The sequence below is a fragment of the Arthrobacter sp. M2012083 genome, from assembly GCF_000281065.1.
GTDB lineage: Bacteria > Actinomycetota > Actinomycetes > Actinomycetales > Micrococcaceae > Arthrobacter.
Genome location: NZ_AKKK01000016.1, coordinates 1 through 56,875, shown reverse-complemented (window position 1 = coordinate 56,875; position 56,875 = coordinate 1). Strand labels below are relative to the sequence as shown.

Here is a 56,875-nt window from a genome sequence, read left to right as displayed (position 1 = left end):
ACGTCACCATCCTCGGACAAGCAGTCCACCTGATAGCCACACCCGCCAACTACACCTACACCTTCGGCGACGGCACCACCCTCGGACCCACACCCGCCGCCGGCTACCCCATCCCCGAAGCCGAATGGCTCAACAACGAGACACACACCAGCCACACCTACACAGACACCGGCAACTACCAAGCCACCCTCACCACAAGCTTCACCGGCACCTACTCCGTCAACAACGGACCCCCACTACCCATCAACGGAACCCTGGACATCACCACACCCGCCAAAACCATCCACGTCTGGAAAACAGAAAAAGCACTCGTCGCCGACACCTGCCAGGAAAACCCCAACTCCTGGGGCTGCCCCGGCACACCAACCCAATGAAACCCCGGGCCCGGGCAACATGATCCGTTTGAGCCCGAACAGCTTGAACCTCCGGGGAATCACGCTATATGTCCTCCAACAAGGCAACGAAGCCCTCATAGGCCAGCCAGGGGTGTCTATGGGAATTCCGACCCTCAGCGTCGGGGAACCAACCGACTGCCAGCGTCAAATTTCGTGCGTGCCCGTGCCTCCACCACCCACTTTGACGGCGGCATCCCAGCGACACACCCCGCAGACGGCGTGTTAGATCCTTCGCGGATTCAAAGTGGGTGGTGGCCGCACACGGAATGAGGACCCGCCCTCTCGGCGAAACCCTAGGAGAACCAGGTGCCGGGAGGGCCCATGAACAGCAGGAAGCTAAACACTGCACCCACGGCCACCAGAGTCACCACAACAGCAAGAATCGGGTTCCGCAGGACCCAAGCCTGGGCTTTCTCGAATCCACCCTGAGGCGATTCTCCCCCGGCAGCCAAACGCCAGCCACCTGCAAGAAGGCCTCGGCGGTCGAGGGACTTCTCCATGGGGATGGTGGCATAGGGGATCACTGCTGAAGCGATGGCGAGGAGGCCGGTACGGGTTGCCCACTTCTGGTTGATCCACGTGAATGCGGCCGTCGCAGCGTAGCAAAGGAACACGAACCCGTGGATGCCTCCGGCGATGCTTACACCCACATCGGTGGTGCGCGTGACGTACTTCAGGAACAGTCCGATCAGCAGCAGCGTCCATGTCACGGCCTCGGCAAAAGCAACGGTACGGAACAAGGTGCGGGGCTGCATGGAAGTCCTCAGGTCGAAAACGGGAGACACACCCTATTTTACCGGCTGTAGAACTTCCCTTGCGTCAGCCAGTGCAGCCGTGGGTTACGGCAATGGGAGTGCCTCGCGGTTACGGATCCGTGAGTCGCCGAATTCCAGGGCCACAGGCGCAATCTCCACGGCCGGCTCATGCCTGGTGCGGGCTTTGCCAACGGCTATGTGGGGCAACCACCGGGGAGATCTGTAGCCAAGTGCGGCTGAGCTCAAGATGAAGTCGTCGATGTTGTCGAGGCCGAGGTCGTCAAGAAGCACGTGAAGCCCTCGAAGCAAAAGTGCCTGGTAGTCGTGGACCTCCTGAGGCACGTCCACTTCCAGCCCCATAAGGCGCCCACCGCCCAAAGGGACCAGTTTGTCCGACTTCCCCAAGAAGCCCTGCATTACCGGCAACTCCGTCAACCAACTGGCGATCTCGGGAAGTACCCTCTCCGGCGGCGACAACCCTTTGGTCCAGGCCACGATGTCCCTGCCCAGTTCGTCCAAAATGCCAACATGCAGCAGGGTCATATGCAATCCCTGCTGCTTGCGCAGGGAATCGACGAAGCGGTTCAGTCCCTCGTAGTCCGAAGGCGCAGCCCCGACGCGAAGGACGGGCACCTCCACAGTGATGCGGGGTCCAGGCGGTGTGTTTGCAGTAGGATTGCTGCCCGTCATGGTTGCCATTATGCTCCGGTGGCGGCCCGCATGGGAGGCCGACGGCGGAACCCGGCTACCGCCGTCGTACTGCCTTTGCGTTGCGCCGGGTTGTCACTTCTTGGAGCGGGCCTGAACCAGGTTTGCAAACGGAAGCCTCCCGAAAACGGAAACGAAATCTGCGTGGTAGGCGGCCTCGGCGGCGTTTACTTCGGAGGCGGGGAGTTCCTTCCACGCAATGATCAGGTCCAGGGCGTCCCGGAGTTGCCAGAGGAGCCGGGCGTCCCAAACGACGGTTGGCCGTCCACGGCCATAATCCATGAACTCTTGAATCTGCTTGCGTAGCCCGCGGTTGCCTTGGCTTCCGGCGCTGGCCTTGCCGATGTACAGCACGGAAGCATCCGGGATCCATTCGGACTCCAAGGATTCACGCTTGAGGTTGGGGTCCTTCTTCTTGAACGTCCCGGCAGTGCTCTTCGCTAAGAAAACTGGCTCGAAACCCCCGGGACGGAGGACTGCGAAGATGCCGGGTCCTTGGGGAATCCGCATGGGATCGAGTTCGTCGAGCGGCCGGAATCCGGTGAAACCCTCGTCGGTGAGCGACTTTTTGGTGAAGAGCATGGTCCATTGTGCGGGCCACCACTGTCAGGCCCAAAGACGCCAAACCCTGAAGCAGTCCTTTCAGCGTTGACAGCCCCTTGTGACCCGTGCCATATTCAAAACGTGAACCTGTCAGACAGCCGGACAGCCGGACAGCAAGGACCCCAAGGTGGGCATACGCCTATCTCCCGCATTTCCGCAGCTGAAGCGGTCTTTGCGGCCCTTCGGCGCGCCATCGAGGGCGGCCAGTTCGATATCGGCACCAAGCTGAGCTCAGAGGCAACCCTGGCAGGCCAGTACGGCGTCAGCCGCTCCGTCATCAGGGAAGCGCTCAGGTCCTGCAACACCTTGGGACTTACCGTAACCAAGACCGGCAAGGGCACATTCATTGTGGCCAACAAGGTTGCTAATGACCTTACCTTGGGTCAGTACAGTGCGCGTGATCTTAACGAAGCCCGCCCGCACATCGAGATCCCGGCAGCCGGGCTCGCCGCCCAGCGCCGCACCGATGAAGAGTTGGAACACCTCAAGGAAATCGTCCAGGAAATGCTCACGGAGAACGATCCCGAAGCCTGGGTGAACCTGGACGCGAGCTTCCACTCAGCCGTGGCCCGCGCCAGCGGAAACCGGGTGTTTGCCAGCGTGGTTTCCGATATACGTGAAGCCCTGGCCCATCAGTCCGAAACCTTGAACCTCGTGGCAGACCGGCAACACCGCTCTGACGAGGAACACGTCGCCGTGCTCAACGCAATCGAAGCCGGCGACTCCGAAGCGGCAAGCAAAGCGATGGCCGCTCACTTGCAGGCCGTCAGCGCGGCGCTGGACACAATCCTGAGCAAATGACACACCCAAAGGACACTGCCACCATGCCCGTCCCCGCAGCACCGGCCCAAAAGGCCGCGCCCGCAAAGGCCGCGCCCGCAAACGCCGCGCCCCAACAAGCGCAGCACATCAAAGCGCCCAACCACGTCCCGCTCGTAGAGGTAACCCGCGACGGCCTGGTGGAGAGCATCCATTACGGCTCGCTGATCGCGCTCAGCGCAGATGGCAGCACCGCGATCCAAGCCGGCGAACCGGATGCCCCCATGTACCCGCGCTCCAGCCTGAAGCCGCTGCAGGCTGTCGCGCTGCTCAAGGCTGGTTTGGAGATCCCCCAAGACCTCCTGGCGCTGACGGCCGCCAGCCACTCCGGCGCGCAGATGCACCGCGACGGCGCCACCGAGATCCTAAAGCTGCATGGCCTCACCGAAGCGGCCCTGGGTAACAGCACGGACCTTCCTTACGGCGTCGCTGAGCGTGAAGAGTGGCTCCGGCAAGGCAACGGCCCCACCCGAATTGCACAGAATTGCTCCGGTAAGCACGCTTCCATGACCGCCGTCTGCGTCATCAACGGATGGCCTGTGGAGGGGTACTTACACCCCGAGCACCCGCTACAGGTCCTGGTCCGCGACACCATCACGGAACTGACCGGTGAGGAAGCTGCGGCGGTCAGTACTGACGGTTGCGGCACCCCGCTATTCGCCCACTCCCTGCATGGCATGGCCCGTGCTTACGGCCGCCTCGCCGCTGCCGACGAAAACACGGACGAAGGCAGGGTTGCCCACGCTATGCGCCGCTACCCGCAGATGGTGGCCGGCGAAGGCCGCGACGTCACCGCCCTCATGCGGGCAGTCCCGGGACTCCTCGCGAAGGACGGCTTTGAGGGACTCCAGCTTGTCGGCCTCCCGAACGGTACTGGCATTGCCGTGAAGATTTCCGACGGCGGCGATCGCGCCCGCATGCCCGTCACCGTTGAGGTTCTCCGCCAGTTGGGCGTCGACGGCGGCAGCTTGGACACGCTTCAGAGCCCACCTGTGCTGGGCGGCGGCCTTCCGGTCGGCGAGCTCCGTGCAGCCCAAATTTTCAGCAACTAAACCAAGGACAGCTATGACCACCGTCGATCAGGCGATCCCCCTCCGTTCCGAACACGACCTTTTGGGTGACCGCAACGTACCCGCGGATGCCTACTGGGGCGTCCACACCCTCCGCGCAATAGAGAACTTCCCCATCACAGGGCAGCCGCTCTCCACCAACAAGCACCTCGTCAGGGGCCTGGCCGCTGTAAAGCAGGCTGCCGCCCGCACCAACCACGAGCTTGGCCTGCTGGACGCCGAAAAGGCGGGCGCCATCGAGCAGGCTTGCCAGGACATCATGGACGGCATGCTCCACGAGCAGTTCATGGTTGATGTGATCCAGGGCGGCGCTGGAACCAGTTCCAACATGAACGCCAACGAGGTCATCGCCAACCGTGCGCTGGAGATCCTGGGCCACCCCAAGGGCGACTACTCCAAGCTGCACCCGAATGACCACGTGAACCTGAGCCAGTCCACCAACGACGTCTACCCGACCGCGGTGAACCTCGCCACGATCTTCTCCGTGAAGGAACTCCTGAAAGCCCTCGAAGAACTCGAGCTCGCCTTCGCTGAGAAGGGCCGGGAGTTCCGGACCGTGGTGAAGATGGGACGCACGCAGCTGCAGGACGCTGTTCCCATGACCCTCGGACAGGAGTTCGGCGGCTACGCCGTAACCATCGGCGAGGACCGGGCCCGCCTGGACGAGTCCCACATGCTGATCCACGAGATCAACCTTGGTGCCACGGCTATCGGCACCGGCTTGAACGCCCCTGCCGGATACGCTGAAGCTGCCTGCCGCCACCTGGCCGAAATCACAAGCCTTCCCCTCCTCACTGCTGCTGATCTCATTGAGGCAACGCAGGATGTGGGCGCGTTTGTTCACCTGTCCGGCGTGCTGAAGCGCGTGGCAGTGAAACTCTCCAAGATTTGTAACGACCTCCGCCTGCTGTCCTCCGGACCGCGTGCGGGTTTGGGCGAGATCAACCTTCCGGCCGTGCAGTCCGGTTCGTCGATCATGCCCGGCAAGATCAATCCGGTGATCCCGGAAGTGGTCAGCCAGGTGGCTTACGAAGTCATCGGCAACGATGTCACCGTCACCATGGCCGCGGAGGCCGGCCAGCTTCAGCTGAACGCCTTCGAACCGATCATTGTGCACAGCCTGCACAAGAGCATCTCCCACCTGGAAGCAGCGTGCCGCACCCTTACGGCGCGCTGCGTCCGGGGCATCACTGCAAACACCGAACGGCTACGGCTTACCGTGGAGCAGTCGATCGGTCTCGTCACGGCATTGAACCCACATATCGGTTACGCCTCCGCCACCGCTATCGCCCAGGAAGCGCTGGCAACGGGCAAGGGCGTGGCGGAACTCGTGTTGGAGCACGGTCTCCTGACCGCCACCCAGCTTGAAGAACTGCTAAGCCCCGAACGTCTGGCAAATCTCAGCAAATAGGCCGCAACTGGCCCGTAAACGCCCGACCCAGCCGTCCCGCCCAATGAGGCATACCTCCACGAGGCATAGTTCTGCGTGCCCGGATCCCCGACTGGGCACGCCCAGGACACCCCCAACAGGACACCCCTAAGGATTCCAATGACCAATCCCATCACGGACCACACGGTCCCGGCCCAAGCGCACGCCAGCGAGAAAGCCCTCCATAAGGAGGACTCCGGCTACCACAAGGACCTCAAGCCCCGCCAGATCCAGATGATCGCGATCGGCGGCGCAATCGGCACCGGACTGTTCCTGGGCGCCGGCGGCCGACTCAACGCAGCTGGCCCATCCCTCGTTATCGCCTACGCAATCTGTGGCTTCTTCGCCTTCCTGATCCTCCGCGCACTCGGTGAACTGGTTCTGCACCGCCCATCGTCGGGCTCCTTCGTTTCCTACGCCCGTGAGTTCTACGGCGAAAAGGCAGCCTTCGTATCGGGCTGGTTCTACTGGATCAACTGGGCCACCACCACCATCGTGGACATCACCGCAGCGGCGCTCTACATGGAGTTCTTCGGCAAATACGTCGCCTGGATAGGTGCGGTTCCGCAGTGGGCGTGGGCGCTCATCGCACTGGTTGTAGTGCTCGGCCTCAACCTGGTCTCCGTGAAGGTCTTCGGTGAGATGGAGTTCTGGTTCGCGCTGATCAAGGTGGCAGCACTGGTGGCCTTCCTCCTGGTGGGCACCTACTTCGTCATCTTCGGCACCCCGGTGGAGGGCCAGGAAGTGGGCTTCAGCCTCATCGCCGACAATGGCGGGGTCTTCCCCAACGGTGTGCTTCCAATGATCATCCTCATGCAGGGTGTGCTCTTCGCTTACGCATCGATTGAACTCATCGGTACTGCAGCCGGCGAAACTGCCAACCCGGAGAAGATCATGCCGAAGGCCATCAACTCCGTGGTCATCCGCATCGCCCTCTTCTATGTCGGCTCCGTGATTCTGCTGGCTCTCCTGCTGCCGTACACCTCTTACGAGAAGGGCGTCAGCCCGTTCGTGACGTTCTTCGGTTCCATCGGCGTGGAGGGCGTGGACGTCATCATGAACCTCGTGGTGCTCACCGCAGCACTGTCTTCGCTGAACGCCGGGCTCTACTCCACAGGCCGCATCCTCCGCTCCATGTCGGTGGCCGGCTCTGCCCCGAAGTTCGCCCAGCGCATGAACAAGGCAGGCGTCCCTTACGGTGGCATCGCCATCACCGCCGGCGTTTCCCTCCTGGGAGTTCCGCTGAACTACCTTGTTCCGTCGGACGCTTTCGAGATCGTCCTGAACGTCGCTTCGGTAGGCATCATCGTCACCTGGGCCACCATCGTCCTGTGCCAGATGCAACTCAAACGCTGGGCCGACAAGGGATGGCTGAAGCGCCCGTCCTTCCGGATGTTTGGCGCCCCCTACACGGGCTGGTTGTCCTTGATCTTCCTGGCGGCCGTGCTGATCATGGTGTTCATCGAGTCCCCGTTGACCATGCTGGTCACCGCGATTGCCTGCGGACTCATGGTTTGGGGCTGGTTCCTGTGCCGCAAGCAAATCCATGAGCTTGCTGCAACCCGCGACGGCTACACCGGCAGCGCGCCCGTGATTGCCAACCGCCCGTTGCCTGGCGGCGACAAGTAGGCGACAAGTCGGCGCCAGTGACAGCGGCGATAAGTAGCAACCGCTAAATCACGACGGCGGCACCCGGGTTCCGTAACAATCGGAACCCAGGTGTCGCCGTCGTCGGTTAACGCCCCCAAGTAGCTCGCAGTGGAGTGAGGACGCGGCGTAGACAGACATCCGATCATTCGTGGCTACTATTGGTCCATGGCTGTCACAGACGAGGCGATCAGCAAGATCAAAGACATGCTGATCCGCGGCGAACTCAAAGCCGGCGATCGACTTCCGCCGGAAAAGGAACTGAGCGAACGGCTCGGTCTTTCCAGGAGCTCATTGCGTGAGGCCGTGAAAGCCCTCGAACTGATCCGCGTGCTGGATGTCCGCCGCGGTGACGGCACGTACGTCACCAGCCTCGATGCGAAGCTGCTCAACGAAGCCGTGGCCTTTGTGGTGGACCTGCACCAGGACCGCTCCATCCTGGAACTCTTTGAGGTCCGACGAATCCTGGAGCCAGCCACCGCACACTTGGCGGCGGGCAAAATCACGCCCGACGAGCTCCTTGCTTTGAGAAGCACCATGGACGGCATCGACGAGAACACTGACGTCGAGGAGCTCGTGGCCCACGACCTTGAGTTCCACAGCATCATCACCGAGGCCGCCGGAAATGATTACCTGGGGAGCCTCCTGGAAGCCCTGTCAAGCAGCACCGTGCGGGCCCGGATCTGGCGCGGCCTGACACAGGAAAAAGCCGTGGCGCACACCTTGGCTGAACACCGCGCCATTGCGGATGCACTTGAAAGGGGCGATGCCGAACTGGTGCGGGCCCTTGTCACCGTGCACATCAGTGGCGTGGAGAACTGGCTACGGCAGGCGCTCTAACCTTCGGCGATAGGGGTGACCGCCAGGCCGTAGGTCCGAATAGCTGTCTCCTCAAGCACCAGGTCCTGCTCCGGAGGACTCAAGGCAGACACGAGTTCCAGCAGTACATCCAGAGTCCGGCCATAGGGTGCGCCCAATGTACTCACTGGCCAGTCGCAGCCGATCATCAAACGCTCCGGCCCAAAAGCCTCCAACGCCGATTCAAACAGAGGTCGCAACGTATCCGGGGTGTACTCAACGCCCGGCAAATGCAGTCCGGAGAGCTTCGCCACCGAGTTCGGCTCCCGCCCGAGCGCCCGGAAATCAGCGCTCCACGAATCCATGAGCTCAGGATCAGCCAGCGGCGGCTTACCCAAGTGGTCCAACACCACCGTCAGTTCCGGCATCTCGCGGGCCAGTCGAACCGCGGACCCGAGATGCCGGGGGAAAGCATCGGGGATGTCCAAGGTGAGCCCTTCGCCAGCCACCAATGCCAAGGAATCCCTCACAGCCGGAAGATCCAGAAAATCATCGCGGGGATCGTCATGCACTAGGTGCCGAACGCCTTTGAAAACGGACTGGGATGTAAAACTGTGCAACTGCTCTGCAGCCTCAGCAGGCGAGTCCAACCTGATCCAGCCCACTACTCCGAGCACCCAGGGACTCCGCGCTGCAACGGCCAACATGCTCTCGGTGTCGGCTACGGTGTCGTCGGCTTGGATCAGGACGGCTCCCCTCACCCCGGCAGCGTCCAACGTTTCGCGCGCCTCGTCCTCACCAAAACTGCGGAAGAGCGCACCGTGCTGCGGTCCGAGCCACGGATAGTGGCGCACACCGCCGGTAACGAAGGTGTCCAAGGTCCACAGGTGCAGATGCGAATCAATCACGCCATGCGCTCCTCCAACGCATTCCACAGTTCGTCCGGCACGGGCGCCTCCATTCTGGCAGCGTTCGTGACCACCTGTTCAGGGGAAGTCGCCCCGGCTGTCACATTCACCACGGCCGGATGCCGCAACGGGAACTGGAGCGCCGCCGTCGGAAGTTCCACGCCGAAGTCGCGGCAGAGGGCCGCGAGCGCACGCGCACGCTCCAGCACATCCGGGGGTGCTTGATCGTAGTTGTAATGCGCGTCTTCCGGAACGTCGGGTCGGGCCAGGAGGCCCGAGTTGTAGGCGCCCACGCTTACGACGCCGGTGCTTCGCTCCACACAGCGTTCAAGCAGGGGGACGCTGGGCCGCTCAAGCAGGGTGTAGCGGCCGGCGAGCATTACGAGATCGAGATCGGCCGCTTCGACACACTCCAAGGCTGCCTCGGCGGAGTTGATGCCCACACCGATTGCCCGGACCACTCCCTCGGAGCGCAGCTTCTCGAGAGCCGGAAGGCCTTGGGAGATTCCGGCCCCAAGATCGTGGACGTCGGGGTCGTGCAAGTATGCGATGTCCACATGGTCCAAGCCGAGCCGCTCCAAGGAGCTCTCGATGCTGCGCCGGATACCCGTTTCGGAGAAGTCCCACACACGCTTTGTGGTGGCGGGGACGTCGAAGCCTTCCGGGTCCTGGCCGCCCCCGGGGTCGGGTTCGAGTAGCCTGCCCACCTTGGTGGAGATGACGAATTCATTCCGGGGTTTATCACGGAGGACCGCGCCCAATCTCTGCTCCGAGAGGCCAAGGCCGTAATGGGGCGCGGTGTCGAAGTAGCGGATGCCGGCGTCCCACGCAGCCAGCACGGTGGCCAGCGCCTCCCCGTCCGGGATCGCCCGGTAGAGATTTCCGATGCCCGCTCCGCCGAAGCCGAGTTTGCCTGTTTTGCCGTCATCAAGTGAGTTCATGGCAGCTCCCATACCTTTTGGATACCCCTATCCTCCCCTGAGTAATCGTCCTGGACCTCCAAAAGTTCAGCCATTCGAGCTTGCCACGGCACATTGGCCGGATGGTCGGCGAGCGCGTGGCGCATTGCTTGGTAGTCGTCGACGTCGACTACATGGAAAAGATCGAGACCGCTGCGCCAGATTCGCCAGTTCCGGACGCCGGCATGCTTGAGCGCTGCCACCAGGTCAGGGGAAATGTTCGCGTGTGCGTCGGCGTACTTTTCTTCGGTTCCTGGCTTCAGCTTGGTATGCAGGGCGATGCTCTCAGGCACGAGCGGCCTCGGGCTCCGCTGCCGACGCCGTCGCGGCCTCGGGTGTCAGGAACAGTTCCAGCACCGGGACAGCAACGTTCGGCCGCTGGACGGGCAGCTTGATGGTCAAGGTGCCGGGCGGCTGGCCTCCCTGGGTCATATTCATGGCCTGCTGCCCGGGGTCTACTTCTTTGAGGAACACCTCGGACGCGTCGTTCAGCAACTGCGCGTACTCGACCTTCCCGGCGAGGTTCGGAAGGTGGACATACTCAAACGGCCAAGCGAACAAGTGAACATAAAGCCTGTCCCCACGCTGCGTATAGCGGGCATCCGTCGGAGCGGTAAAAGACGAAGCGCCTGCACCGTAGATGGACCGTGAGTGCAGCTTCATCCACTCGCCGATGCCAGCCAATGACGCCAGCGCCCGCGGATCAAGGTTTCCCCTGCCTGTGGGGCCGACGTTGAGCAGCAGGTTGCCGCCCTTGGACACACCATCCACCAGCATGCGGATGAGCAGGTCCACGGATTTGTAGTTCAGGTTGTCCCTGTCATAACCCCAGCTACCGTTGAGGGTCTGGCAGGCTTCCCAGGTGACCGGTTCGCCGTCGACCATCATGGGCCCGGCGGGCTGGTACTGCTCAGGTGTGACAAAGTCGCCTGGGATCTCCAACCGGTCATTGACCACGATGCCGGGCTGCAGCTCCCGCACCATGGCGAGCAACGCCTCAGAATCCCAGTCCTTCCGGCCCTTGCCGCCCCGGAAGTCTTTTTCGTGCCCTCCTGTGTAGGAGAAGTCGAAGAACAGGTAGTCGATGGTGCCGTAGTTGCTCAGGAGTTCGCGCACTTGGCCGTGCAGGTAGCCGCGGTAGCGAGCCATGTCGCGTCCGGCGTTCAAACTTTCGACGTCGGCCGCGTTCCGTTGGGGGTGTACGCCGTCCACGGTGAAGTCGGGGTGGTGCCAGTCGATGAGCGAGTGATAGAAGCCGACCTTCAGCCCCTCGGCCCGGAGTGCTTCCACGTAAGGCGCTATCAGGTCGCGGCCGGCGGGCGTGTTGGTGGCTTTGTAATCCGTTAGCGCCGAGTCCCACAGGCAGAAGCCGTCATGGTGCTTGGTGGTGAGGACCACGTACTTCATCCCTGCGTCCCTTGCGGCGCGTGCCCATTCACGGGGATCGTAGAGGTCCGGGTCGAAGCGCCGGAAGTACTTGGAGTACTCCTCCACAGTGATTTCTTCCTGGTTCATCACCCACTCGTGCCGGGCAGGCAGGGCGTAAATGCCCCAGTGAACAAACATCCCAAAACGTGCCTCTTCAAACCAAGGTGCGTGCTGGATCAACGGGATTCCTTCCATGCGGGGCCGTCCGGGAAGCTGTATGCGGCCAGTGTTTCACGGAGCATCTCGTTTCCCGCGCCAGGATCCGACGGCGGCCAATACGCGCCGTCGTGGACATCCACAGGTGTGATGAAATGTTCATGGAGGTGGTCCACGAACTCGATGGTCCTGTCCTCTTTCGTCCCGGACACCGCAATGAAGTCGAACATGGACAGGTGCTGCACGGCTTCACACAGACCGACGCCACCAGCGTGCGGACACACCCTCACGCCGAACTTGGCAGCGAGTAGGAGGATGGCGATGTTCTCATTGACTCCCGCTACCCGGGCCGCGTCAATCTGCAGGACCTGCAGCGAGCCGGCCTGGAGCATTTGTTTGAACACCACCCGGTTCTGGACGTGTTCGCCGGTGGCCACGGGAACGGGCGCCACTCCGCGGGCGATGGCGGCATGGCCGAGGATGTCGTCCGGACTGGTGGGTTCCTCAATCCAGGCGATGTCGTAGGGGGCAAGGTGCGCCATCCAGTCGATGGCTTCCTGCACATCCCAGCGCTGATTGGCATCTACCGCGATCTTGACGTCGGGACCAACGGCAGCGCGGGCAGCCCGCACGCGCCGGATGTCGTCCTCCAGGGAGGCGCCAACTTTCAACTTGATCTGGGCAAATCCGTCAGCCACGGCTTCCTTGGCCAGACGCGTCAGTTTCTCGTCGCTGTAACCCAACCAGCCCGGCGTCGTGGTGTACGCGGGGTAGCCCTCAGCGCGAAGTGCCTCTTTGCGCGCTTTCCTTCCGGGTTCGGCAGTGCGAAGGATGTCCAAAGCTTCGTCCTGGGTGAGCGCGTCCGTGAGGTAGCGGAAGTCCACGAGTGCTACGAGCTCATCGGGCGTCATGCCGGCGAGCAACTCCCAAAGGGGCAGCCCTGCGCGTTTGGCCTTCAAATCCCATAGCGCATTGACCACGGCACCGATAGCCATGTGCATGACGCCCTTCTCAGGCCCCAACCACCGGAGCTGCGAGTCATGGGTCAGCAGTTTCCAGGTGGTCCCCATGTCTGCGAGCAGGTCCTCAACCGTGCAGCCAAGGATGTGCTCCCGGAGGGCCTCGATCGCCGCCGTCTCCACCTCGTTCCCCCGCCCGATGGTAAACACAAAGCCGTGGCCCTCATGCCCGTCCCCCGCATCCGTGCGGATGACCAGGTACGCAGCGGAATAGTCCGGGTCCGGGTTCATGGCGTCGGAACCATCCAGCTCCAAGGATGTGGGAAAGCGGATGTCGAACGTATCCATTGCGGTGATGATGCTCATGCGGCTCCTGAAGTGCGTCGCGATTCTTGATGAGCCTAAACATCCGATGTCTAGCTTGTCAATGGGTCACATTTCCGTATTATGAGTGACAACACCACACTAGAGCTCGGATGTTAGTCCCGAACGCACGGAGGAAGCCATGACCTTGAAATTCGCCAGGCTGGGTACGGCCGGAAACGAACAACCGGCCGTCATCGCCCAGGACGCCGACGGCGCTGAGAAGTACTTCAGCCTTAGGGCCCTGACCAACGACATCGACGGCGGTTTCCTCGCCTCGGACGGCATTGAACGCACCCGGGGAGCCCTGGACAAAGGGGAACTCCCCGAGATCTCGCCTGAAGGCCTGCGCATCGGCGCCCCCGTCGCCCGTCCCGGCGCAGTGGTTGCCATCGGACTCAACTACACCGCGCACGCCGCCGAATCCGGTGCTACGCCGCCCGAGGTTCCCGTGGTGTTCCTCAAGCCGACCAACACCATAGCTGGCCCCTTCGATGCCGCTCCCATCCCGCCGTCGTCGGAAAAGTACGACTGGGAAGTGGAACTGGCAATCGTGATCGGTAAGGAAGCGTCATACCTTTCCTCCGTTTCCGAGGCCGAGGGCTGCATCGCCGGGTATGCCCTGGCCAACGATCTTTCCGAGCGCGACTACCAGATCCCCGGCACTGCGGGTCAATGGACCAAGGGCAAGTCCCTGCCCGGCTCCACTCCCCTGGGCCCATGGCTGGTCCCGTCCTCGGATATTGACGCCGGCAACCTTCGCCTGCAGACCTTGGTAAACGGCGAAGGCCGCCAAGACTCCACTACCTCGGACATGATCTTCGACCCCGCCACGATCATCCACCACCTCAGCCAGTACATGGTCCTGGAGCCGGGCGACGTGATCATCACGGGCACTCCCGAGGGCGTGGCACTGTCCGGCAGATTCCCCTTCATCCAGCCAGGTGACGTGGTGGAGTTGGAGATTGAGGGACTGGGCCGCCAGCGGCAGGAGTACTTCCGCGCGCAGACCGGCTCCCCAGCCCGGCACGGTGCATCTGATCCCGTCCGCATCAACGCCTGAGGCCGCCATGGCACCCTCTGTGGGAAACGAATTCGAAGGCCTGACAGCGCTCGTGACAGGCGGTGCCTCAGGCATTGGGGCCGCGATCGCCCACCGCCTCGCAGCCGGCGGTGCTCAGGTGGCGGTCCTGGACCTCGCCCCGGAAGCCAGCCCGCACTTCGGGGTGCAGTGCAATGTGGCCGATGACGCCTCGGTGCGAACCGCCGTCGACGCTGTGGCCACAAAATTCGGCCGCCTGGACATCGTCATCAACAACGCCGGCATCGGCGCCCAGGGCGACATCGCGGCGAACGACGACGACGAGTGGCTGCGTGTCCTCAACGTCAACGTGGTGGGAATCGCCCGTGTCAGCCGGGCGGCCCTGCCACATCTGCGCGAGTCTCCGGCCGCCGCGATCGTGAACACCTGTTCCATTGCAGCGACTGCCGGGCTTCCGCAGCGTGCCCTGTACTCGGCGTCGAAGGGTGCGGTTTTGTCGTTGACGCTCGCCATGGCCGCAGACCATATCCGTGAGGGGATCCGTGTGAACTGCGTAAATCCCGGCACCGTGGACACCCCCTGGGTGGGACGGTTGCTCGATTCAGCTGCCGACCCTGCAGCCGAGCGCGCCGCCCTCAACGCCCGCCAGCCGCACGGCCGGATGGTCGACCCCGCTGAGGTAGCCGGCGCCGTCGCTTACCTGGCGAGTCCGCTCTCGGGGTCGGCTACCGGGACCTCGCTGGCGGTCGACGGCGGGATGCAGGGTCTACGGCTCCGTCCCGTTCAGTAGGGGCTTCTTCAGGAGGGCGAAGGGCCGTAGGGTTTCGTAACGCAACGGACCCGCAACCTCCTGTAGCGGTGGTTCGCCTATGCTCAACACCAAGAGATCAACGGCGACTCACTTAGCAGACTCAGGAGATACAGCCATGAGCAACTGGCGCATCAGGGACTTCCATTCGTCCGATCTGGACGGCATCCTGCACCTCTGGGAGTCACTCAAAGCCGATGGCGTGGAGCCGGTCTACGCGTTGTCCGAAGTACTGGCCTCCTGCGAGAAGGACCACGCCGTGGTGGCCGTCCAAGGCGACCAGGTGGTGGGCGCCGCCGTCGGACGCGCCGCCCATGACCAAGGCTGGATCGTTTTCCTGGCCACGCTGACGGAGTTCCGCGGCCGCGGCATCGGCACCTCGCTGCTGTCCGCCGTCGAGAACCGCATGGCCCCGCACGGCCTCAACAAACTCTCCGCCCTCATGCCGGAGACCGAAACGCGCGTCGAAGCCTTCCTGGGACGCGGGTTCGTGGTGAAGAAAAACCTGCGCTACTTCGAGCGGACCATCCCGGTACAGCGGCAGGAACTGGAACCGTTGAGCCTGCTGGGCGGACGCATTCTTGCCCGGGACCTGTGGGAGAACGTGGCCGGCATGCGCCGCGAGAAGGAACTTCTGGAACGCCGCCTGGTTCTGCCCCTGGCCGAGGCCGACCTCGCCGACGAATACGGCGTGGTCCCGCCCCGGGCAGTAGTCCTTTTCGGCCCTCCCGGCACCGGCAAGACGACCTTCGCCAAGGCCATCGCGTCGCGGCTCGAGTGGCCGTTCGTGGAAGTCTTCCCGTCCCGCTTGGCCGCTGACCCCAAGGGCCTGGCCGGCGCATTACGCGAGACGTTCCTGGAAATCGCCGAGCTGGAACACGCTGTGGTCTTCATCGACGAAGTGGAGGAAATCGCGTCGCAGCGCGCCGGCGATCCACCGTCGCCGCTGCAGGGCGTCACCAACGAACTCCTCAAGATCATCCCGGCATTCCGCGAGCAGCCCGGCCGCCTCCTGGTGTGCGCCACCAACTTCATCCGCGCCCTGGACACTGCATTCCTGCGCCACGGCCGGTTCGACTATGTCATTCCCATAGGCCTCCCGGACGTCCACGCCCGCGAGGCCATGTGGCAGCGATTCATCCCCGCTACCGTGGTGGACTCGGTCGATATCGCCCAGCTGGTGGAACGAACTGAGGGCTTCTCACCCGCGGACATCGAGTTTGCTGCCCGCAGCGCCTCCCAGCGGGCCCTGGAAAAAGCAGTGTACGACGACGGCGGTTCCGGTTCCGCTTCCAATGGACGTAAAGGGCCGGTCACCCAGGACTACCTCGACGCGATCGGTGACACCCGGACCACCGTCAGCGCCGAAGTGCACCAGGACTTCCTGGAAGACATCGACGTGTTGGGGCGCGTGTAGGGCGGCATTTTTCCTCGATTTCGCCGGAATGCTGCGGGATCGCTGGAATATTCCAGAGGATCTCGACGCATTCCGGCGATCTCGGCGTGAAGGCAAGGGCAACGGTAATCTTTGTGCCATGTCCTCGAATCCCCTTCGCCATGCGCTGTCCCGCATGGGCGGCCGCGATCCCCATGAAAAGCACCGCACAGCAACCCCGCTGGAGCTCTTTTTCGACCTGACCTTCGTTATCGCCTTCGGTGTCGCCGGCAACCAGTTCGCCCATGCAGTGGCAGAGGCGCATTTCTGGCCAGGCCTGCTCGCCTTCTCGTTCGCCATGTTCGCGGTGATCTGGGCCTGGATCAATTTCACGTGGTTCGCCAGCGCCTACGACACCGACGACTGGGTGTTCCGCGTAGTCACCATGGTGCAGATGGTGGGCGTCCTGGTCCTGGCCATGGGCATTGAGCCGGTATTCCACTCGATTATCGAGGGAAAGCACGTGGACAACGTCACCATGGTGCTCGGCTACATCGTGATGCGGGTGGCCCTGATCTTCCAATGGCTACGCGCAGCCCGGCAGGATCCCGAACGCCGGGAAACCTGTTTGCGTTACGCCAAGTACGTGGCGATCGTCCAAGTCGGATGGGTGGTGGTTCTCTTGGTCGATGCGAGCGTCCTCACCACCTTCCTCATGGCAACTCCGCTGTTCATCATGGAGATGGCGGCACCGTACTTCGCAGAACGCAAGATCCGTACCCCGTGGCACGCGCACCACATCGCGGAAAGGTACGGCCTTCTGGCCATCATCGCCTTGGGTGAGTGTTTGATTGGTGCCATTGAAACCCTGCGTGCCATTGTGGCCACCCACCAATGGTCCATGGATGCCGCTTTGGTTGGATTGAGTGGCACCGGACTGGCCTTCTCCATGTGGTGGATCTACTTCATCCTGCCCTCGGGTCCGGCACTTCACGTCCAGCGGCACCGTTCATGGGTGTTCGGCTATGGGCACATGCCGATCTTCGCTGCCATTGCCGCCACAGGTGCGGGACTGCACGTTGCCGCTTACTACATTGACCACGAAACCCACATTCCTGCGGCCGCGGCGGTGGCCTCCATCGCCATCCCATCATTGTCTTCAAGGTCTCGCTCAGCACGCTGTACGGCATCATGCTCGGCCTGGACCGCGAACACTTCTGGAGCTCGGCGCTGGTGGTCCTCGGCTTGGCTGCAAGCATTGCCATGGCTGGAGCGGGAGCCTCGGTGCCGATCTGCATGCTGGCTATGATGCTGGTCCTGGGCCTGTCTATCGCCTACGACGAACGACGGGGACACAAGGGCCGGGCAGCAGCGCTGCGGCGGTTGGAAACCGCCGCGGGCTAGGGCATTCCCCCTGCGTTGCGGGGCCCGCTTTGCGCCCCAAGTTCATCCCATGGCGCGCAGAGTGGGCCCCGCAACGCAGCGGGTGTGGGCTACTCGGGAACGATCTCGTCCAGTTCCGCAATCAAGTACGGGTTGATCCGCTCCAGGATCATCCGGACTTCTTCACGGGGAACGGCCGTATACAGCACTGGGCGCGCATCGGCGTATCGGGTTACCGGCGGCTTGTCCGGCCATTTCTCGGCGAGCGCCCGGACCCGCTCGGGCAGCGAGTTGTGGGCGTTGTCCGCGATCTTCACCAACGTTGCGTCGTGGTCCTCCGCAATGAAACGGATGCCGGCGTCGTCATCATCGGGGTCGTCGTGGAAGCGGCGGGTGACGCGTTCGATGATGCCTACCGCCCGTTCGGACACTCCCATTTCAAGCAGGGCCTGACGGGTGATGGGCGTGTCTTCGGCGATGTCGTGAAGGTAGCCAGCGATTTGGATGTCCTGGTCAAAGTCGGCGAGCGCATCCCCCACGGCCAGGACGTGCTCACGGTAGGGACGCTTGAGCTTGTCTTTCTGCCTGTTGTGGGCCACCTCGGCCAGGACCTGGGCGGTTTCTACGGTGAAGCGTGGTTCGGTCATGCTGGCCTCCGGCTTGAAAAGGACCGGCGGGGATCGGTCCTTACCCTCAGGCTATCTGCTGTTCCCGGACCCGCAGCACCGCCCTGCCAATCGCACAGTCCTGGCCGTCCTACCAGTACTGCTCGCTTACCAGTCCTGTACAGCACGTGCAGCGATAGCGACGGTGACGGCCCGAGGCAAGCGTTGGGCGAAGCCGGCTGCCACCCGATTGACCCAACCCGAGACGACGCTACCGGGGGTGTCCTTGCGATCGAGGGCCTTGAGGGCAGTTCCCACAACCTGTTCAGAGGTCTGCATCTTGCCTACTGCTGCTGACTCACCGCCGAGGACGTCAAAGAACTCAGTGCGCGTCGCACCTGGGCAAAGGGCCAGGACGTTGAGTCCGGAGTTTTTGGTTTCGTGGGCAACGGCTTCGGTGAAGCTCAGGACGAAGGCCTTGGTGGCGCCGTAGACGGCCATGCCGGGAATGGGTTGGAACGCGGCAGTGCTGGCGACGTTCACCAGCGCCCCCTTCCCGGAGGCGAGCAGTTCCGGCAGGAAGGCCCGGGTAATGTCCACGAGGGCGGCAACGTTCAAGGAAATCTCCGCAGCAATGGTGTCCGGGTCTTCCTCAACCAAAGGGCCGTGGGTTCCAAAACCCGCGTTGTTGATCAAAGTGTCCACCGTGATTCCGCGGCCGGCCAGTTCGTCGAGGAGTTCGCGTCCCACTCCGGCGCGGCCCAGGTCCATGGGGAGGACGGTCACAGTGACGCGGTGGCGTGAGCGCAGGTCCTGAGCCAACTCCTCCAGTCGGTCTGCACGCCTGGCTACAAGGACCAGGTTGGAGCCTCGTGCAGCAAACTGTCCGGCGAATTCAGCGCCGAGGCCGGAGCTGGCGCCCGTGATGAGTGCAGTGGTCCCTGGGTATGTCATGGTCATGGCGGAATCCAATCGGTTGAGCCGGAGACTAATGTAGTCGCTGTCTACATGGTAGGCAGCGTCTACATTGTTGTCAATGACTACATTGCCCTAATATGGACCCATGACCGAACAGCCCTACCACCATGGCAAACTCCGGGAAGCCCTCTTGGAACGCGCCACGGAAACCATCGAAGAAGCTGGCGTGGACGGGCTATCCCTGCGGCAACTTGCCCGCGATGTGAATGTCAGCCACGGCGCGCCGGCCAAGCACTTCCGCGACAAGCAAGCCCTGATCGACGCCGTGGCGCTGGCTGGCTTTGAGTCGATGAACCGCCGCATCCGCGACGCCGCCCAGTCCGGCGAAGACCTCCGGGGGCGTTTCGTCAGTGTTGGCAAAGCCTATGTCGACTTTGCTGTTGAGCACCCTGCCCTGCTGACCGTGATGTACTCCACCAAGCACCACCCCGATTCCAGCGAAGAGCTGCGAAGCACCGGCGTGCAAGGGATACACGTCGCCCGGGCAATGATTGCCGAGGCACAGCAAGCCGGCGTCCTGGCTGCCGGGGACCCTGAAACCTTGGCCATGGTGTGCTTTGTGAGCCTTCACGGCACGGCACTCCTCGCCGCTGGTGGGCAGTTGGACGGGAATTCGGTGGAAGACGTAGTCACCGCTACCACCGACACACTATGGGCGGGAATGGCAGCCGGGGTACCGGCTGCGCAGCACAGCCAGGCGTCCCCCACCCCACTATGCCGCAGCTGACCGGCGAGGCCGGCGGCGGGCAGTTCAAATCCGGGGAATTTTCCACACCCACGGCGTCTTTGGGACGTTTTGCGGGGTGAAGTGCGGCAGGGCATCCTGCAAGGTTCCCGCAGGCAATCCAAGGGACTCCAGCAGCAGGTCACGCACACGTTCTGCAGGAATTCCGACGGCGGCGAGGTCGCCCAGCGTAACGGCCCCGTCGCGCTTCGCCAGCCTCACGCCGTCGTGATTAACCACCAGCGGAACGTGGGCGTATTCGGGGATCGGCAGCCCCAGCAGCGATGCCAGGCGGGCCTGCCGCGGTGTGGACGGAAGGAGGTCGTCGCCGCGAACCACTTGGTCGATTCCCTGGTGCGCGTCGTCAACTACCACTGCGAGATTGTAGGCCGTCACGCCGTCGTTGCGGCGAAGCACAAAGTCGTCCACCACGCCCACGTATCTCCCGTGCAACTGGTCCTCAACAGCCCACTCCGAAACCTCCGCCCTTAAGCGGATGGACGCGGGACGCGTAGCGCGCCGGATCTCACGTTCGGCAGGGGAAAGCCGTAGGCACGTTCCCGGATAAGCGCCCTGCGGGGCATGCGGCGCGGAGGGGGCCTCTTGGATTTCCCTTCGCGTGCAGAAGCACTCGTAGGTCCGGCCTTCGGCCGTCAGCCGCACAATCGCTTCGTCGTACAGCGCCGCGCGTTCAGTCTGGCGTACGACGTCGGCGTCCCAACTGACGCCGACCGCCCGCAGATCACGGAGCTGCTCCGCCTCGGCGCCGGATCGGGCGCGGTCCAGATCCTCGACTCTCAGCAGGAAATCGCGGCCACTGGACTTCGCGAACAGCCAAGCGAGAATCGCGGTCCTCAGGTTGCCGACGTGGAGTTCGCCGGAAGGGCTCGGGGCGAAGCGGCCAGCAGCAGTCATGATCCAAGCCTATTCGCCGGGCACGGGAGACAGAGACTGGCGCCGGGCAACACAAGAGCCCCTCCGCTACCGCAACGATCCGGTAGCTCAGGGGCTCTTGCTGTGGCGCCCCCGTAAAAGGGCGGGTGCAGAATGACAATGCTGTGAACAAGAGTCAATCAGCGGCTGCTTCCTTGCGGGAAACCTGTGCAGGGCCCCGGGTGATGTTCCGGACTCCTGGTGCCTGCGGGGTTTGGCGGTAGCCGCGACCTGCTTCGTTGTCACCATTTCAGCAGAAGGTCTACAGTTGGTGCAACGGACAACATTATGATTGATCGATCTGATCAGTCACACGTGAAAAGCTCGAAAGGAAGTGGTCACTTTGCAGGAACTCGATGCCACGGACCGTCGGGTCCTCGCCGCCCTGGACGACGACCCCCGCGTGCCCATCATGGTGTTGGCCCAGAAACTGCACCTGGCCCGGGGGACAGTCCAGTCGCGCCTGGAGCGGATGACGGCGTCCGGAGCCCTCCGCCCCAACAGCAGTCGCGTCCTACCCTCGGCATTGGGACGTGGCGTGGCTGCCGCTGTCAGTGCCGAGCTCGATCAAAGCCACCTGAACGAGGCTATTGCCGCCCTGCGAGAGATCCCCGAAGTTCTCGAATGCCATGCTCCCGCCGGCGATACAGACCTCATCATCAGGGTGGTAGCCAAGAGCCCGGACGACCTCTACCGGGTTTCCGAGGAAATCCGACTGTGCCCGGGGATCGTGCGAACGTCCACCAGCATGTTCCTCCGGGAAGTGATTCCATACCGGACCACTGGACTGCTGGCAGAGTAGGTCTTCTCAGACCGGCGGGCCTATGTTGGTTTTCAGGTTCTTCATGACCAGCGTTGACGTGAGGCGTTCCACCGCGGGAAGTGCCGCGAGCTCGTCGTCATAGAAGCGCTGATACGCGGGCAGGTCCGCGGCAATAACCTTGAGAAGGTAATCAGGGGATCCGAAGAGCCGCTGGGCCTCCACAATGTTGGGGCTGGCAGTCACACGCTCTTCAAACTCCGCCATGATGGTGCGCTCCACCTGTTTGAGCGTGACAAAAACAATCGCTTCAAAGCCCAGGCCCACCGAAGCAGGATCGATGTCTGCACGGTAGCCGCGGATCACCCCTGAGGACTCCAGATCGCGGAGCCTCCGATGACATGGAGCCACAGTCAAACCCACCTTGGACGCAAGGGCTGTGGCAGTCATCCGGCCATCCTCTTTGAGGTGGCGCAAAATAGTTCTATCAATTCCATCGATCACGCAATTATCTTACCGAGAAGAGCTTCTTGCGGGCTAAATATGGAAACACTTATGGGCCAATTTTCCCTAGAGTTTTCCTACCACCTAGCCCTGGAGAGAAAACGTGAACCCGCAGCTGTTCCTCGCCTTCATGCTCGTCGCCGTCAGCTTGGCGTGCACGCCCGGCGTCGACTGGGCGTACTCGATTTCGGCGGGCCTCCGTCAGCGCAGCTTCGTCCCTGCCGTCGCTGGCTTGTGCAGCGGCTACGTCATCCACACTTTGCTGATGATGGCAGGACTGGCGGCCCTCTTGGCCGGAGTTCCAGGACTGCTGGGGTGGTTGACCATCGCGGGAGCTGGCTACCTGCTGTGGCTCGGCGTCGCTACCCTCCGCTCGTGGCGAGGCGCCAGCTTCAGTGCGGAAGGCGGCGTCGTGCATTCCGGAAACCAGCTCCGCACCTTCCTTCAAGGCATGGGCACCAGCGGGATCAACCCAAAGGGCCTGCTCTTCTTCGTGGCGCTGGTACCGCAGTTCGTCAGCCCAGAGGCAGCGCTGCCTGTTCCTGTCCAGTCGGGCTTGCTGGGCTTGACCTTCGTGTTCCTCGCCGGGGCGGTTTACACCGCCGTCGCACTGACCTCCAGGAAGCTGCTGGCCTCCCGGCCCGGTGCCGCCCGGGTTGTAACCCTGGTCAGCGGAATCATCATGATCGGACTCGGGACGGTGCTGCTGTCAGAGCAACTCCTGCCGCTTCTGCCGCAGTTCCAGGCCGCAAGCAGCTAAGCGACAGGCCGCAAGCAGCTAAGGGACAGGGCGGCTAGGCGGCGAGGAGTTCGTCAAGCCGCTCGTATCCTTCGATGACGCCGTAGTCCATCCCGGTAGCCAAGGCCATATCGCGTGCTTCAACCGAGGGGTAGACCTCGTGCGCCGACATCCTGGTCCTGCCGTCGATTTCCTCAAACGTTGTGGTGCTGATGACCACTTGGTTGGGCGCCCCTTCGAACTCGATTGTCTGGATGATCAACGCGTCGGCCTCGACCGTGTGAAAGACGCCCCGGAATCCATACATCCCGCTGTCGTCACCGTTTTCATACCGCCAGCTGCCGCCGGTGACGGCGTTGTACTCAGAAATTTTCGTCACCGTGCTGCGCGGGCCCAGCCATTTGGCCAAGAGGTCCGGGTCAACGTGGGCTTTGAAAACTGCACTGACCGGGGCATCGAATTCGCGGACTGTATCAACGAACGGGACGCCACTATCAGCGGTGATTGTTGTTGGATTGCTCATTTCAGTTCCTCTTTCTTCTTTGCAGGTGTGTTCTCTTGGTCATGGTGGGAGACGCTGGCGCCAAGCAGCTGGTCCAGCTGGCGGAAGCGGGACTCGGCGATCAGCCGGTACTGGTCAATCCAAGCCGTCAGTCGTTCCAGGGCTGCCGCATCCAAATGGACCGGCCTGCGCTGCGCGTCTCGGGAACGGGTAACCAAACCGGCATGCTCCAAGACGTGGATGTGCTTGGATACCGCCTGCTTGGTGATGGCGAATGGTTCGGCCAGCTCATTGACAGTGGCGTCCCCCCGGGACAGCCGGGCTACCATGGCCCGCCTCACCGGATCCGCCAAAGCCATGAAGGCCCTGTCCAGGGATTCCGCCCCCGGGGCATCTTCTTCCATCTCCGCTCCATCCCGTCCATCAACCAACGCTAATCAACTTACTCATTGATCAACTGTTTGGTTGATTAAGAGAATACGCCTCTCTTCAGTACGGCACAAGGGATTTTTATTCGCCGCCCAGCTGCCTGAAGTCGTTCTCCCACAGGCGCCGCATCTCAGCGTCCTTGCGGATGACTTCCGAGGTCTCAAGCTCGGCAGGCGGGGCTGGCCGCCTGGATCGCGGAGTGAGCGTTCGGCGGCCTTGGTCAAGCGCAAGCAACGCCCTGTCGGTCAATGCATCATTCTTCAAGGCCAGGTTGGTTTTCCGACGCCGGAGGACTTCCTTCAGGGCAGCCTGCGCCGACTCGAAATCGCCGCGCGCCCGTTGCGACCGCGCCCGGATCAGCAACAGTGCGGCGGACAAGTCATCCGTGTTCAGCAAACCTTCGGTCCAAAGCACCACGTCGCGGTGGCGCTCCAAAGAGTACGCCGCCGTGCAGCGCGCCAACGCTGAAGGCAACGACGGCGGCAAAGTCACCACCGCTTCCAAGGCCGCCTCGGTCATCCCCATTTCCCGGAGGCAGTGGGACAATGCAAGAAATACGGATTCCTCGCTGAACAGGACTGGCACTTCGATGCGTTCTGCTACCTCGACTTTGGTGACCACCTGCCCAAGGTACGTAGCCGAGAACTGGCTGGCGTCGTCGTCGATCCTTGTTGTTAAACCGCGCTGCAGCAGCTCCGATGCCCTCAGGAATCCGCCGTGCTTGTACGCGAGAAGCCCCGCCATCACGTGGCATAAGCCGGCCCAGCCCGGAAAAGTACGGCCGAAAGCAAGAAGTCGGTCCGGCTCCGTGGACGTGAAAACGGCCTCATGCATGGCCTTGGCAGTCTTTGAGGACAGCATCTTCAACCGCGGGACATTCCCCACCACGGACAACCTCGCATGGTCGCGGCCGCTGAGGACCCCGGAAAGCACGTCATTGACGCCGTCTGCCAGGCCACGGACCGGCGTGCGGACGTAACCCTCACGGAACGGCGTGAGATCGCGGGTGTCATGGAAGATCGTGTGCACACGTCCGTTTGGAGCTTGGCTCATAAATCCATGCTAGCGGCCGCTGAACCGGGCTCATGCCCCTGCTATCAGAGGCATTTCAGGAGTATTATGGCGGCGTCGGCAAGGTTTTGCGACACTCCTTGCCGCAGGTCGGCTCTCCATGAGAAGAGCCGGGTAACAGCGTGAAAGGGAGGACTTGATGACCACCGCTTCGCACCCCGCCGAACACCACCACATGATGGGGTTGACGCTTCGCAACACCGCCATGGGCGTTGGCATTGTATTTCTGCTGGTAGGCATCCTGGGCTTCATTCCAGGAATCACTACCAATTTCGGCGCCATGACCTTTGCGGGACATGAATCCGGCGCCATGCTGCTTGGAGTCTTCCAAGTGTCCATACTCCACAACATCGTTCACCTGCTGTTTGGCGTGGCCGGCTTGGCCATGGCAAGGAACGCACGCATGGCTCGCCTGTTCCTCCTGGGCGGCGGCGCCGTGTACATCGTTCTTTGGATCTACGGCCTGGTCATCAACCAGGAAACGGCTGCCAACTTCGTCCCGTTCAATACGGCTGACAACTGGCTGCACCTGATCCTCGGCGTTGCCATGATCGGGCTGGGCGCCTGGCTCGGCAGGGATGCCATGGACGAAACAACCACAGCACGACGGAAGATGTAGACCTTCCGCGCGGCTTGTGAACAACGACGGCGACCGCTCCCTTTGAGGGGACGGCCGCCGTTCCGTTTCCCGCCTTCTTCCCCGCCGGGATGCCATTTGATGACCATGTCCGTTATCTACTGCCATCTCGACGGAGGTTTCGGGGGGCTCGACGACGGGCTGCCGGGCTACTGCGGGGCGCGGCCACCCAGGCGCGTGGTGACCTTGGCGGCAGCAGCGGCGCAGGCTTCACCGAGGCTGCTCAGGGTGTCCTGCGAAACACGGAATTTCGGCGCCGGAATGAGGACGGACGCAACGATGTCGCCGCGATGATCGTAAACGGGCGAGGCCACCCCCACTTCCTCAATGGATGTCTCCCCAAAGTTCACTGCCCAGCCGCGCTTCATGGACTCCCCCACCCGGGCCAGATAGGCCTCAATGGCGTCCTCGTCCAGACCCGGAAGGGTGATGGAACCGCTGCGCAACAACTGACGCACACGGTCCTCGTTCTCCGAGCCAAGGAACACCTGCACCGAGGAGCTCAGGGCTTCGTTGTACCTGGCACCCAGGGGAGCGAGGTGCTTGACCTGGTGACGGCTGGGGATCTGTTCCACACACATGGACTCGCTGCCGTTCCACACCATGAGCGCGCTGGTCTCCCCCGTCCGCTCAGTAAGTTCGCGAAGTACCGGGTAGGCCACGCGGCGCTCTTCGAGTTCCGCCAGGAGGGGGCCCGCCATGGCGATCATCCCCAAGCCCAAGCGGAACCTGCGCGAATCGACGTCGCGTTCTACAAGGTTTTCCTGTTCCAGCGTCGCCAGGATGCGGCTGACCGTGCTCTTGTGCAGGCCGATCCGCCCCGCGATTTCAGTGACTCCCAGAAGCGGTTCATCGGCTGTGAAGCTCCTCAACACGGCAATGGCGTTGACGATGACCGAGGTGTTTTTGCTGTCGCCGTTGCCGTTGCCGGTATCAGGAGCTTCGCTGGAATCAGTGGGAGTCATGGGTTCACTATATTTCGCCGGGACACGGGATTTGTTGGGGAAGGGACGTGCGGCCGGTGGACACCACGCTGTGTCCACCGGCCGGACCACTAGGCTCCGATGATGTTGTACTCGGGACCGAACGGGAACTTGGTGATGTTCTCCGCACCGTCCTCGCCCACCACCAGGATGTCGTGCTCGCGGTAACCGCCGGCCCCCGGCTGCCCTTCCAGCACGGTGATCATCGGTTCCATGGAAACCACCATGCCCGGCTCCAGCACGGTGTCGATGTCCTCGCGAAGTTCCAGGCCGGCTTCGCGTCCGTAGTAGTGGCTCAGCACACCGAAGGAATGACCGTATCCGAACGTGCGGTTGGCCAGGAGGCCGTGACTGACATAGATCTCGTTGAGCTCCGCGGCTATGTCCCTGCAGACGGCGCCAGGTTTGATGAGCTCAAGGCCGCGCTTGTGGACCTCCACGTTGATGTTCCACAGTTCCAAGGAGCGGGCATCCGGTTCGCCGTAGAACAGGGTCCGCTCCAGTGCCGTGTAGTAGCCGCTGGTCATGGGAAAACAGTTCAGGGACAGGATGTCGTGTTCCTGGATCTTCCGGGTGGTGGCCCAGTTGTGGGCGCCGTCGGTGTTGATGCCCGACTGGAACCACACCCACGTGTCGCGGATTTCCGAGTCCGGGAACGTGCGGGCGATCTCGTGAACCATGGCTTCGGTACCGATCAACGCAACCTCGTACTCGGTGATGCCTGCCGTGATGGCGTTGCGGATGGCCTCACCGCCCAAGTCGCCGATGCGGGCGCCGTGCTTGATAACCGCGATCTCCTCATCCGACTTGATCATGCGCTGACGCATCGCCGCCTGCGCGACGTCAACCAGCGTTGCTCCGGAGAAGGCCGCCTGGATCTTGTTGCGGTTGTCCAGGGGCAGCGAGTCATCTTCGACGCCGATGCGGCGCGGGTTGATGCCGCGGGTCCGCAGGACTTCCTGGATGGCGTGGATGTAGTTGTCCCGGCGCCAGTCCGTGTACACCAGGTTGTCGCCGTAGCTGCGGCGCCAAGGCATACCGGCGTCGATGTTTGCCGTAATGGTCACCGTGTCATCCTTGGTGACCACCATGCCGTAGGAGCGGCCGAAGTAGGTGAAGAGGAAATCGGAGTAGTACTTGATGGAGTGGTAGCTGGTGAGGATCACGGCGTCGAGGTCCTTCTCGGCCATGATCCGGCGGAGGCCGGCGAGGCGGCGCTCGAACTCCGCATCGGAGAAGGTCAGCGAAACTTTGTCGCCATTGTTGAGGACCTTGGTGCGCTCGAGCTTGGCGACATCATTGACGGACTCGTTCTGGGTGATGGTCATGGTGGTTCCTTTCAATGGGTGGGTTGTACTAGTCCTGCAGCAGAGGCTTCTTGGAAGTCTCGGCGGCGAACAGGACTGCGATGAGGGAAACTACGGCGGCGGCCACGAGGTACCAGCCGGGTGCCAGCTTGCTGGCGGTCATACCGATCAGGAGGGTGGCCATGAACGGCGCGGTGCCGCCGAACAAGGCGTTCGAGAGGTTGAAGCTGACGGCGAAGCCTGTGTACCGGACCTTCGTTGGGAAGAGTTCGGCGAGGAAACTGGGCAGCGTGCCATCGTTGAGGGTGAGCATTCCGCCCAGAAGGACCTGAACCAGGACGATCACCAGGAAGTTGCGGGTGTCCAGGAGCATGAACGCCGGCACTGTCAGCAGTATGAAGAGGACCGACGCCGTGATGAGCATGCGTTTGCGGCCAAACTTGTCCGAGGCAATGCCCGTCAGGAAGATGAATCCGATGTAGCTTGCCAGGGCAATGGTGGTGGCCAGGAACGATTCCGTGGCACCGAAGCCCAACTCCTCCGACAAGTACGTGGGCATGTAACTGAGGATCACGTAGAAGCCGACGGCGTTGAGCAGCACCGCGCCTGTGGCGATGATGAGCTGCTTCCGATACGTCCTGAACATTGCCAGGGCCGGGGCTTTGACACTGTTGTCCTTCTCGGCCAGTTCCCGGAACGCCGGAGTGTCCTCCAGCTTGGTCCGGATATACCTGCCGATCAGGCCCATGGGCGCTGCGAGCAGGAACGGCAACCGCCAACCCCAGTCGCCCAGCTGTTCGGCGGTGAGCATCGCGCTGAGGAGCGCGGCCAGCAAGGAACCAAGCAGCAGTCCCGCTGCGGTACTTGCAGGCACGACGGCGGCATACAGTCCGCGACGATTCGCAGGCGCATACTCCACCAGGAAAGCGGACGCACCGGCGTACTCACCTGCGGCGGAGAAGCCCTGCACCACCCGAACGAGCAGTAACAGGATCGGAGCCAAGACGCCGATGGTGGCGTAGCCGGGGATCAGCGCGATGCAGAAAGTGGCCACTGACATCAGGACGATCGAGAGGCTGAGGGCTTGCTTCCTGCCGAGGCGGTCGCCGATGTGGCCCCAGATGAAACCGCCAAGCGGCCTCACGAAGAAGCTGATGGCGAAGACACCGAACGTCGCGAGCAGTGCTGTTTGACGATCGGATTCCGGGAAGAAAACGGTTGAGATGGTGCCGGCCAGGTAGCCATAGACGGCGTAATCGAACCACTCAACAAAGTTGCCGATGAAGCTGGCAGTGACAACTCGTCGTCGAGTGTCCTTGCTCACCGTGTGGTTGGTTGTGTGATGGGGGCCAGGGGTGTGGTTGGGGCCGGAGGCGGGGAAAGTGCCTTGCTCGGCTGCCACAGAGGATTCATTGCTCATGTGTCCACCAAAATCTTTGGGGTTGCATTCAACGCAACGCTGTTGCACCAGACTATGTGTGAGCGACGCCACGGTCAAGGGATGTTTTTGTAGATTCTAGAAGTCACTCGTGCCGAACCGCACCGTCGGCCCCAAATGAACCTTGTTGCAACTATCACATCAGCGTTGCACCAAGCCAACCTCGCCTCATCCGACGCTCTCTCACATCCCGAGCCCTTCAACCAATCCCTCTCTCACTGGCTTGAAGAAAGCTGGCCGCCACCAGGCACCGGCAGCCTCAATGCCATAGCCCAAGTGCGCACACGGGCGAATGGGGCAGCACCCTATGGGCGCAAAAGGGAGGTGGGTCGGGCTCAAGCACGAGGCATGTGAGAGAGGGACCGGCCCAAGCACCCGGGATGTGAGAGAGGATCGGGAGGGGTGGGGTTATCCGGCGGCGCGCGTCTAAGGGAGGAACGACCGAGCGCGCTGAGGATGGACCCCACGACCAACGGGACATGAGAGAGGATCACGCCCAAGCACCCGGGACATGAGAGAGGATCACGCCCAAGCACCCGGGAGGTGAGAGAGCGTCGGGAGGGGGCTAGAGGACCTTGCGGATGGTCTCTTCGAAGCTCACCACGTGGTGCAGGGCGAGCTGGGCGGCGAGGTCTTCGTCGCCGTCGGCAATGGCGGTGAGGAGGTCCGCGTGTTCGGAGATGTGCCCGGATACTGAGGGCATCTTCTCCAGCATGTGGCACCAGATGCGCGTTGCGAGGTTGTCGTACCGGATGAGCACGTCCTCGAGGTGAGCGTTGGCGGAGGCTTTGTAGATGAGCCTGTGGACCTGGATGTCGTAGCGCATGAGTTCCTGGGAGGAATTGTCCTGTCCCTCAAGATCACGGATGGCAGCTGCGACGGAGCGGAGTTCGGAACGCATTGCGGGGCTGGCCATGCGGGCGGCTTTGCGGGAGGCCAATGGTTCCAGGAGCTCGCGGATTTCGGAGACTTCAGCGAGTTGGGTGATGTCCACGCCGGTGGCAAAGGTGCCGCGGCGGGGGTAGGACACCACGAGGTGATCGCTTTCGAGCCGCTTGATGGCTTCGCGGACGGGCGTGCGTCCAATGCCGAGTTCCAGGGCGATCTGCCCGTCGTTGATGGGATCACCGGGCTTGATGTCCAGCATGATGAGCCTGTCGCGCAGCAGTAAATAGGCGTTCTCCGCGAGGGACGTACCCTGCGGGGCTGATTCCAGTGCTTCCAGTGCGGCGCTCATTGTTCTCTCCCCGTTGTCTCAACCACGGTCCCACGGATGAGTTTCCCAGACCTGTTGACGACTATGTGATCTCCAACATACTATGGCAATAGTTCTAATATATCAGTTGCCTAACAGTCGGCCACTAGACAAGCTTTTGAAGGAGAACACCATGGTTGAACCGCTGATCCGCCCGCTCGCACAGGCGGACCCGGAGGTCGATCAGGCGATCGCCCAGGAACTCATCCGCCAGCAGTCCACGCTGGAAATGATCGCCTCTGAAAACTTCGCTCCCACGGCCGTCATGGAGGCTCAAGGATCGGTTCTGACCAACAAGTACGCCGAGGGCTACCCGGGCAAGCGCTACTACGGCGGCTGCGAGCACGTTGATGTGATCGAACAGCTCGCCATTGACCGTTTGAAGGCCCTGTTCGGCGCAGAGTTCGCCAACGTCCAGCCGCACTCCGGCGCCCAGGCCAACGCCTCGGCCATGCACGCACTGATCACCCCGGGCGACACCATCATGGGCCTGAACCTCGCCCACGGCGGGCACCTGACCCACGGCATGCGCATCAACTTCTCCGGCAAGCTGTACAAGGTTGTTCCCTACGGCGTCCGCGAGGACACCCACACCGTGGACATGGCCGAAGTTGAGCGCCTGGCACTGGAGAGCAAGCCGCAGCTGATCGTGGCCGGCTGGTCCGCGTACTCCCGCCAGCTGGACTTCGCAGAATTCCGCCGCATTGCAGACCTTGTGGGCGCCTACCTCATGGTGGACATGGCCCACTTCGCCGGCCTCGTAGCTGCAGGGCTCCACCCCAGCCCGGTCCCGCACGCGCACATTGTCACCAGCACAACCCACAAAACCCTCGGCGGCCCCCGCGGCGGCGTGATCCTCACCAACGACCCCGAGATCGCCAAGAAGGTCAACTCCGCAGTCTTCCCCGGCCAGCAGGGTGGTCCGCTGGAACACGTCATTGCCGCCAAGGCCGTGGCTTTCAAGATGGCAGCCGAGCCCGAGTTCCAGGAACGCCAGGTCCGCGTCCTTGAAGGCTCCAAGATCCTGGCCGAGCGTCTCCTCCAGGACGACGTAGCAGCAGCCGGCATCTCGGTTGTCAGCGGCGGAACCGACGTCCACTTGGTCCTGGCCGACCTCCGCCACTCGGTCCTCAACGGCCAGCAGGCCGAGGACACCCTGCACCGGATCGGCATCACGGTCAACCGCAACGCCGTCCCGTTCGACCCCCGCCCGCCAATGGTTTCGTCCGGCCTGCGCATCGGCACCCCGGCCCTCGCCGCCCGCGGCTTCAAGGCTGAGGACTTCACCGAAGTCTCGGACATCATTGCGACGGCGTTGATCGCCGCTGCGAACAGCGGAACCAACAGCGGCACCAAAGCAGGCGCTGAAGCAGGTGCCACCGAAGGTGACGTGACCCTGGACGAGACCACCGCCGTCGAGCTCCGCCGCCGCGTAACCACGCTGGCAGAGAAGTTCCCGCTGTACCCCCACCTGTCCAACAACGGCAATGGAGCCGGAACCGCAACCGAAGCAGAACTGATTGGAGCAGCCCAGTGAGTGCAGATCACCTCCCCGAGCACCCGGACTTCCTCTGGCGCAACCCGGAACCGAAGAAAAGCTACGACGCCGTGATTGTGGGCGGCGGCGGGCACGGCCTGGCCACCGCATACTTCCTGGCGAAGAACCACGGTATGACCAACATCGCCATCCTGGAAAAGGGTTGGCTGGCCGGTGGAAACATGGCCCGCAACACCACCATCATCCGTTCCAACTACCTCTGGGACGAGAGCGCGGCCATCTACGAGCACGCCCTCAAGCTCTGGGAAATCCTCCCCGAAGAGCTGGAGTACGACTTCCTGTTCAGCCAGCGCGGCGTCATGAACCTGGCCCACACCCTGGGCGATGTCCGTGAAAGCGTTCGCCGTGTTGGCGCCAACCGGCTCAACGGCGTGGACGCTGAGTGGCTGGATCCGGAGCAGGTCAAGGAACTCTGCCCCATCCTGAACATCAGCGACAACATCCGCTACCCCGTCATGGGTGCCACGTACCAGCCGCGTGCAGGCATCGCCAAGCACGACCACGTGGCATGGGCCTTCGCCCGCAAGTGCGATGAACTCGGTGTGGACATCATCCAGAACTGCGAAGTCACCGGCTTCATCAAGGACGGCAACCGGGTCACCGGGGTCAAGACCACCCGTGGCACCATCAACACCGAAAAGGTGGGCCTCTGCGCCGCAGGCCACAGCTCAGTCCTGGCGGAAATGGCCGGCTTCCGCCTGCCGATCCAGTCGCACCCGCTCCAGGCACTGGTGTCCGAACTGCACGAGCCGGTCCACCCCACTGTGGTCATGTCCAACCACGTCCACGTGTACGTTTCCCAGGCCCACAAGGGCGAACTGGTGATGGGCGCCGGCGTGGACTCCTACAACGGCTACGGCCAGCGCGGCTCCTTCCACGTGATCGAGGAGCAGATGGCAGCAGCCGTTGAGCTCTTCCCGATTTTCGCCAGGGCCCACGTCCTCCGAACCTGGGGCGGCATTGTGGACACCACGTTGGATGCCTCGCCGATCGTTGGCCTCTCCCCGGTGGAGAACATGTTCGTCAACTGTGGTTGGGGAACTGGCGGCTTCAAGGGCACCCCGGCAGCGGGCCTGACCTTCGCGCACACCATCGCCACCGGCGCTCCGCACAAGCTGAACAAGCCCTTCGCCTTGGAACGCTTCGAGACCGGCGCCTTGATCGACGAACACGGCGCCGCAGCCGTGGCCCACTAGCCAGGACAGGACAGGAAAGACATGCTCCTCATTTCATGCCCCAACTGCGGGCCACGCGACGAAACCGAATTCCACTACGGCGGCCAAGCACACGTTGCCTACCCGGAGAGCCCCAATGACCTCACGGACCGTGAATGGGCTGAATACCTGTTCTACCGCGAGAACACCAAGGGCACCTTCGCCGAACGCTGGGTTCACAGCACCGGCTGCCGCCAGTGGTTCAACATGCTCCGAGACACCGTGAGCTACGAGATCCACTCCATCTACGGGATGGGCCAGCCCCGGCCGGACATCAAAGTCCCCGGCCAACGCAGCGAACCGGACAAGCCGGGCGAGTTCACCCAGACCGGTGAATTCGGCCAAACCGAGCCAGGCCTCGCACCCGGCGCCCCCACCACCGGCGTCCCGATCTCCGGCGCCACAGCACCCACCTCCTCGGAAGGAGTCTAGAAGTGACCAGCAAGAACGCACGCCTCGCCACCGGCGGACGCATCGATCGCAGCATCTCTTGGCGCTTCACCGTGGACGGTCAGGAATTCACCGGTCACCCGGGTGACACCATCGCTTCGGCGTTGCTGGCCAACGGCCACATCAACGCCGGCAACTCACTCTATGAGGACCGCCCCCGCGGCATCATGGCAGCCGGCGTCGAAGAGTCCAACGCCCTGGTCAAGATCGCTCCCCGCTTCCGCGGACATGTCGCCGAGTCCATGCTTCCCGCCACCGCAGTTTCATTGGTGGACGGCATGAACATTGAGCTCCTCTCCGGCCTGGGCAAGCTTGACCCCAATGAGGACAAGGCCGAGTACGACAAGAAGTACGTCCACACAGACGTCTTGGTAGTTGGCGGTGGCGTTGCCGGCCTGGCAGCAGCCCGCGAAGCGGTCCGCACCGGCGCCCGCGTCATCCTGATCGACGACCAGCCCGAACTTGGCGGATCACTTCTCTCCGGTTCCACTGCCCCTGAATTGGCCGAACAGATCGAAGGCAAACCAGCCCTGGAGTGGGTTGCTGACGTGGAAGCCGAGCTGGTCTCCGCCGGCGAATGCACGGTGCTGAACCGCACCACCGCGTTCGGCTCCTATGACTCCAACTACTTCATCGCAGCCCAGAACCGCACGGACCACTTGAGCGTTCCGGCAGCTTCGGGTGTCTCCCGCCAACGTATTTGGCACATCCGTGCCAAGCAGGTTGTCCTGGCTCCCGGCGCCCACGAGCGTCCCTTGGTGTTCGAGAACAACGACCGTCCGGGCATCATGCTCGCCTCGGCCGCCCGCACCTACCTGAACCGTTACGCCGTGGCAGCCGGTTCGCGAGTGGTCATCAGCACCACCAACGACTCCGCTTACGCTCTTGCCGCTGACCTGAAGGCGGCAGGCGTGGCGGTTGCCGCCGTCGTCGATGCCCGTCCGCAGATCAGCGCCAAGGCCGCCGCCGCCGTCGAGTCCGGTGTCCGGGTGCTCATCGGCAGCGCCGTGGCTGACACGTCGGCAGACGAGAATGGCCGCCTGAATGGCGTCACCATCCGCAGCATCAACGACGACGGCGAACTCACCTCGGGCGTCGAACAGCTGGCTGCCGATCTGCTTGCAGTTTCCGGTGGTTGGAGCCCGGTGGTCCACCTCCACAGCCAGCGCCAAGGCAAGCTGCGTTGGGATGACGAGCTCGCAGCGTTCATCCCTGCCGGTCCGGTTCGCGACCAGCAGGTTGTGGGCGCGGGCCGTGGCAGCTTCGAACTTCAGGACTGCCTGGCAGAGGGTATTTCGGCAGGGGCAGCAGCTTCCATCGCCGCTGGCTTCGAATCCGCAACCACACCGGTGGAGCTGCAGGCTCCCGTGGCCAGCGCACCGAGCCGCCAGCTGTGGCTGGTCCCCGGCCAGACCGGTGAGCCCGGCGAATGGCACCACCACTTCGTCGACTTCCAGCGCGACCAGTCCGTGGCCGATGTCCTCCGCTCCACCGGAGCGGGCATGCGGTCCGTGGAACACGTCAAGCGGTACACCTCCATCAGCACGGCCAACGACCAGGGCAAGACCTCCGGCGTCAACGCGATCGGCGTCATCGCCGCAGCGCTGAAGTTCGGCGGAGCCGAGAACATCCCGGGCGTCGGGGAAATCGGGACCACGGCTTACCGTGCACCGTTCACCCCCGTGGCCTTCGCAGCCCTGGCCGGCCGCCAGCGCGGCGAACTGTTTGATCCCGCCCGCGTCACCTCCATCCACCCGTGGCACGTTGCCCAGGGCGCACTGTTCGAAGACGTTGGACAGTGGAAGCGCCCTTGGTACTACCCGCAGGCCGGGGAGGACATGGACACGGCAGTTCTGCGCGAATGCGCAGCAGTCCGCGATTCCGTGGGCTTCATGGACGCCACCACGCTGGGCAAGATCGAGATCCGCGGTAAGGACGCCGGCGAATTCCTGAACCGTGTGTACACCAACGCGTTCAAGAAGCTCGCCCCGGGATCCGCCCGCTACGGTGTCATGTGCACCCTGGACGGCATGATCTTCGACGACGGCGTGACCCTGCGCTTGGACGATGACCGCTACTTCATGACGACCACCACCAGCGGCGCTGCCAAGGTGCTGGACTGGTTGGAAGAGTGGCACCAGACGGAGTGGCCGGAACTCGATGTGGTCTGCACATCCGTCACGGAACAGTGGAGCACCATCGCCGTCGTCGGCCCGAAGTCCCGCGCAGTGATCGCAAAGGTTGCTCCGCAGCTCGCTGAAAACGGCGGCCTGGACGCTGAAGCCTTCCCATTCATGACGTTCCGCGAAACCACGCTGGCCTCAGGAGTGCAGGCTCGCGTTTGCCGCATCTCCTTCTCCGGCGAACTGGCCTACGAAATCAACATCCCGTCCTGGTATGGGCTCAACACCTGGGAAGCGGTCGCTGCCGCAGGTGCCGAGTTCAACATCACCCCTTACGGCACCGAAACCATGCACGTTCTCCGCGCCGAAAAGGGCTACCCGATTGTCGGGCAGGACACTGATGGCACGGTCACACCGCAGGACGCCGGCATGGACTGGATCGTCTCCAAGGCCAAGGACTTCATCGGCAAGCGCTCCTACCTCCGGCAGGACGCAAGCCGTGAGGACCGCAAGCACCTGGTGAGCGTCCTCCCCGTGGACCACTCGCTCCGTTTGCCCGAAGGAACACAGCTGGTGGAAAAGGGCATCCCGGTCAACCCGGCCAACGGACCCGTCCCCATGGAGGGCTTCGTGACCTCCAGCTACCACAGCGCCGCACTGGGCCGTTCCTTCGCCCTGGCACTGATTCAAAACGGCCGCAACCGCATCGGCGAGACCCTGGTGGCCTCACTGGGAGACCAATTGGTGGACGTGGTTGTTGGCGAAACCGTACTTTTCGATGCTGAAGGGACCCGCAAAGATGGCTGAAACAGCAACACCAGCAGAAACCGCACACGTCGATCGCGTCCGGGGTGCCCGCCGCAGCCCGGCCGAACACCTCGCTGAGGCTTTCACTTCCGGCTCCGTGCCGGGCACGGTGACGCTCACCGAAATCCCGTACCAGACCATGGTGGGCGTCCGGGTTCACCCCGCGTCCGACGCCGGCTCCCGGGTTGCGTCCGTAACCGGCGGCTTGCCTGCCACCTGCGGTGCAGTGACGGGCAGTGCGGTATCCGGCAAGGATTCCGTCAACACCCTGTGGCTCGGCCCCACCGAGTTCATGGTGGTGGCACCCGAGGAAGCCCACGATTCCCTGGGCGGATCCCTGGTCAGCGATCTGACCACGGCGCTGGGAAACGACGCCGGCCAGGTGGTGGACTTGTCCGCCAACCGCACCACGTTCGAGCTCTCCGGCAGCCACGCCCGCGCAGTGCTGGAGAAGACTTGCGCACTGGACTTGCACCCTCGCGTCTTCAAGGCCGGCACCGCAGTCTCCACTGAGCTCGCGCACATTCCGGTGATGCTCTGGAAGACCTCGGACGAGTCCTACCGGATCTTTCCCCGGGCCTCGTTTGCCGACTTCCTGGGACGCTGGCTCCTCGACGCCATGCGGGAGTACGCCTCCCCAGAGGTCCCCTAATGGCACTTAGTGTGCTTGACCTGTTTTCTGTTGGCATCGGGCCGTCGTCTTCACACACGGTTGGCCCCATGCGTGCGGCAAAGCAGTTCACGGACGGTCTCGAATCGTCCGGCCAGCTCCCGGCTACGGTGCGCGTCCAGGCTGAGCTTTTCGGCTCCCTGGGCGCCACCGGCCGGGGCCACGGCTCAGACAAGGCCGTGGTGCTGGGGCTGCAAGGCCACTCCCCCGAAACCGTGAACACCCACACCGCCGACGACCAGGTGGCGGCCGCTGCACTCGACGCGGAACTTCGCTTGGGCGGCAACCACCGCGTGGACTTCAACTGGGACGAGGACGTAGTCCTCCACCGCCGCAAATCGCTGCCGGCACACCCCAACGGCATGACGTTCCGCGCGTTGGACCACACGGGCGGCGTGCTCCGGGAACGCAGCTACTACTCCATCGGTGGCGGCTTTGTGGTGGACGGGGACGTCTCCGGTGCAGACAAAGTGGTAGCCGACGACACAGTTCTCCCCTACCCCTTCACCACTGCAGACGAACTCCTTGCCATCTGCCTCCGCGAGGGCAAGTCCATCTCGGACATCATGCTGGCCAACGAACTCGTGTGGCGCTCCGAGGAGGAGCTGCGTGAGAAGTTGCTGGGCATCTGGGCTGTTATGCAGGAATGCGTTGACAACGGCTGCTCTGCCGAGGGAATCCTGCCGGGAGGCCTGAAGGTCAGGCGACGGGCGCCGTCGTTGTTCAAGAAGCTCTCCGAAACTGACGCAGACCTGAACGGTGCGCACTCTGCCGATCCGCTCCTCGCCATGGAATGGGTGAACCTGTTCGCCTTGGCTGTGAACGAGGAGAACGCCGCGGGCGGCAGGATCGTCACCGCGCCCACCAATGGTGCCGCCGGAATTGTCCCCGCAGTCCTGCACTATTACACAAAGTTTGTTCCGGGAGCCAACGACGACGGTGTCGTGCGCTTCCTGCTGGCGGCGGCCGCCGTCGGAATCCTGTTCAAAATCAACGCGTCCATCTCAGGTGCCGAGGTGGGCTGCCAAGGTGAAGTGGGCTCCGCCTGCTCCATGGCGGCGGCCGGCCTCTGCGAAGTCCTGGGTGGAACGCCCGGGCAAGTGGAAAATGCCGCCGAAGTGGGCATCGAACACAACCTCGGCCTCACCTGCGATCCCGTGGGCGGGCTGGTGCAGATTCCCTGCATCGAACGCAATGCGATCGCCAGCGTCAAGGCCATCAACGCCGCCCGCCTTGCCCTGCATGGCGATGGCAGCCACAAAGTGTCCCTGGACAAAGCCATCAAGACCATGCGCGAGACAGGCGCTGACATGAAATCCAAGTACAAGGAGACCTCCCGTGGAGGCCTCGCCGTCAACGTAGTGGAGTGCTAGCCATGACTGCCATCCAAACTGAAACTTCCGCCAATTCCTCTGTTGAGACCACGGTGGAGCACGTGCTCACGCTCGACTGTCCCGAAGGTCCCGGAATCGTGCACGCTGTGTCCGGCTTCCTGCTGGAGCACGGCTGCGACATCATCGACAACAAGCAGTTCGGTGATCGCGCCGAGGGCCACTTCTTCATGCGGGTCCACTTCGCGTCGACCGGCGATGAATCCACTGTTGACGAGCTGCGTTCTGCGTTCTCTCCCGTTGGCGAGAAGTACGGCATGAACTGGCAACTGGAGCAGCAGGGGTACAAGCGACGTGTGCTGATCATGGTCTCCAAGTTCGGGCACTGCTTGAATGACCTCCTGTTCCGCGCACGGATTGGCGAGCTCCCCATCGATGTAGTGGGCGTGGTGTCCAATCACACCGACCATCAGGGTTTGGCGGAGTGGCATGGGATCCCGTTCTTCCACATCCCTGTCACTGCAGCCACCAAGCCGGCAGCCGAGGGGCGCTTGCTGGAGATCATTGACGAGCTGGACGTGGAACTCATTGTGCTGGCGCGTTACATGCAGGTCCTCAGCGACGACCTGGCCCGCAAGCTGGACGGCCGCGCCATCAACATCCACCACTCGTTCCTGCCGAGCTTCAAGGGCGCCAAGCCCTACCACCAGGCCTACGCACGTGGTGTGAAAACTGTGGGCGCCACAGCCCACTACGTGAACGGCGAGTTGGATGAAGGTCCCATCATCGCCCAGCAGGTAGTGGAAGTGGACCACACGTTCGGGCCGGACGATCTCGTAGCCGCCGGCCGGGACACCGAATGCAAGGCCCTCAGCAACGCCGTTCGCTGGCACTGCGAGGGGCGGATCATCCTGAATGGGAACAGGACGATCGTGTTGAAGTAGGGCCCTGCAAGCACCCATTTCGATGGTTCCCTGCGCAGACGCTGTTGCGAACGGCGGTGTGTGCAGGGAACCATCGAATTGGCGTTTAAGGGCCTACAACCGAGCAAGTCGCGTTGCCAGATGCAGGGCAGCCAGCCTGCCGGTTCCCCGCGGATCTCCACCACAGAGTTCAAAAATCCGTTGGAGCCGGTGGTGCAGCGACTGCCGTTCCAGGTGCAGTTCTCTCGCAGCCTGGGCAGTGTTACACCCGGTATCAAGCCAGATGGCCAGGGTCCTCATCAGTTCGGACTTCTTCAGGCGATCATGCTCGACGACGGCACCCAGCTGCCGGTGGACGAACCGTTCACGCGTGGCCGGGTCCAGCGACTCTTGGGCAAGGAGCTCCACGGCCAGCGTGTCAGCGTCCACTACTCCGCCGCCGGCCGAGGGCAAATCCAGCGCGCGACGCGCCTCAGCCAAGGACCACGGCGCCTCACCGATTCCCCTGCCCAAAGGTCCGACAGCCACCAAGGATCCGGCGGGAACGTCCAGTTGACCAAGTGAATCCATAAGTGCACGGCGAGTGGCCGCCCCATCCCTCGCCGCACCTCCAACCAACGACGCGATGGCGATCAGTTCCGCATTATTGGCGTAGCTCGCACTGTGCGGCACACCTTCATGAAGCAGCGCGTCCACTGCCGGGCGAAGATGCCCGGCTGCGGTTGAACGAATCACTACGGCCGCCACCGCGCCCTTGACTGGGAATCCCGACGCCGGTCCGAGCTGCTGCAGCTGCCACTGCTGGCTCCCGGAACTGATGGCACGCATGAGTTCGATGCCAGCCAACTCCTTCAGCCCGGGCGGCATGCGTTGCAGCAACGCCAGCCCGAGGATGTCTACGGAGCGTTCGCCCGCCACCCGCGCGAGGCCGCTATCGCCGTCGTCCGGCATGTGCAGTTCAAGTCTGGCGGCGAGGACGCCGCGCACTGGCACATCCACCGTGGTGACGTTGCCGCCGTCGTCGAAAGATCCGGCGGCGCCCAGGGTGAGGCCCGACGGCGATACCAGCCTGGCGCTGGCACCTGTCCTTTCGGATAAGACAGCAAGGAGTTGGTCGAGCCCGGCTCCGTGGGCAAGTTCGGCGGCCATCGCATGGCTGGCTTGGTCGCCGCGTTGGAGGTGCTCCACGGATTCGCTCACCAGCAATGAGTTGATTTCCTGCATCACGCCAACAAAGGGAACCACCTGACGCAGCTCGATCACCGGAAGCCCGGCAGCCTCGGCAATGTCCAGCATGCCCTGGGGAACTTCGGGAAGAGCGGGACCAGTTTCCAGCGCTAACGCCGCGATCCCGCGTGCAGCGAGTTCGCGGACGTATTCGGCCCGCCGTTCATCGCTCACGGCAGCCAGTGCCTGGCCTCCGCTGAGGAGCAGTTCTCCGCCGCTGAGGAGAGGGGCAATGTCCAGAACCTCGCTGGAATGCACCCAGCGGACGGGCCTGGACAGCGCCTCAGGAACGCTGTTGAGGAGCCGCGGGTCGGCGGACTTCAAGCTTTGGTACTCCAAGGCTGCACCCAACAGGATTGGCATGACACTCCGTAAGGTATTGGCTCATTTGTTTAGACACATCGTATCTTGTTGCTGTGATGTGAGGCACATACGCTGAAAGGGTCCCTTTCATACACGGAGGCTCTCCCCATGCAAGACAACCTCTTCCCCTCATCTTCAGGCCCAGCGTCTTCAACCCCAGCACCGTCAGATCCGGCAACGGCGCCGGGGCATGACAGCGAGGCCTGGCTTCAGCCCATCCCCGAGTCCGACCGCACCCGCAAAGTTTCCGGACAGTTCTGGATCTGGGCGGGCGCCAACCTTGCCCCAATTAACTGGGTGCTCGGCGCCCTCGGCATCCATCTTGGCCTTGGTTTCGCTGACACCGTGATCGTGCTGGTGCTGGGCAACCTGATCGGCATGCTGCTGTTCGGCTGCTTTGTCCTCCTCGGTCAGAAGACCGGTGCCACGGGCATGGTGTTGGCCCGCGCGGCCTTCGGGCGTCGAGGCAACTACCTCCCTGCCGCCATCCAAGCTCTTCTGGTGATCGGCTGGTGCGCCGTCAACACGTGGATCATCCTGGACCTCGTGATGGCCCTGTTCGGAACGCTCGGCTGGGTGGATCCCGACGCCAAGAACTACGCCTGGAAGATCGGCGTGGCCACGGCCATCATGGCAGCCCAGGTGGCCATCGCCTGGTTCGGCTATAAGGCCATTGCGGCCTTCGAAAAGTGGACCGTGCCGCCCACCATCATCATCCTGGCCGTCATGTCATGCGTGGCCTGGTTCGGCATGAAGATCGACTGGGGCTACGCAGGACCCGCCGGCAACATCCTTGAAGGCTCTGAGCGCATCGCCGCCATGAGCGCCGTGATGACGGCAATCGGCATCGGCTGGGGCATCACCTGGTTCACCTATGCTGCCGATTACTCCCGCTTTGTCAGCACCTCAGTTCCCAAGCGCAAGGTCTATCTTGCTTCAGTCCTCGGGCAGTTCATTCCAGTGGTGTGGCTCGGCGTTCTCGGTGCAAGCCTTGCGACCAACAGCGGCGAGATCGACCCCGGCAAGTTGATCGTCCAAAACTTCGGCGTCCTTGCCCTCCCTGTCCTTCTGATGGTCTTGCACGGCCCCATCGCCACCAACATCCTGAACATCTACACCTTTTCAGTGGCCACGCAGGCCCTGGACATCAAGATCAGCCGCCGGAAACTGAACCTGTTCGTGGGCGTCTTCTCGCTCATCGCCGTGGTGTTCTTCATCTTCCAAGAGGACTTCGCGGCAGTGCTCGACGCTTGGCTGATTGGCCTGGTTGCCTGGGTGGCGGCCTGGGGTGGCGTGATGCTGGTCCATTACTTCTGGCTGGACAAGCGCTGGCCAGCCAAGGTGGACCGCCTCTTTGACCCCGTGGGAACGCACCGTCTGCCCGTCATCAACTGGGCCGGAATCGTGTCGCTCCTGGTGGGCATCTTCTCCACGTGGCTGTTCATGTACGGACTTGTTCCCGCCATGCAGGGCCCGGTAGCCGTGGCCTTGGGCGGCTGGGATCTTTCCTGGCTGGCCGGTGGACTCACCAGCGCGGCGAGCTACGCAGTTCTCGGCCCGCGGGCGCACAAAAAGTACGTCCTCGCGGGTTCCAATCACGTCCTCCTGACGCAACCCGCGCCTGCCCCGGCTGTTGAAAGGACCACAGCATGAACCAGCCCGCTTTCGCCGATTCGCTCCACCCGATCACTTGGCCCGAGGGCTACCAAGCTGCAGCATCCTTTACCTTTGACGTCGACGCCGAGTCCTGCACCATCGCCCACGACCCCACCAGCACCAAGCGCATGTCCCTCATGAGCCACCAGGCCTACGGTCCCAAGATCGCCGTGCCGCGCTTGCTTCAGATCCTGGACCGTCAGGACATCAAGGGCACGTTCTTCATCCCGGGTTTCACGGCGGAGAGCTACCCGGATGTGGTCCGCCGGATCGCTGATGATGGGCATGAGATCGCCCACCACGGATACCTTCATGAGCCCATGCAGGGCATCGACGCCGCCACCGAGGCAAGCTATCTTGACCGAGGCCTTGAAGCACTGGCCAGGGTGGCAGGAATCCGGCCATTGGGTTACCGGGCACCGTGGTGGGAGCTGAACTGGCAGTCGCCCGCACTGCTGGCGGACCGGGGCTTCCTTTACGATTCAAGCCTGCTCGACGGCGATGCCCCCTACCGGATGGCCGTGGCCGACGGCGATTCCCGTGACATGGTGGAGATCCCTGTGGATTGGGCGTTGGACGACTGGGAGCAGTACGGGTTCTACCCCGGAGTCACGGGCAGCGGAGTGATTGAGAGTCCCGCGAAGGCCCTGGAAATGTGGACGCTCGAAGCCCAGGCGCACCACTCCCAAGGCGGCTGTTTCGTCCTGACCAACCACCCGTTCATCTCTGGACGGCCATCCCGTGCGGTGGCCCTGGAGCAGTTGGTCGAACGGGTCAAGGACTTGGAGGGAATGTGGGTCACTACGCTTGCCGAGATCGCGCAGCACACCAAGGATTCCGTGCAGGAAGTCCACACCCACGCACGAATCGATGTTCCACTGTTCCCCGGAGCGGGAGCTACGTTCCGGCCGGCGCAAGTCCACCTGCCCGCAGGGTTTTGAGGTGGCTCAGCCGTTCACGGCGTTGATCCACACACCGATGATCCACGTACTGGCCGCAGCACAGGCGAGGCCGAACTCCACCAGGATCCCGATGCCGGTCGCTTTCAAAGCAGCGCCGCTCGAACGCACAGCTGTACGGAAGTCACGGGTCCGCTGGACTTCACTGAGGAGCAGCCCGACGGCGAACCCAACAAAGAGCCCCACCACGGGAATGACGAACATTCCCACAACACCCAGGACCACGCCGATCAGCACAGACCTGTTGGGGATGCCGTGTTGCTTCAGTTTCCGCCCGGTGAGCACGGCACTTGCTGCCATGCCGGCCACCACGAACAGCATGCCGACGGCGAAGATCACCCAGCCGAACGGACCGGCACCTCCCCAGATCGCCCAGGCCAGCAGGCTCGCGCCGATGAGGATACTGCCGGGAAGCACGGGAATGATGGTCCCCGCCACGCCTACCGCAATGGCCAGGCCGCACAGGATGGTCACAATAAGTTCGGCGTTCATGGCCTCAAGTCTATGGGCCGCCCGGTTGGCCGACTGAGCACCCGGACCGGCTTAACCACAAACGACGGCGACGCTCCCCAGCGGGAGGCGTCGCCGTCGTCGATTCTTGCGTAAGTAGCCGCTACTCGGTAACGGCGGCAGCAACGGCCGCGGTGACGGCCGGTGCCACGCGGGCATCCAGCGGGCTCGGCACGATGTAGTCAGCGGAGAGGTCTTCTGCAGCCAGCTCGGCGATCGCGTTGGCTGCAGCAATCTTCATGGCGGGCGTAATGCGGCGGGCCTTGGCGTCCAGTGCGCCACGGAAGATGCCGGGGAAGGCCAGAACGTTGTTGATCTGGTTGGGAAAATCGCTGCGACCGGTGGCAACAACTGCCGCGTACTTCTGGGCAACCTCAGGCAGAACTTCCGGGTCCGGGTTAGACAGGGCGAAGACGATCGACTGATCGTTCATGAGCTTCAGGTGTTCTTCATCCAGCTTGGAAGAGGAGACGCCCACAAAGACGTCGGCGCCGGTCAGTCCTTCACCCGGACCGCCGCTGATGCCGCGGGGGTTGGTGCGCTGGGCCATGCGTGCCTTGACGCTGCCGGGATCTGCCACGAGATCGGCACGGTCAGCGTTGACCACGCCCTTGGAGTCGAGCAGGATGACGTCCTTGATGCCAACTGCGAGCAGGATCTCAGCAATGGCGATGCCTGCGGCGCCTGCGCCGGAAACAACAACCTTAAGGCCGGCGAGCTCGCGCTGGGTCACCTTGGCGGCGTTGGTCAGGGCGGCAAGGACCACGACGGCGGTGCCGTGCTGGTCGTCGTGCATGACCGGGCAGTCGAGGGCCTCGATGAGGCGCTCTTCGAGTTCGAAGCAGCGCGGAGCCGAGATGTCTTCCAGGTTCACGGCGCCGAAGCTGGGGCGGAGGCGGACCAGGGTCTCGATGATTTCGTCCACGTTGGTGGTGTTGAGGACCAGCGGGATGGAGTCCAGGTCTCCGAAGGACTTGAACAGCGCGGACTTGCCCTCCATGACGGGCAAGGATGCGCTCGGGCCAATGTTGCCCAGACCCAGAACAGCGGTGCCATCGCTGACCACAACAACCAGGCGCTCGGCCCAAGTGTGCGTGCGGGCAAGCTCAGGGTTGGCATGGATTGCGCGGCTGACCTGCGCAACTCCGGGGGTGTACGCGATGGAGAGGTCGCGCTTGTTGTTCAACGGAACGGTGCTGGAGATGGTCAGCTTGCCGCCCTCGTGGGCTGCGAAGATCTCTTCTTCGCTCAGTACCAAGGTTTCGTTATCAGTTGCAATTGTCTCAATGGACACGTCTTTGTCTCCTCAGGCTAGCCGTGAACCCACGGCATGATTCGGGCAGGAACAGAACTGCTGGTGCGGACCAAGGGTGACTGGTCCGGCATTGCTTCTGCAGATAGGGGGCTGCTAGCCGCTTCGGTGTTTCCAGCCTAAGGAAGAGCGCAGGGTACAAGATTCAATACCAAGAGAGACGATTCGAGAGTAAAACGTTCAACCACCGCAGATTGTGACTCACGTCATTCCAAAAAACGTGTACTTGCGCCCTGCTGGTCTAGACCAGCAGGGTCATTTAGTCCTCCCCGGTGAGGAGTGTGCACGCTTTCTTAAGATCCTTCTCGGCCTCAAACAAAGAAAGCCTGCGGCAACGAACCGCTTGCACCAACCCGCTCACCAAGTGCAGCAAGATCCGGGCCCTGACGGCATCCTTCCCAGGGTCCCTGCTCAGCGAACCAACCACTTCCTCGGACAAGGCATCGATTTCCCGCAGTAACTGCGCCGTGTCATCGTCCTTGCCCGCAGGCCTGATAAGGCAATGTTCCACGCCGGGCTGCATGACCCGCAGATGGAAGATCTCCATCATCAATCCCGCGAGGGCATGGCCTTTGCCTTCCCGCAGCCGGACGCCGTCGCGGAGTTCCCGTAACTGCTGCCGATAGACGGCCAGCATGAGATGGGCCGTAGAGGGAAAGTAGCGGTACAGCGTGCCAAGTGGAATGTCAGCGCGGGCAGCAACGTCAGACAAGCTCAAGGTATCGAACTGCCGCTGGGCAAATCCTTCGGCAGTCTTCAGGATGCGGGCATACCGCAGCTGCTGCCGCGGTGTGGTGGGTGCGGCAGCCATACGGGGCAGCCCCGTGGTCAGGTCAAGGGAGTAGGGTTCCAGTGAGTTTGATGCGGGCATTTCCGGCGATCTCTTGGCAGGCTGACAAGGAAACGGCCGGCTGGGTCAAGAACCGCGGCTGGCCGATCGCATCAATGATACGGGAGCAAAATGACCGTTTGCTGAGAGCCCCTTTGCGCCCGTGAGCCATGCCGTTCCCGGCTATCTACCCTGCAGACACATACACTTCATGCAGGTTTGGATGGCGCACCGGGAGGAACACGCATGGGGACATTACGACGTCGGGTTGCAGCGGCGCTGCTGACCGCCACTGTGGCGGCCATGGCACTTAGTCCCCTATCGGCGTCGGCCGCGCCCAGCAGCGGACCAGACCCCATACTCAATGGGCAAGCATTTGTGGGCAAAAAGCTGACGGCTGACATAGGTCCCTATACGTTCTATGGCTGCGGGGGCGGCAAAGGCCCGGACTTCACGGTGTACTGGACCCGGGATGGCTTCCTCGTAGCCGGCGAAACAACCCGGAGCTACCTCCTTGAGTCCGATGACACAGGCTCCCGGATGGCCGTCCACGTCACGGCCAGCAGAACGGCCTGCGGCGGAGAATCCCTGCACAGCAACGAAACCAAGCCTGTTGGCGCCGTGAACCGGGCCGCAGGATTCACCGGACGCAACTTCGAGCTCCTGACCCGCGCCAACGACGGCTCGCTTTTGCTCTACGGGCGGAATGGCAGCGCCTGGGACCCTGCCCGAACAGTGGGATATGGCTTCAATATCTTCAACACGGCATTCTCCCCGGGCGACTTCGACGGCGATGGCAAAAGCGATGTAATCGTGCGCGACTCCGTTGGAGGGCTTTACCTCTTCGGTGGAGACGGGGCAGGGGGATGGAAACCGGCCAAGTCCATCGGAAATGGCTGGAATGTGTTCGACTCCATCATCAGCCCGGGCGACTTCAACGGCGATGGCCACAACGACGTCCTGGCAAGGGAACCCGGCGGCGCCCTTTACCTCTACCCGGGCAATGGCACCGGCGGATGGTTGCCTCGAGCCGCCGTCGGGACCGGCTGGAACGTCATGGACGCATTGGCAACCCCCGGCGATTTCAATGGCGATGGCAATGTAGACATCCTGGCGCGTGACCGCAGCGGGTACCTGTTTTTTTACGGGGGCAACGGTGCAGGCGGCTGGTCACGGTCCTGGATGATCGGCGTCGGTTGGAATGCGCTCAGGTTCGTGGGCGGTGCCGGTGACTTCAACGGCGACGGCTACCCCGATGTTTACGGTGTGGACCAGCAAGGCCGCTTGCTGACCTACTACAGCGACGGAAGGACCGGCTGGAAGGGTTCCGAGGTTGTGGGCGCAGGCTTTGGATGGTTCACAGCAATCTTCTAGGAAAATCCCAGACGCGGTACCATTAACCGCATAAAGTCTGGGGAGGACACAATGTTTGCTTCATCACGCCCTACGTCCGGCGTGCGCCGGGCAATTGCCGGAGCAGTGGCTGCAATCTTTGCGGCAGTAGTACTTGCCCCCACTCCCGCCATGGCCAACATGGACCCTGAACCTCCAGTAATTACCGGTGCCCCTTATGTTGGTTCCACGCTGACAGTTTCATGGGATCCTATGGCCTATAAGGGCTGCGCCCAGGCCTCCGGGCCCGATACACGCATCTACTGGACCCGCGATGGCGAGTTGGCTGCCGACCACACCACCTGGCCCCACTACCTCCTCGGCGAAGAAGACCGCGGCAAAACCATCGCAGCGCACCTCGTGGCAAACCATCCCTGCGAGGGGATGGAAGTTGCCAGCGAAGAAAGTGCACCGATATCTGCCTCGAACCGCCCCAATGGCTTCACCAGCCGCGGAGCGTTCGAGCTCCTGGCCCGCCGCACCGACGGCGCCTTGGTGATGTACCCGCGCGTATTCAACAGCTGGGAACCTGCACGGACTGTTGGTGCCGGCTGGAACATCTTCCCCACAGTTCTTTCCCCCGGCGACTTTGACGGCGACGGCAGCAATGACGTCCTGGGCCGGGACTCGGCAGGCGGCCTTTACCTGTACAGCGGCGATGGTTCAGGCGGCTGGAACGGTCCCCGCAAGGTAGGAACCGGATGGAACATCTTCACGTCGCTGGTGGCCCCCGGGGACTTTAACAGCGACGGCACCAACGACATCCTGGCCCGCGATTCCGGCGGCTTGCTTTACCTCTATCCCGGTGATGGGGAGGGCGGCTGGCTGCCAAGGTCCGTCGTGGGGCAAGGCTGGAACGCGCTGAACGCGATCGTCACTCCCGGGGACTTCGACGGCGACACGAACGTCGACGTCTTGGCTCGCGATGCTTCCGGCTACCTAAGGCTCTACAGCGGAAACGGCACGGGTGGCTGGAACGGCATGACCATCGTTGGTCAAGGCTGGAACGGCATGAGCAAGATCGGCAGTGCCGGCGATATCAACGCCGACGGCAGCCTCGACGTCTTTGCCGTGGACGGCTCGGGCCAACTGCGCGCCTACTACGGCAACGGCAATGCCGGCTGGGCTGGCGCTGAAGTAGTCGGCTGGGGATGGGGCGGGTTCACGGATCTGTTCTAGCATCCAGCCACCTACGGCGTCGCAATATTCGGACCGCTATATGCCAGCGGGCCAGCAGGCGGTAGTGTCATCCCAATTGATCTCTTCGGCCAACTCTGTGCCGCCTTATTATTTGGGGGAATCCTTGGGCTTCAGCTCTGCCCTTCGCGCGCCTGCGCGCCGTCTGCTCTCTTTAATTGCTGCGCCTCTGGTAGCCGCCGGGCTGCTTGCCTCGGCAATGCCTGCTTCCGCGGTTCCTGAGAGAGCTGCTTCAACTTCTACCACCTCTAACGTCCGGTCAAAGGCTGGCCTTGAAACGGCCAACTCCATGCCGAACGAAGCGACGCCCCGCTCGAAGGGTTTCGACGGCGACGGCACCTTCGACCTGTTCGCCCGCGACGCCGCCGGCCGGCTGCTGCTTTACCCCACTGATGGGAGAGGCAACTGGCGGGCACCGCAAGTAATCGGCAACGGCTGGCACATATACAACCTCCTGGTTTCGCCGGGAGACTTCGACGGCGACGGAACAGTGGACGTCATGGGCCGGGACGGCTACGGACGGCTCTTCCTTTACCAAGGAAACGGCGCCGGGGCGTGGAAACAGGCGTTCCAAATCGGCCAAGGTTGGCAGGGGTTCATCAACCTCATCGCACCCGGCGATCTGAACGGCGATGGCACCAATGACATCCTTGCCCAGGATGCAGCTGGCAATGTATTCCTCTACCCAGGAAACGGGCGGGGCGGCTGGCTCGCACCCAGCAAGGTCTCCTCGGCTTGGCAGGGCCTGGATGCTGCCGGCGCGGGGCATTTCTATGGCACACCCGAGGCCGTGGTCCTCACCCGAAGTTGGTGGGGTGACCTACAGGTTCGGTCCTCTCCGCGCAACGGTTTCTTCCATGAGTACGGTCATCCCAGCGGCTACGACGGAGTCATTGGCAGGGGCTGGGAAGTGCTGAGTCGCTTTGGGGTCGCCGGTGACTTCAATGGCGATGGCTACAACGACGTTTACGGCATCAGCCCGAACGGTCAGCTCACGATGTACCTCGCCGACCCTTCGGGGTTCAGCAGCCGGGGCATCTACGGTTTCACATGGAAAGGGCAGCCGGTTGTCGGTAGCGGCTGGAACGTCATGAATGCCGTGTTCTAGGCCTAGTCCACGCTCTTGATCTTCACCACGAACACGGCGCCCAAGAGCCCAATGACTGCGGCGGCTACGTATAGCGAGACGTAGCCGCCCCAGTACAGGACAAACGGCGATGCGATCAAAGGGGCGATCACTTGGGGCAGTGAATTGGCTATGTTGATGACGCCCAAGTCCCGACCGCGGTCCATGCCGGTCGGAAGGACCTGCGTGATAAGCGCGAAGTCGACGGCGAGGTATGCACCAAATCCGATCCCCAACACCACCGCCCCGGCGAGACCGCCGATCCATGTTGGTGCGAAGGCAAGGATCAGCGAAGCCAGTGCAATGATGACCGACGACGCGATGACTAGAGGCTTCCGCTTGCCCATCTTGTCGCTTAGCCGTCCACCGAGAACACTGGTAATAATGACCGATACCGCGTAAAGCCCGGTAAGAACGAGGACACCAAAAGAAGGATCGATTCCCTCGGTTTCCTTGAGGCGCACGGCATCGCTGAGGAAGAACAACAGATACAACGTGACCATGTGGTTACCGGTGCTGACCAGCAGACGCGTCAGCCAAGCCCAAGCGAAGTCGGGATAGCGCTGAGGCGAAACCCAGAAGCCTTTGAGGAACTCTGCCAGGTTGAAGGGCGGGCGTTCGGTTGGGGGAAGCTGCTGATCGTCATTCTTGAAGAGGTAAAGCACGACGCCGGCGAGCAGCGCCGCGGCGCACAGCCAGTACCCGGCTGCAAAGTCTCCAACAACCACCGCCGCGATCACCGCGCCGATCAGAATACCTACCGTCTGCCCCATCGCGGCGAGTCCGCCGACAGTTCCGCGCTGTGGAACCGGGACGCGGTCAGGTACGGCGGCCGTTATGGCGGCGTACATGGCGTTGGCTCCGGCCTGCACCAGGCACCAAAGCAAAGTCATGGCTGCAACATTGGGGGCACCGGCCAAAGCAACGAGCGCAACAGCTGCCAGGATGGCGCCCATCAGGACCCAAGGGACACGACGTCCGAATCGTGACGTCGTACGGTCGCTGAAGGCGCCAAACAAGGGATTCGCAACCATGGAAACAGCGGCACCGCAGCCTGTCACCAAAGCCAGGATCGCTTCCTTCTGGCCTTCATCGAAGTGGGCTGCCTGCTGCCCGAGAAGAACTTGAAGGGGACCAAAGAATGCTGCGTTGATGCCCAGGTTCACGAGCACGACGCCGGTGACCCAGATCGGCCGAACCCGGGTAACAGGCTCCGCCAGTGCCGTTGTGGTACTTCCGCGTACTACGGCTGGATCCGGCACCGGGCCCGGTAGATCGGACAAGCTCATCGCAGGTTCCCCCTCGTTTCAATGTTTGGATTCAGCCTAGCGCGGTCGAGCGACAGTAAACCGCCGTTGCACTTTTTATCCACATAGGCCGAAACATCTCCTGCGGCAGCCCTGACGCAGGCGTTAGTGTGGCCTCAAACCGATAGAGGAGCAGCACTATGAGCGAGCAAGTAAATACCGCCGATCTCTACGACGAACGCGGCGAGGAACTGGAATCCATCGCCGTCCAGTTTCAGAATTTGGGTGGCCGCACACACTTCAGTGGGCCGGTCCGCACTATTCGATGCTTCGAGGACAATGCCCTGGTCAAGACCGTCCTGAGCACTCCCGGGGACGGAGCGGTTCTGGTCATCGATGGACAGGGGTCACTGAGGACCGCGCTCATGGGTGACATGATCGCGGAAAGTGCCGTAGCAAACGGCTGGGCGGGAGTAGTTATTAACGGGGCCATTCGCGACCGCGAGGCCATCGCGCGCCTGCCTCTGGGCGTGAAAGCACTCGGCAGCAACCCGAAGAAGAGCGCCAAGACAGGCGTGGGTGAGGTTGACGTCCAGCTGGTGATCGATCGCGTGCGGATCCAGCCCGGCGTGATGATTTTCTGCGACACGGACGGCATTTTGGTGGAGCGCTAACCCTCCTGAAGGCACCGACTTACAAGAAAAGTCGAAGAAACATTCTCTCGGCGGGAATCAATGGGACCGTAAGATAGTTACTGAAAGCAACTATCCTGCTTAACTCACTTTTCTGCCATCTCTGGAGAAGATATGTCCAAAACTGCGCCCGTAAGGGCTGCCGGTGAGGTCCTGACGCAACGTCAGACACTCACCGTCATGGTGGGGCTCATGCTCGGCATGTTCCTGTCCTCGCTGGATCAAACCATCGTGTCCACGTCCATCTACACCATTGCCAACGACCTCGATGGCCTGTCTCTTCAGGCGTGGGCAACCACGGCTTACCTCATCACATCGACGGTCAGCACCCCGCTCTACGGCAAGCTCAGCGATATTTTCGGCCGCCGCCCGCTCTACCTCGTGGCCATTGTGATCTTCCTGATTGGTTCCCTTTACGCGGGATCGGTCCACTCCATGACGGAGCTCGCCATTGCCCGCGGCATCCAGGGTCTCGGCGCCGGTGGCCTGCTGGCATTGGCGCTGACCATCATCGGTGACATCGTGGCACTGAAGGACAGGGCCAAGTACCAGGGCTACTTCATGTCAGTCTTCGGCATCTCTTCCGTCCTGGGCCCGGTGATCGGCGGGGCCTTCGCGGGCTCGGCCAACATCCTGGGCTTCGAAGGCTGGCGGTGGGTCTTCTTCATCAACCTCCCCATCGGGCTCGCCGCCCTTGTGGTGGTCTTCATGTACCTGCACCTTCCTGCACGGCACGTGAAGCAAAAGATCGACTACTGGGGTGCTGCGGCTATCACACTGGCCATTGTCCCCCTGCTTCTGGTTGCAGAACAGGGCCGCGTTTGGGGTTGGGCCTCCGGCGCATCCTGGCTCTGCTATGGACTTGGCGTCATCGGAATCGTGGCCTTCCTCCTGGCCGAAAGGCGAGCCGGGGACTACGCACTGATTCCCCTGCGGCTTTTCAAGAACATGACGTTTGGATTGTCGTCGCTTCTGAACTTCATCATCGGCATCGGCATGTTCGGCGCAATCGCCATGCTGCCTATGTACCTGCAGCTCGTGAAGGGGCTGACTCCCACCGAGGCTGGCCTGATGATGATCACGTTTACTGTGGGCATCCTCTTCGGCTCGATCTCTGCCGGCCGAACCATCTCCTCATCAGGGGTATACCGGATCTTCCCGATCCTGGGTACCGCTATCTTGGCCGCTGCGGCCACCGTCATGGGTTTGGTGCTGGGCGTCGATACCGGACTGTGGGTTCCCGGCCTGATAGCAGTGTTCTTCGGCGTCGGACTGGGCTTCTGCATGCAGCCGCTCACGCTCGCAATGCAGGTGTCGGTCCCGCCCAAGGACATGGGCGTGGGCACCTCCACTGCGGCGTTCTTCCGTTCCATGGGCGGGGCTGTGGGAACTGCGGTGTTCATTTCCATGCTGTTCAGCACAGCGGCCGACAAAATAGCCGACGGCATGAAGACCGCCGCTTCCAGCCCGGACTACCAAGCAGTGATGACGGACCCCGCTGTGGCATCGGACCCGGCAAACGCCAAGCTCTTCGACTTCTTCAAGAATGGTGCCAACAACGAGTCCCTGAATGACACCAGCTGGCTTCATACGGCCAACAGCACGCTGACACGGCCCATCACCGAAGGCTTTGCCCAAGCGATCGACATCGTCATGCTGACAGCTGCCGGGCTCATGCTCGTAGCCTTCCTGATCAGCTTCGCCCTGCCCAACAAGAAGCTGACGGATCCCAAGGCAGCAGCCAAGGAATCCGTTCCGGCGCATTGATGCCTGGACATACAAGGCCGGCTGCTAAGGACCCGGTTCATAGACAATCGGCCCACAAATAGCTGGTTCAAAGAGAACGGCAGGCAGTCTCCGGACTGCCTGCCGTTTCCATTGGGTCATTGTCATTTGTGCAATTTGGTCGGCAGCTCCGAGTACTAACCCTTTACTCCCAGTATTAACCTTTTATGAACTCGATGGCCAGCTCCAGGTCACCACGAAGGTCGCGATCCCCAACGTCGGACGGCAGCGTGAAACCTGCCTGCATCATGGCGCGCAGCCGCTCGCTGGCGAACTCTTCGGGGCGTCGCCCCTGCAGCCGCAGGGCACGGGAAGCACAAACAAGCTCGACGGCGGCAACGGTGGCGAGTGCGTCCGCCGTCGACTCCAACTGGGCGGTGGCCACGCTTGCGAAGCTGGCATCCTCCTCAGCCCCGAGGGACAGCACCCCAGTCTGCAGGCTTGCCGGCTGGGCGTTGGCCCGAATGCGGCCGACGGCGGCAGCAGCCACGTATTCGAGCATCATTACCCCTGACTGACCTGAACCGTCCTCAGCCAGGAAGGGTTGCAGGGCCGTATACCTTGGGTCGCAAAGGAGGTCGATCCTCCGAAGGTGAGTGGCGCACGCCGCGCCGATGGCCAGCTGCAACGTATCCACGCGGCGGGCAAGGTTTGTCATCTGGAAGAGCCCGTGGTGCGCGACGTCGTTCGTGCCGTCTGACGGCGAGCCGTAAACGAGCGGATTCTCATTGCCCGCTGTGACAAGACGGCTCAGAAGAGCATGCAAGCCCGCTAGTTCCTCCGTTTGGGAACCAAAAATCTGTGGCAAGGTCCTCAAGCAGTAAGGATCCTGAATGCGGGCAGGCTCGCCGCTGCCATGAACCATGCCATGGAACATCGTTGCGGCCGACGACACCTCTCGAGTATCTGCAGCCGCCGCTACTGCGGGGCTCAGCGCCTCTGAGTTGCCGGACATGGCAATGAAGGACATTGCAGCCGCTGACGCTGCATTATCCACGAGCCTCGACAGTTTTTGCTGCGCCAAGATCGCTTGGCCAATAGTCAGCGCGCTGGAGCTGATGAACGGAAGGGCATCGGACGTGGCCCACCCCGTGAGGCGAACCGGAACGTTGCCGCCACCCAATGGCTGGCGTTCGCCCAACAAAGTGAGCGCCGTGCCGGCCAATGCCTGCAGGTCCGCAGTTCCGATGCCACCGAACTCCCGGATTTCCGGAACGACATCGCTATTGATGAGTTCCACCAACTTCTCGGCAATGGAGGGGTTGATCCCAGATCCGCCAGCCGCCAATTGGCTGAGCCTGACAACCAACATTGCACGAACTGTCCTGCGATCCAGTGCACGGCCCGCATCCACAGCGTGGCTGCGCAGAAGCTTCAGCCCGTGGGTGTCCCCACCCTCGGCTTCCGTCAGCGAAACGGTGCGGTTCGCTCCAACCCCGGTCGATCGGCCGTAGACCGGACGGCGCAACGCCGTAGCTTCCGCAGACTTACGCGATTCGTCCATTCGGACCAAAGCTTCCGGAGCCAGCACGACGTCTTCACCGTCGGCTACTGCGACGACATCGGCCAAGTTCAGCGTCAAGCCATCAATCGTGACCATGAACCGGTCCTTTCCAGTCAGTTTCCAGGGCTAATCCGTTTCCGGTGCAGTGCAGTAAAAGCAGTCCTCCGGACAAGACAACTGTTGTTGTTCGACGCCTGCACTATCTCGAGATGAGTATTCATCCGGAGCATGATTCCGGGTATCAGGCTGGAACGCTAGTGGTAAGAGTGCCGTCATCGTTCACCTGGGGTCAACTGAAACCCGTCCTCAGTATGAAAGAGCTTCCGAATCCCTGTCCTGGAAAGGATCCAGAGAATTGTGCCATCCGCGGTTCTATCATCCACAGTCCCCCGAAACGGATTGTGGCCGCCTTTTGTCATTGTCACCCGCGTTCCCATCGCGACTGATGTCCACGGTCCCGGGCTCTCCCTTTCCATGGTGCGTTTCCTCGCTCTCAGGTGGATGTGCTGATCGTTTGTTATTCGAACTCATGCCTAGGTTGCCCCAGGACGGCTAGGCAAGGATGCCTCGCCTATCCGTCCCGGGGTTTCCTTCGAGAGGCAGTTACCGCGCCCTGGCGGTCTCGTTCATGGGGATGCGGACGCCGCGTTCGTTGGCGACCTCGATGGCGCGGTCGTAGCCGGCGTCGACGTGGCGGATGACGCCCATGCCGGGGTCGTTGGTCAGGAGCCGCTCGAGTTTCTGGGCTGCCAGTTCAGTGCCGTCAGCGACGGAAACCTGGCCCGTGTGGATGGACCGGCCGATACCAACACCACCGCCGTGGTGGATGGAAACCCAGGTAGCACCCGAGGAGGCAGCGGTCAGAGCGTTCAACAGCGGCCAGTCAGCGACCGCGTCCGAGCCGTCCTTCATCGACTCGGTCTCCCGGTACGGAGACGCCACCGAACCCGAGTCCAGGTGGTCACGGCCGATCACGATCGGGGCCTTGACCTTGCCCTCCTTCACGAGCTGGTTGAACAACAACCCGGCCTTGGCCCGTTCGCCGTACCCGAGCCAGCAAATACGAGCCGGCAGCCCCTCGAACTCCACCCGTTCGGCCGCAGCATCGATCCACTTGTGCAGGTGCTTGTTCTCCGGGAACAACTCCTTGATCGCCGCGTCCGTCACCGCGATGTCTTCCGGATCGCCCGAGAGCGCCACCCAACGGAACGGGCCCAGACCCTCGCAGAACAACGGCCGAATGTACGCCGGAACGAAGCCAGGGAACTCAAACGCCCGCTCGTACCCACCCTTCCGGGCCTCATCCCGGATCGAGTTGCCGTAATCGAACACCTCAGCCCCGGCATCCTGGAACTCCACCATCGCCTGGACCTGACGGGCCATGGACGCCTGAGCCTTCTTCGTGAACCCTTCCGGATCCGCCCCGGCCTCAACATGCCACTCGGCCACGGTGATGCCCTCAGGAAGGTAAGACAGGGGATCATGCGCACTGGTCTGGTCCGTGACCACATCAAAGGTGACCTCCCCGGC

Annotated in this window: 53 protein-coding genes and 1 pseudogene (1 of these 54 cut by a window edge); 28 read left to right on the top strand and 26 right to left on the bottom strand. The window is 62.6% G+C overall.

Translation table 11 applies throughout. The annotated features are described in order from the left end of the window. On the top strand, positions 1-374 hold the final stretch of the coding sequence (locus tag A477_RS0109510) for a PKD domain-containing protein (RefSeq protein ID WP_157367069.1). The gene continues 523 nt to the left of window position 1, outside the view; only the last 374 of its 897 coding nucleotides appear in the window; the start codon falls outside the window, past its left edge; it ends in the stop codon at positions 372-374. A gap of 314 nt (positions 375-688) precedes the next feature. Here the strand turns inward: A477_RS0109510 and A477_RS0109505 are convergent, their stop codons facing one another. The 3 genes from A477_RS0109505 to A477_RS0109495 form a co-directional block, all read right to left on the bottom strand. Continuing rightward, entirely contained in the window at positions 689-1,150 is a 462-nt protein-coding gene (locus A477_RS0109505; protein ID WP_237715769.1) for a DUF3817 domain-containing protein, read from the bottom strand. Between the two features lie 84 nt (positions 1,151-1,234). Further along, complete coding sequence (locus tag A477_RS0109500) at positions 1,235-1,840, bottom strand: hypothetical protein (RefSeq protein ID WP_237715768.1); 606 nt, start codon at positions 1,838-1,840, stop codon at positions 1,235-1,237. A 93-nt stretch (positions 1,841-1,933) separates the two neighbouring features. After that, positions 1,934-2,440 carry a hypothetical protein gene (locus A477_RS0109495; protein ID WP_026005491.1) on the bottom strand — a complete coding sequence of 169 codons (507 nt, stop codon included), beginning with the start codon at positions 2,438-2,440 and terminating at the stop codon, positions 1,934-1,936. A gap of 102 nt (positions 2,441-2,542) precedes the next feature. Here A477_RS0109495 and A477_RS0109490 point away from each other — a divergent pair, with 102 nt between their 5' ends. The 5 genes from A477_RS0109490 (at position 2,543) to A477_RS0109470 (ending at position 8,266) form a co-directional block, all read left to right on the top strand. Next, positions 2,543-3,262 carry a FadR/GntR family transcriptional regulator gene (locus tag A477_RS0109490; RefSeq protein WP_017198770.1) on the top strand — a complete coding sequence of 240 codons (720 nt, stop codon included), beginning with the start codon at positions 2,543-2,545 and terminating at the stop codon, positions 3,260-3,262. Continuing rightward, positions 3,259-4,332, top strand: coding sequence for an asparaginase (locus tag A477_RS0109485; RefSeq protein WP_017198769.1), 1,074 nt, complete (start codon positions 3,259-3,261; stop codon positions 4,330-4,332). Before A477_RS0109490 ends, A477_RS0109485 begins: the two co-directional genes overlap by 4 nt. Positions 4,333-4,345: 13 nt before the next feature. Further along, positions 4,346-5,761, top strand: coding sequence for an aspartate ammonia-lyase (locus A477_RS0109480; RefSeq protein ID WP_017198768.1), 1,416 nt, complete (start codon positions 4,346-4,348; stop codon positions 5,759-5,761). A 138-nt stretch (positions 5,762-5,899) separates the two neighbouring features. Beyond that, on the top strand, positions 5,900-7,408 hold the full coding sequence (locus A477_RS0109475; RefSeq protein ID WP_017198767.1) for an amino acid permease: 1,509 nt from the start codon (positions 5,900-5,902) through the stop codon (positions 7,406-7,408). A 186-nt stretch (positions 7,409-7,594) separates the two neighbouring features. Next, positions 7,595-8,266 carry a FadR/GntR family transcriptional regulator gene (locus tag A477_RS0109470; RefSeq protein WP_017198766.1) on the top strand — a complete coding sequence of 224 codons (672 nt, stop codon included), beginning with the start codon at positions 7,595-7,597 and terminating at the stop codon, positions 8,264-8,266. On the opposite strand, the gene A477_RS0109465 is transcribed toward A477_RS0109470, so the two are convergent. Genes A477_RS0109465 through A477_RS0109445 form a run of 5 tightly spaced genes read right to left on the bottom strand, consistent with a single transcriptional unit; the run spans position 8,263 to position 13,000 of the window. Next, positions 8,263-9,132 (bottom strand): amidohydrolase family protein, encoded by an 870-nt coding sequence (locus tag A477_RS0109465; RefSeq protein WP_017198765.1) that lies wholly within the window; start codon positions 9,130-9,132, stop codon positions 8,263-8,265. The two genes, A477_RS0109470 and A477_RS0109465, sit on opposite strands and share 4 nt — an antisense overlap. Beyond that, complete coding sequence (locus tag A477_RS0109460; protein WP_017198764.1) at positions 9,129-10,085, bottom strand: aldo/keto reductase; 957 nt, start codon at positions 10,083-10,085, stop codon at positions 9,129-9,131. Before A477_RS0109460 ends, A477_RS0109465 begins: the two co-directional genes overlap by 4 nt. Next, positions 10,070-10,384 carry an L-rhamnose mutarotase gene (locus tag A477_RS0109455; RefSeq protein ID WP_017198763.1) on the bottom strand — a complete coding sequence of 105 codons (315 nt, stop codon included), beginning with the start codon at positions 10,382-10,384 and terminating at the stop codon, positions 10,070-10,072. The genes A477_RS0109460 and A477_RS0109455 overlap by 16 nt, the downstream gene beginning before the upstream one ends. Continuing rightward, positions 10,377-11,699 carry an alpha-L-fucosidase gene (locus tag A477_RS0109450; RefSeq protein WP_017198762.1) on the bottom strand — a complete coding sequence of 441 codons (1,323 nt, stop codon included), beginning with the start codon at positions 11,697-11,699 and terminating at the stop codon, positions 10,377-10,379. The genes A477_RS0109455 and A477_RS0109450 overlap by 8 nt, the downstream gene beginning before the upstream one ends. Next, a complete protein-coding gene (locus tag A477_RS0109445; RefSeq protein ID WP_017198761.1) occupies positions 11,696-13,000 on the bottom strand; it encodes an L-fuconate dehydratase in 1,305 nt (434 codons plus the stop codon). Before A477_RS0109445 ends, A477_RS0109450 begins: the two co-directional genes overlap by 4 nt. A 139-nt stretch (positions 13,001-13,139) precedes the next feature. Here A477_RS0109445 and A477_RS0109440 point away from each other — a divergent pair, with 139 nt between their 5' ends. From A477_RS0109440 to A477_RS22220, 4 genes and pseudogenes are all read left to right on the top strand, one after another. Then, entirely contained in the window at positions 13,140-14,060 is a 921-nt protein-coding gene (locus A477_RS0109440) for a fumarylacetoacetate hydrolase family protein (protein ID WP_017198760.1), read from the top strand. Between the two features lie 7 nt (positions 14,061-14,067). Then, positions 14,068-14,829, top strand: coding sequence for an SDR family NAD(P)-dependent oxidoreductase (locus A477_RS0109435; RefSeq protein ID WP_017198759.1), 762 nt, complete (start codon positions 14,068-14,070; stop codon positions 14,827-14,829). Positions 14,830-14,965: 136 nt separating this feature from the next. Continuing rightward, positions 14,966-16,264, top strand: a complete 1,299-nt coding sequence (locus A477_RS0109430; protein WP_026005490.1) for an ATP-binding protein — start codon at positions 14,966-14,968, stop codon at positions 16,262-16,264. Between the two features lie 118 nt (positions 16,265-16,382). Next, positions 16,383-17,626 (top strand): annotated as a pseudogene (locus tag A477_RS22220) (low temperature requirement protein A). Between the two features lie 89 nt (positions 17,627-17,715). Here the strand turns inward: A477_RS22220 and A477_RS0109420 are convergent. Further along, positions 17,716-18,252: an HD domain-containing protein gene (locus A477_RS0109420; protein WP_026005489.1), complete on the bottom strand. Its 537-nt coding sequence runs from the start codon at positions 18,250-18,252 to the stop codon at positions 17,716-17,718. Between the two features lie 126 nt (positions 18,253-18,378). Then, on the bottom strand, positions 18,379-19,170 hold the full coding sequence (locus A477_RS0109415; RefSeq protein WP_017198757.1) for an SDR family NAD(P)-dependent oxidoreductase: 792 nt from the start codon (positions 19,168-19,170) through the stop codon (positions 18,379-18,381). Between the two features lie 103 nt (positions 19,171-19,273). Here A477_RS0109415 and A477_RS0109410 point away from each other — a divergent pair, with 103 nt between their 5' ends. After that, positions 19,274-19,915: a TetR/AcrR family transcriptional regulator gene (locus A477_RS0109410; protein ID WP_017198756.1), complete on the top strand. Its 642-nt coding sequence runs from the start codon at positions 19,274-19,276 to the stop codon at positions 19,913-19,915. Positions 19,916-19,939: 24 nt separating this feature from the next. Here A477_RS0109410 and gluQRS read toward each other — a convergent pair whose 3' ends face one another. Next, the gene (gene gluQRS, locus A477_RS0109405; protein WP_026005488.1) at positions 19,940-20,827 is read right to left on the bottom strand and encodes a tRNA glutamyl-Q(34) synthetase GluQRS; all 888 of its coding nucleotides are present in this window, start codon (positions 20,825-20,827) and stop codon (positions 19,940-19,942) included. Between the two features lie 361 nt (positions 20,828-21,188). Here gluQRS and A477_RS0109400 point away from each other — a divergent pair, with 361 nt between their 5' ends. Then, positions 21,189-21,647, top strand: coding sequence for an Lrp/AsnC family transcriptional regulator (locus tag A477_RS0109400; RefSeq protein ID WP_026005487.1), 459 nt, complete (start codon positions 21,189-21,191; stop codon positions 21,645-21,647). Positions 21,648-21,653: 6 nt separating this feature from the next. On the opposite strand, the gene A477_RS0109395 is transcribed toward A477_RS0109400, so the two are convergent. After that, a complete protein-coding gene (locus A477_RS0109395) occupies positions 21,654-22,109 on the bottom strand; it encodes an Lrp/AsnC family transcriptional regulator (RefSeq protein WP_017198754.1) in 456 nt (151 codons plus the stop codon). A gap of 103 nt (positions 22,110-22,212) precedes the next feature. Between A477_RS0109395 and A477_RS0109390 the strand changes: the two genes are divergently transcribed. Next, positions 22,213-22,869 carry a LysE family translocator gene (locus A477_RS0109390; protein WP_017198753.1) on the top strand — a complete coding sequence of 219 codons (657 nt, stop codon included), beginning with the start codon at positions 22,213-22,215 and terminating at the stop codon, positions 22,867-22,869. 34 nt (positions 22,870-22,903) lie between these two features. Here the strand turns inward: A477_RS0109390 and A477_RS0109385 are convergent, their stop codons facing one another. The 3 genes from A477_RS0109385 to A477_RS0109375 all read right to left on the bottom strand — a co-directional run bounded on the left by A477_RS0109385 (position 22,904) and on the right by A477_RS0109375 (position 24,832). Next, positions 22,904-23,371: an SRPBCC family protein gene (locus A477_RS0109385; RefSeq protein WP_017198752.1), complete on the bottom strand. Its 468-nt coding sequence runs from the start codon at positions 23,369-23,371 to the stop codon at positions 22,904-22,906. Further along, positions 23,368-23,754 carry an ArsR/SmtB family transcription factor gene (locus tag A477_RS0109380; RefSeq protein ID WP_017198751.1) on the bottom strand — a complete coding sequence of 129 codons (387 nt, stop codon included), beginning with the start codon at positions 23,752-23,754 and terminating at the stop codon, positions 23,368-23,370. Before A477_RS0109380 ends, A477_RS0109385 begins: the two co-directional genes overlap by 4 nt. A gap of 106 nt (positions 23,755-23,860) precedes the next feature. Beyond that, a complete protein-coding gene (locus tag A477_RS0109375; RefSeq protein WP_017198750.1) occupies positions 23,861-24,832 on the bottom strand; it encodes a hypothetical protein in 972 nt (323 codons plus the stop codon). Positions 24,833-24,989: 157 nt separating this feature from the next. On the opposite strand from A477_RS0109375, the gene A477_RS0109370 reads away from it, so the two are divergent. Further along, on the top strand, positions 24,990-25,469 hold the full coding sequence (locus A477_RS0109370) for a DUF4383 domain-containing protein (RefSeq protein WP_017198749.1): 480 nt from the start codon (positions 24,990-24,992) through the stop codon (positions 25,467-25,469). A 167-nt stretch (positions 25,470-25,636) separates the two neighbouring features. Here A477_RS0109370 and A477_RS0109365 read toward each other — a convergent pair whose 3' ends face one another. The 4 genes from A477_RS0109365 to A477_RS0109350 all read right to left on the bottom strand — a co-directional run bounded on the left by A477_RS0109365 (position 25,637) and on the right by A477_RS0109350 (position 30,452). Beyond that, positions 25,637-26,452 carry an IclR family transcriptional regulator gene (locus A477_RS0109365; RefSeq protein WP_017198748.1) on the bottom strand — a complete coding sequence of 272 codons (816 nt, stop codon included), beginning with the start codon at positions 26,450-26,452 and terminating at the stop codon, positions 25,637-25,639. A gap of 89 nt (positions 26,453-26,541) precedes the next feature. Beyond that, positions 26,542-27,798, bottom strand: a complete 1,257-nt coding sequence (locus A477_RS0109360; protein ID WP_017198747.1) for an aminopeptidase P family protein — start codon at positions 27,796-27,798, stop codon at positions 26,542-26,544. A 28-nt stretch (positions 27,799-27,826) separates the two neighbouring features. Further along, positions 27,827-29,197 (bottom strand): MFS transporter, encoded by a 1,371-nt coding sequence (locus tag A477_RS0109355; RefSeq protein WP_017198746.1) that lies wholly within the window; start codon positions 29,195-29,197, stop codon positions 27,827-27,829. A 583-nt stretch (positions 29,198-29,780) separates the two neighbouring features. Then, a complete protein-coding gene (locus tag A477_RS0109350; protein WP_017198745.1) occupies positions 29,781-30,452 on the bottom strand; it encodes a GntR family transcriptional regulator in 672 nt (223 codons plus the stop codon). Positions 30,453-30,603: 151 nt separating this feature from the next. Here A477_RS0109350 and glyA point away from each other — a divergent pair, with 151 nt between their 5' ends. Genes glyA through purU form a run of 7 tightly spaced genes read left to right on the top strand, consistent with a single transcriptional unit; the run spans position 30,604 to position 39,567 of the window. After that, positions 30,604-32,007 carry a serine hydroxymethyltransferase gene (gene glyA, locus A477_RS0109345; protein ID WP_017198744.1) on the top strand — a complete coding sequence of 468 codons (1,404 nt, stop codon included), beginning with the start codon at positions 30,604-30,606 and terminating at the stop codon, positions 32,005-32,007. Beyond that, positions 32,004-33,224: a sarcosine oxidase subunit beta family protein gene (locus tag A477_RS0109340; RefSeq protein ID WP_017198743.1), complete on the top strand. Its 1,221-nt coding sequence runs from the start codon at positions 32,004-32,006 to the stop codon at positions 33,222-33,224. The genes glyA and A477_RS0109340 overlap by 4 nt, the downstream gene beginning before the upstream one ends. A gap of 21 nt (positions 33,225-33,245) precedes the next feature. After that, positions 33,246-33,674 (top strand): sarcosine oxidase subunit delta, encoded by a 429-nt coding sequence (locus A477_RS0109335; protein ID WP_017198742.1) that lies wholly within the window; start codon positions 33,246-33,248, stop codon positions 33,672-33,674. Positions 33,675-33,676: 2 nt separating this feature from the next. Continuing rightward, the gene (locus tag A477_RS0109330; protein WP_017198741.1) at positions 33,677-36,622 is read left to right on the top strand and encodes a sarcosine oxidase subunit alpha family protein; all 2,946 of its coding nucleotides are present in this window, start codon (positions 33,677-33,679) and stop codon (positions 36,620-36,622) included. Beyond that, on the top strand, positions 36,615-37,274 hold the full coding sequence (locus A477_RS0109325; RefSeq protein ID WP_017198740.1) for a sarcosine oxidase subunit gamma: 660 nt from the start codon (positions 36,615-36,617) through the stop codon (positions 37,272-37,274). The genes A477_RS0109330 and A477_RS0109325 overlap by 8 nt, the downstream gene beginning before the upstream one ends. Next, entirely contained in the window at positions 37,274-38,665 is a 1,392-nt protein-coding gene (locus A477_RS0109320; protein ID WP_017198739.1) for an L-serine ammonia-lyase, read from the top strand. The genes A477_RS0109325 and A477_RS0109320 overlap by 1 nt, the downstream gene beginning before the upstream one ends. 2 nt (positions 38,666-38,667) lie before the next feature. Continuing rightward, complete coding sequence (gene purU / locus A477_RS0109315; RefSeq protein WP_017198738.1) at positions 38,668-39,567, top strand: formyltetrahydrofolate deformylase; 900 nt, start codon at positions 38,668-38,670, stop codon at positions 39,565-39,567. A 93-nt stretch (positions 39,568-39,660) separates the two neighbouring features. Here purU and A477_RS0109310 read toward each other — a convergent pair whose 3' ends face one another. Beyond that, positions 39,661-41,136, bottom strand: a complete 1,476-nt coding sequence (locus A477_RS0109310; protein WP_017198737.1) for a PucR family transcriptional regulator — start codon at positions 41,134-41,136, stop codon at positions 39,661-39,663. Positions 41,137-41,244: 108 nt separating this feature from the next. On the opposite strand from A477_RS0109310, the gene A477_RS0109305 reads away from it, so the two are divergent. Beyond that, positions 41,245-42,789 (top strand): purine-cytosine permease family protein, encoded by a 1,545-nt coding sequence (locus tag A477_RS0109305; protein WP_017198736.1) that lies wholly within the window; start codon positions 41,245-41,247, stop codon positions 42,787-42,789. Beyond that, on the top strand, positions 42,786-43,733 hold the full coding sequence (locus A477_RS0109300; protein ID WP_017198735.1) for a polysaccharide deacetylase family protein: 948 nt from the start codon (positions 42,786-42,788) through the stop codon (positions 43,731-43,733). The genes A477_RS0109305 and A477_RS0109300 overlap by 4 nt, the downstream gene beginning before the upstream one ends. A 6-nt stretch (positions 43,734-43,739) precedes the next feature. Here A477_RS0109300 and A477_RS0109295 read toward each other — a convergent pair whose 3' ends face one another. From A477_RS0109295 to A477_RS0109285, 3 genes are all read right to left on the bottom strand, one after another. After that, entirely contained in the window at positions 43,740-44,243 is a 504-nt protein-coding gene (locus A477_RS0109295; protein WP_017198734.1) for a DUF456 domain-containing protein, read from the bottom strand. Positions 44,244-44,364: 121 nt separating this feature from the next. Then, on the bottom strand, positions 44,365-45,555 hold the full coding sequence (locus A477_RS0109290; RefSeq protein ID WP_017198733.1) for an NAD(P)-dependent malic enzyme: 1,191 nt from the start codon (positions 45,553-45,555) through the stop codon (positions 44,365-44,367). A 277-nt stretch (positions 45,556-45,832) separates the two neighbouring features. After that, complete coding sequence (locus A477_RS0109285) at positions 45,833-46,444, bottom strand: TetR/AcrR family transcriptional regulator (protein ID WP_017198732.1); 612 nt, start codon at positions 46,442-46,444, stop codon at positions 45,833-45,835. 204 nt (positions 46,445-46,648) lie between these two features. Here A477_RS0109285 and A477_RS0109280 point away from each other — a divergent pair, with 204 nt between their 5' ends. The 3 genes from A477_RS0109280 to A477_RS0109270 all read left to right on the top strand — a co-directional run bounded on the left by A477_RS0109280 (position 46,649) and on the right by A477_RS0109270 (position 50,099). After that, positions 46,649-47,776, top strand: coding sequence for an FG-GAP repeat domain-containing protein (locus A477_RS0109280; protein ID WP_026005485.1), 1,128 nt, complete (start codon positions 46,649-46,651; stop codon positions 47,774-47,776). A gap of 51 nt (positions 47,777-47,827) precedes the next feature. Further along, a complete protein-coding gene (locus A477_RS0109275; protein WP_017198730.1) occupies positions 47,828-48,973 on the top strand; it encodes an FG-GAP-like repeat-containing protein in 1,146 nt (381 codons plus the stop codon). 307 nt (positions 48,974-49,280) lie between these two features. After that, positions 49,281-50,099, top strand: coding sequence for an FG-GAP repeat domain-containing protein (locus A477_RS0109270; protein ID WP_017198729.1), 819 nt, complete (start codon positions 49,281-49,283; stop codon positions 50,097-50,099). Between the two features lie 2 nt (positions 50,100-50,101). Here A477_RS0109270 and A477_RS0109265 read toward each other — a convergent pair whose 3' ends face one another. Continuing rightward, the gene (locus A477_RS0109265; protein ID WP_017198728.1) at positions 50,102-51,406 is read right to left on the bottom strand and encodes an MFS transporter; all 1,305 of its coding nucleotides are present in this window, start codon (positions 51,404-51,406) and stop codon (positions 50,102-50,104) included. A 158-nt stretch (positions 51,407-51,564) separates the two neighbouring features. On the opposite strand from A477_RS0109265, the gene rraA reads away from it, so the two are divergent. Continuing rightward, positions 51,565-52,038: a ribonuclease E activity regulator RraA gene (gene rraA, locus A477_RS0109260; RefSeq protein ID WP_017198727.1), complete on the top strand. Its 474-nt coding sequence runs from the start codon at positions 51,565-51,567 to the stop codon at positions 52,036-52,038. A gap of 132 nt (positions 52,039-52,170) precedes the next feature. Beyond that, the gene (locus A477_RS0109255) at positions 52,171-53,823 is read left to right on the top strand and encodes an MDR family MFS transporter (protein ID WP_017198726.1); all 1,653 of its coding nucleotides are present in this window, start codon (positions 52,171-52,173) and stop codon (positions 53,821-53,823) included. A gap of 175 nt (positions 53,824-53,998) precedes the next feature. On the opposite strand, the gene A477_RS0109250 is transcribed toward A477_RS0109255, so the two are convergent. Together A477_RS0109250 and hutU are read right to left on the bottom strand one after the other, a co-directional pair. After that, a complete protein-coding gene (locus A477_RS0109250) occupies positions 53,999-55,441 on the bottom strand; it encodes an aromatic amino acid lyase (RefSeq protein WP_017198725.1) in 1,443 nt (480 codons plus the stop codon). A gap of 507 nt (positions 55,442-55,948) precedes the next feature. Next, on the bottom strand, positions 55,949-56,875 hold a 927-nt coding region (gene hutU, locus A477_RS0109245; protein WP_017198724.1), incomplete at its 5' end, for a urocanate hydratase.

Bases quoted from the DNA above. Each gene is read 5' to 3' on its own strand.
- A477_RS0109505 (WP_237715769.1), bottom strand. From the start codon at position 1,150: ATGCAGCCCCGCACCTTGTTCCGTACCGTTGCTTTTGCCGAGGCCGTG.
- A477_RS0109500 (WP_237715768.1), bottom strand. From the start codon at position 1,840: ATGACGGGCAGCAATCCTACTGCAAACACACCGCCTGGACCCCGCATC.
- A477_RS0109495 (WP_026005491.1), bottom strand. From the start codon at position 2,440: ATGCTCTTCACCAAAAAGTCGCTCACCGACGAGGGTTTCACCGGATTC.
- A477_RS0109485 (WP_017198769.1), top strand. From the start codon at position 3,259: ATGACACACCCAAAGGACACTGCCACCATGCCCGTCCCCGCAGCACCG.
- A477_RS0109480 (WP_017198768.1), top strand. From the start codon at position 4,346: ATGACCACCGTCGATCAGGCGATCCCCCTCCGTTCCGAACACGACCTT.
- A477_RS0109475 (WP_017198767.1), top strand. From the start codon at position 5,900: ATGACCAATCCCATCACGGACCACACGGTCCCGGCCCAAGCGCACGCC.
- A477_RS0109470 (WP_017198766.1), top strand. From the start codon at position 7,595: ATGGCTGTCACAGACGAGGCGATCAGCAAGATCAAAGACATGCTGATC.
- A477_RS0109460 (WP_017198764.1), bottom strand. From the start codon at position 10,085: ATGGGAGCTGCCATGAACTCACTTGATGACGGCAAAACAGGCAAACTC.
- A477_RS0109445 (WP_017198761.1), bottom strand. From the start codon at position 13,000: ATGAGCATCATCACCGCAATGGATACGTTCGACATCCGCTTTCCCACA.
- A477_RS0109440 (WP_017198760.1), top strand. From the start codon at position 13,140: ATGACCTTGAAATTCGCCAGGCTGGGTACGGCCGGAAACGAACAACCG.
- A477_RS0109435 (WP_017198759.1), top strand. From the start codon at position 14,068: ATGGCACCCTCTGTGGGAAACGAATTCGAAGGCCTGACAGCGCTCGTG.
- A477_RS0109430 (WP_026005490.1), top strand. From the start codon at position 14,966: ATGAGCAACTGGCGCATCAGGGACTTCCATTCGTCCGATCTGGACGGC.
- A477_RS0109420 (WP_026005489.1), bottom strand. From the start codon at position 18,252: ATGACCGAACCACGCTTCACCGTAGAAACCGCCCAGGTCCTGGCCGAG.
- A477_RS0109415 (WP_017198757.1), bottom strand. From the start codon at position 19,170: ATGACCATGACATACCCAGGGACCACTGCACTCATCACGGGCGCCAGC.
- A477_RS0109410 (WP_017198756.1), top strand. From the start codon at position 19,274: ATGACCGAACAGCCCTACCACCATGGCAAACTCCGGGAAGCCCTCTTG.
- gluQRS (WP_026005488.1), bottom strand. From the start codon at position 20,827: ATGACTGCTGCTGGCCGCTTCGCCCCGAGCCCTTCCGGCGAACTCCAC.
- A477_RS0109385 (WP_017198752.1), bottom strand. From the start codon at position 23,371: ATGAGCAATCCAACAACAATCACCGCTGATAGTGGCGTCCCGTTCGTT.
- A477_RS0109380 (WP_017198751.1), bottom strand. From the start codon at position 23,754: ATGGAAGAAGATGCCCCGGGGGCGGAATCCCTGGACAGGGCCTTCATG.
- A477_RS0109375 (WP_017198750.1), bottom strand. From the start codon at position 24,832: ATGAGCCAAGCTCCAAACGGACGTGTGCACACGATCTTCCATGACACC.
- A477_RS0109370 (WP_017198749.1), top strand. From the start codon at position 24,990: ATGACCACCGCTTCGCACCCCGCCGAACACCACCACATGATGGGGTTG.
- A477_RS0109365 (WP_017198748.1), bottom strand. From the start codon at position 26,452: ATGACTCCCACTGATTCCAGCGAAGCTCCTGATACCGGCAACGGCAAC.
- A477_RS0109360 (WP_017198747.1), bottom strand. From the start codon at position 27,798: ATGACCATCACCCAGAACGAGTCCGTCAATGATGTCGCCAAGCTCGAG.
- A477_RS0109355 (WP_017198746.1), bottom strand. From the start codon at position 29,197: ATGAGCAATGAATCCTCTGTGGCAGCCGAGCAAGGCACTTTCCCCGCC.
- A477_RS0109350 (WP_017198745.1), bottom strand. From the start codon at position 30,452: ATGAGCGCCGCACTGGAAGCACTGGAATCAGCCCCGCAGGGTACGTCC.
- glyA (WP_017198744.1), top strand. From the start codon at position 30,604: ATGGTTGAACCGCTGATCCGCCCGCTCGCACAGGCGGACCCGGAGGTC.
- A477_RS0109335 (WP_017198742.1), top strand. From the start codon at position 33,246: ATGCTCCTCATTTCATGCCCCAACTGCGGGCCACGCGACGAAACCGAA.
- A477_RS0109325 (WP_017198740.1), top strand. From the start codon at position 36,615: ATGGCTGAAACAGCAACACCAGCAGAAACCGCACACGTCGATCGCGTC.
- A477_RS0109320 (WP_017198739.1), top strand. From the start codon at position 37,274: ATGGCACTTAGTGTGCTTGACCTGTTTTCTGTTGGCATCGGGCCGTCG.
- purU (WP_017198738.1), top strand. From the start codon at position 38,668: ATGACTGCCATCCAAACTGAAACTTCCGCCAATTCCTCTGTTGAGACC.
- A477_RS0109310 (WP_017198737.1), bottom strand. From the start codon at position 41,136: ATGCCAATCCTGTTGGGTGCAGCCTTGGAGTACCAAAGCTTGAAGTCC.
- A477_RS0109305 (WP_017198736.1), top strand. From the start codon at position 41,245: ATGCAAGACAACCTCTTCCCCTCATCTTCAGGCCCAGCGTCTTCAACC.
- A477_RS0109300 (WP_017198735.1), top strand. From the start codon at position 42,786: ATGAACCAGCCCGCTTTCGCCGATTCGCTCCACCCGATCACTTGGCCC.
- A477_RS0109295 (WP_017198734.1), bottom strand. From the start codon at position 44,243: ATGAACGCCGAACTTATTGTGACCATCCTGTGCGGCCTGGCCATTGCG.
- A477_RS0109285 (WP_017198732.1), bottom strand. From the start codon at position 46,444: ATGCCCGCATCAAACTCACTGGAACCCTACTCCCTTGACCTGACCACG.
- A477_RS0109280 (WP_026005485.1), top strand. From the start codon at position 46,649: ATGGGGACATTACGACGTCGGGTTGCAGCGGCGCTGCTGACCGCCACT.
- A477_RS0109275 (WP_017198730.1), top strand. From the start codon at position 47,828: ATGTTTGCTTCATCACGCCCTACGTCCGGCGTGCGCCGGGCAATTGCC.
- A477_RS0109270 (WP_017198729.1), top strand. From the start codon at position 49,281: ATGCCGAACGAAGCGACGCCCCGCTCGAAGGGTTTCGACGGCGACGGC.
- A477_RS0109265 (WP_017198728.1), bottom strand. From the start codon at position 51,406: ATGAGCTTGTCCGATCTACCGGGCCCGGTGCCGGATCCAGCCGTAGTA.
- rraA (WP_017198727.1), top strand. From the start codon at position 51,565: ATGAGCGAGCAAGTAAATACCGCCGATCTCTACGACGAACGCGGCGAG.
- A477_RS0109255 (WP_017198726.1), top strand. From the start codon at position 52,171: ATGTCCAAAACTGCGCCCGTAAGGGCTGCCGGTGAGGTCCTGACGCAA.
- A477_RS0109250 (WP_017198725.1), bottom strand. From the start codon at position 55,441: ATGGTCACGATTGATGGCTTGACGCTGAACTTGGCCGATGTCGTCGCA.